The sequence below is a fragment of the Embleya sp. NPDC025285 genome, from assembly GCF_055558835.1.
Genome location: NZ_JBVHLU010000030.1, coordinates 1 through 57,671 on the forward strand (window position 1 = coordinate 1; position 57,671 = coordinate 57,671).

At 72.7% G+C, this 57,671-nt stretch carries 39 protein-coding genes and 1 pseudogene (1 of these 40 running past the window's edge); 16 read left to right on the forward strand and 24 right to left on the reverse strand.

Annotated features, from left to right (window positions below; all coding sequences use genetic code 11):
* The 3 genes from ACZ4FV_RS21340 to ACZ4FV_RS21350 all read right to left on the reverse strand — a co-directional run.
* On the reverse strand, window positions 1-8,681 hold an 8,681-nt coding region (locus ACZ4FV_RS21340; protein WP_465323071.1), incomplete at its 3' end, for a type I polyketide synthase.
* 235 nt (window positions 8,682-8,916) lie between these two features.
* Entirely contained in the window at window positions 8,917-12,198 is a 3,282-nt protein-coding gene (locus ACZ4FV_RS21345) for a non-ribosomal peptide synthetase (RefSeq protein ID WP_465323072.1), read from the reverse strand.
* Window positions 12,199-12,439: 241 nt separating this feature from the next.
* A complete protein-coding gene (locus ACZ4FV_RS21350) occupies window positions 12,440-13,255 on the reverse strand; it encodes a hypothetical protein (RefSeq protein ID WP_395867207.1) in 816 nt (271 codons plus the stop codon).
* A 501-nt stretch (window positions 13,256-13,756) separates the two neighbouring features.
* On the opposite strand from ACZ4FV_RS21350, the gene ACZ4FV_RS21355 reads away from it, so the two are divergent.
* The 4 genes and pseudogenes from ACZ4FV_RS21355 to ACZ4FV_RS21370 all read left to right on the forward strand — a co-directional run.
* A complete protein-coding gene (locus ACZ4FV_RS21355; RefSeq protein WP_395867204.1) occupies window positions 13,757-14,674 on the forward strand; it encodes an ABC transporter ATP-binding protein in 918 nt (305 codons plus the stop codon).
* Entirely contained in the window at window positions 14,671-15,516 is an 846-nt protein-coding gene (locus tag ACZ4FV_RS21360) for an ABC transporter permease (protein WP_395867202.1), read from the forward strand. Before ACZ4FV_RS21355 ends, ACZ4FV_RS21360 begins: the two co-directional genes overlap by 4 nt.
* Window positions 15,517-15,591: 75 nt before the next feature.
* Window positions 15,592-16,323 carry a response regulator transcription factor gene (locus ACZ4FV_RS21365; protein ID WP_395867200.1) on the forward strand — a complete coding sequence of 244 codons (732 nt, stop codon included), beginning with the start codon at window positions 15,592-15,594 and terminating at the stop codon, window positions 16,321-16,323.
* 275 nt (window positions 16,324-16,598) lie between these two features.
* A pseudogene (locus ACZ4FV_RS21370) lies at window positions 16,599-17,984 on the forward strand (HAMP domain-containing sensor histidine kinase); the annotation flags it as partial.
* Between the two features lie 100 nt (window positions 17,985-18,084).
* On the opposite strand, the gene ACZ4FV_RS21375 reads toward ACZ4FV_RS21370, so the two are convergent.
* Entirely contained in the window at window positions 18,085-20,874 is a 2,790-nt protein-coding gene (locus ACZ4FV_RS21375; protein WP_402232005.1) for a helix-turn-helix transcriptional regulator, read from the reverse strand.
* Window positions 20,875-21,816: 942 nt separating this feature from the next.
* Window positions 21,817-22,761 (reverse strand): hypothetical protein, encoded by a 945-nt coding sequence (locus ACZ4FV_RS21380; protein WP_465323073.1) that lies wholly within the window; start codon window positions 22,759-22,761, stop codon window positions 21,817-21,819.
* Between the two features lie 376 nt (window positions 22,762-23,137).
* On the opposite strand from ACZ4FV_RS21380, the gene ACZ4FV_RS21385 reads away from it, so the two are divergent.
* Window positions 23,138-23,452 (forward strand): hypothetical protein, encoded by a 315-nt coding sequence (locus tag ACZ4FV_RS21385; RefSeq protein ID WP_395867194.1) that lies wholly within the window; start codon window positions 23,138-23,140, stop codon window positions 23,450-23,452.
* A 377-nt stretch (window positions 23,453-23,829) separates the two neighbouring features.
* A complete protein-coding gene (locus ACZ4FV_RS21390; RefSeq protein ID WP_465323074.1) occupies window positions 23,830-25,374 on the forward strand; it encodes an outer membrane protein assembly factor BamB family protein in 1,545 nt (514 codons plus the stop codon).
* A 112-nt stretch (window positions 25,375-25,486) separates the two neighbouring features.
* Here ACZ4FV_RS21390 and ACZ4FV_RS21395 read toward each other — a convergent pair whose 3' ends face one another.
* The 5 genes from ACZ4FV_RS21395 to ACZ4FV_RS21415 form a co-directional block, all read right to left on the reverse strand.
* Window positions 25,487-26,479 (reverse strand): hypothetical protein, encoded by a 993-nt coding sequence (locus ACZ4FV_RS21395; RefSeq protein WP_465323075.1) that lies wholly within the window; start codon window positions 26,477-26,479, stop codon window positions 25,487-25,489.
* 93 nt (window positions 26,480-26,572) lie between these two features.
* The gene (locus tag ACZ4FV_RS21400; protein ID WP_465323076.1) at window positions 26,573-27,607 is read right to left on the reverse strand and encodes an MsnO8 family LLM class oxidoreductase; all 1,035 of its coding nucleotides are present in this window, start codon (window positions 27,605-27,607) and stop codon (window positions 26,573-26,575) included.
* Between the two features lie 315 nt (window positions 27,608-27,922).
* A complete protein-coding gene (locus ACZ4FV_RS21405) occupies window positions 27,923-28,942 on the reverse strand; it encodes an acetamidase/formamidase family protein (protein WP_395867186.1) in 1,020 nt (339 codons plus the stop codon).
* Complete coding sequence (locus ACZ4FV_RS21410) at window positions 28,939-30,411, reverse strand: APC family permease (protein WP_465323077.1); 1,473 nt, start codon at window positions 30,409-30,411, stop codon at window positions 28,939-28,941. Before ACZ4FV_RS21410 ends, ACZ4FV_RS21405 begins: the two co-directional genes overlap by 4 nt.
* Window positions 30,412-30,465: 54 nt before the next feature.
* Entirely contained in the window at window positions 30,466-31,605 is a 1,140-nt protein-coding gene (locus tag ACZ4FV_RS21415; RefSeq protein ID WP_395867182.1) for a substrate-binding domain-containing protein, read from the reverse strand.
* 50 nt (window positions 31,606-31,655) lie between these two features.
* Between ACZ4FV_RS21415 and ACZ4FV_RS21420 the strand changes: the two genes are divergently transcribed.
* A complete protein-coding gene (locus ACZ4FV_RS21420; protein ID WP_402232017.1) occupies window positions 31,656-32,096 on the forward strand; it encodes a MarR family winged helix-turn-helix transcriptional regulator in 441 nt (146 codons plus the stop codon).
* A gap of 117 nt (window positions 32,097-32,213) precedes the next feature.
* On the opposite strand, the gene ACZ4FV_RS21425 is transcribed toward ACZ4FV_RS21420, so the two are convergent.
* The gene (locus ACZ4FV_RS21425) at window positions 32,214-34,628 is read right to left on the reverse strand and encodes an ATP-binding cassette domain-containing protein (protein ID WP_465323078.1); all 2,415 of its coding nucleotides are present in this window, start codon (window positions 34,626-34,628) and stop codon (window positions 32,214-32,216) included.
* 121 nt (window positions 34,629-34,749) lie between these two features.
* Between ACZ4FV_RS21425 and ACZ4FV_RS21430 the strand changes: the two genes are divergently transcribed.
* Window positions 34,750-36,273, forward strand: a complete 1,524-nt coding sequence (locus ACZ4FV_RS21430) for an acetyl-CoA acetyltransferase (RefSeq protein WP_465323079.1) — start codon at window positions 34,750-34,752, stop codon at window positions 36,271-36,273.
* Between the two features lie 157 nt (window positions 36,274-36,430).
* Entirely contained in the window at window positions 36,431-37,036 is a 606-nt protein-coding gene (locus ACZ4FV_RS21435) for a response regulator transcription factor (protein ID WP_402232023.1), read from the forward strand.
* 24 nt (window positions 37,037-37,060) lie between these two features.
* Here ACZ4FV_RS21435 and ACZ4FV_RS21440 read toward each other — a convergent pair whose 3' ends face one another.
* Genes ACZ4FV_RS21440 through ACZ4FV_RS21450 form a run of 3 tightly spaced genes read right to left on the reverse strand, consistent with a single transcriptional unit; the run spans window position 37,061 to window position 40,854 of the window.
* Window positions 37,061-38,296, reverse strand: coding sequence for a sensor histidine kinase (locus ACZ4FV_RS21440; RefSeq protein WP_402232024.1), 1,236 nt, complete (start codon window positions 38,294-38,296; stop codon window positions 37,061-37,063).
* A 52-nt stretch (window positions 38,297-38,348) separates the two neighbouring features.
* A complete protein-coding gene (locus ACZ4FV_RS21445) occupies window positions 38,349-40,634 on the reverse strand; it encodes a TOMM precursor leader peptide-binding protein (RefSeq protein WP_402232026.1) in 2,286 nt (761 codons plus the stop codon).
* 52 nt (window positions 40,635-40,686) lie between these two features.
* Complete coding sequence (locus tag ACZ4FV_RS21450; protein ID WP_465323080.1) at window positions 40,687-40,854, reverse strand: hypothetical protein; 168 nt, start codon at window positions 40,852-40,854, stop codon at window positions 40,687-40,689.
* Between the two features lie 360 nt (window positions 40,855-41,214).
* Between ACZ4FV_RS21450 and ACZ4FV_RS21455 the strand changes: the two genes are divergently transcribed.
* Window positions 41,215-42,768 carry an MFS transporter gene (locus ACZ4FV_RS21455; protein ID WP_395867167.1) on the forward strand — a complete coding sequence of 518 codons (1,554 nt, stop codon included), beginning with the start codon at window positions 41,215-41,217 and terminating at the stop codon, window positions 42,766-42,768.
* Window positions 42,769-42,861: 93 nt separating this feature from the next.
* Here ACZ4FV_RS21455 and ACZ4FV_RS21460 read toward each other — a convergent pair whose 3' ends face one another.
* The 9 genes from ACZ4FV_RS21460 to ACZ4FV_RS21500 are packed head-to-tail and all read right to left on the reverse strand — an operon-like array spanning window position 42,862 to window position 51,786.
* Window positions 42,862-44,118 (reverse strand): sulfate adenylyltransferase subunit 1, encoded by a 1,257-nt coding sequence (locus ACZ4FV_RS21460; protein WP_395867165.1) that lies wholly within the window; start codon window positions 44,116-44,118, stop codon window positions 42,862-42,864.
* Window positions 44,118-45,071, reverse strand: coding sequence for a sulfate adenylyltransferase subunit CysD (cysD, locus tag ACZ4FV_RS21465; protein WP_402232029.1), 954 nt, complete (start codon window positions 45,069-45,071; stop codon window positions 44,118-44,120). The genes ACZ4FV_RS21460 and cysD overlap by 1 nt, the downstream gene beginning before the upstream one ends.
* A complete protein-coding gene (locus ACZ4FV_RS21470; protein ID WP_395867161.1) occupies window positions 45,068-45,529 on the reverse strand; it encodes an adenylyl-sulfate kinase in 462 nt (153 codons plus the stop codon). Before ACZ4FV_RS21470 ends, cysD begins: the two co-directional genes overlap by 4 nt.
* The gene (locus ACZ4FV_RS21475) at window positions 45,526-47,385 is read right to left on the reverse strand and encodes a M20/M25/M40 family metallo-hydrolase (protein WP_395867159.1); all 1,860 of its coding nucleotides are present in this window, start codon (window positions 47,383-47,385) and stop codon (window positions 45,526-45,528) included. The genes ACZ4FV_RS21470 and ACZ4FV_RS21475 overlap by 4 nt, the downstream gene beginning before the upstream one ends.
* A gap of 58 nt (window positions 47,386-47,443) precedes the next feature.
* On the reverse strand, window positions 47,444-48,640 hold the full coding sequence (locus ACZ4FV_RS21480; protein WP_402232030.1) for an MFS transporter: 1,197 nt from the start codon (window positions 48,638-48,640) through the stop codon (window positions 47,444-47,446).
* Window positions 48,640-49,410 (reverse strand): SDR family NAD(P)-dependent oxidoreductase, encoded by a 771-nt coding sequence (locus ACZ4FV_RS21485; protein ID WP_395867155.1) that lies wholly within the window; start codon window positions 49,408-49,410, stop codon window positions 48,640-48,642. The genes ACZ4FV_RS21480 and ACZ4FV_RS21485 overlap by 1 nt, the downstream gene beginning before the upstream one ends.
* 9 nt (window positions 49,411-49,419) lie before the next feature.
* Window positions 49,420-50,415, reverse strand: coding sequence for a sulfotransferase (locus tag ACZ4FV_RS21490; protein WP_395867153.1), 996 nt, complete (start codon window positions 50,413-50,415; stop codon window positions 49,420-49,422).
* An 18-nt stretch (window positions 50,416-50,433) separates the two neighbouring features.
* Window positions 50,434-51,327, reverse strand: coding sequence for a family 3 encapsulin nanocompartment shell protein (locus tag ACZ4FV_RS21495; RefSeq protein ID WP_395867151.1), 894 nt, complete (start codon window positions 51,325-51,327; stop codon window positions 50,434-50,436).
* 51 nt (window positions 51,328-51,378) lie between these two features.
* The gene (locus ACZ4FV_RS21500) at window positions 51,379-51,786 is read right to left on the reverse strand and encodes a hypothetical protein (protein WP_395867149.1); all 408 of its coding nucleotides are present in this window, start codon (window positions 51,784-51,786) and stop codon (window positions 51,379-51,381) included.
* 64 nt (window positions 51,787-51,850) lie between these two features.
* Here ACZ4FV_RS21500 and ACZ4FV_RS21505 point away from each other — a divergent pair, with 64 nt between their 5' ends.
* A complete protein-coding gene (locus ACZ4FV_RS21505) occupies window positions 51,851-52,792 on the forward strand; it encodes a LysR substrate-binding domain-containing protein (RefSeq protein WP_395867147.1) in 942 nt (313 codons plus the stop codon).
* A 70-nt stretch (window positions 52,793-52,862) separates the two neighbouring features.
* Here ACZ4FV_RS21505 and ACZ4FV_RS21510 read toward each other — a convergent pair whose 3' ends face one another.
* A complete protein-coding gene (locus tag ACZ4FV_RS21510) occupies window positions 52,863-53,645 on the reverse strand; it encodes an SDR family NAD(P)-dependent oxidoreductase (RefSeq protein WP_395867145.1) in 783 nt (260 codons plus the stop codon).
* Between the two features lie 285 nt (window positions 53,646-53,930).
* On the opposite strand from ACZ4FV_RS21510, the gene ACZ4FV_RS21515 reads away from it, so the two are divergent.
* The 5 genes in view from ACZ4FV_RS21515 to ACZ4FV_RS21535 are tightly spaced (at most 57 nt apart) and all read left to right on the forward strand, a layout consistent with a single transcriptional unit that may run on beyond the window.
* The gene (locus tag ACZ4FV_RS21515; RefSeq protein WP_395867143.1) at window positions 53,931-54,113 is read left to right on the forward strand and encodes a lysine biosynthesis protein LysW; all 183 of its coding nucleotides are present in this window, start codon (window positions 53,931-53,933) and stop codon (window positions 54,111-54,113) included.
* Window positions 54,114-54,140: 27 nt separating this feature from the next.
* Window positions 54,141-55,046 (forward strand): RimK family alpha-L-glutamate ligase, encoded by a 906-nt coding sequence (locus tag ACZ4FV_RS21520; RefSeq protein WP_395867142.1) that lies wholly within the window; start codon window positions 54,141-54,143, stop codon window positions 55,044-55,046.
* Complete coding sequence (gene argC, locus ACZ4FV_RS21525; protein ID WP_395867140.1) at window positions 55,043-56,068, forward strand: N-acetyl-gamma-glutamyl-phosphate reductase; 1,026 nt, start codon at window positions 55,043-55,045, stop codon at window positions 56,066-56,068. The genes ACZ4FV_RS21520 and argC overlap by 4 nt, the downstream gene beginning before the upstream one ends.
* Before the next feature lie 57 nt (window positions 56,069-56,125).
* Window positions 56,126-57,031: a transketolase gene (locus ACZ4FV_RS21530; protein ID WP_402232034.1), complete on the forward strand. Its 906-nt coding sequence runs from the start codon at window positions 56,126-56,128 to the stop codon at window positions 57,029-57,031.
* A protein-coding gene (locus ACZ4FV_RS21535; RefSeq protein ID WP_395867136.1) for a transketolase family protein crosses the window boundary here: on the forward strand, window positions 57,028-57,671 show its 5' portion. 349 nt of this gene lie beyond the right edge of the window; the window shows 644 of its 993 coding nt (coding positions 1-644); its start codon is at window positions 57,028-57,030; its stop codon lies off the right edge, out of view. Before ACZ4FV_RS21530 ends, ACZ4FV_RS21535 begins: the two co-directional genes overlap by 4 nt.

Sequence of the window (57,671 nt, forward strand, 5' to 3'; positions counted from 1 at the left end):
CCATTCGGCGCCGTCAAACCATTGCTCGCACCGTCCTGATTGGTCGCGGTGCCCCGGACGACGGCCAGCACCTCGTGCCCGTTGCGGCGCGCGTCCGACAGCCGCTCCAGGGCGAGCAGGCCGACGCCCTCCGCCCAGCCCGTGCCGTCCGCCGAGGCCGCGAACGAGCGGCAGCGGCCGTCCGGGGAGAGGCCGCGCTGCCGGCTGAACTCCAGGAACACGCCGGGCTTCGCCATCACCGTCACGCCGCCCGCCAGTGCGAGCGAGCACTCGCCGCGCCGCAGCGCCTGGCCGGCGAGATGCAGTGCGACCAGCGACGATGAGCACGCGGTGTCCACCGTGACGGCGGGACCCTCCAGGCCCAGGGCATAGGCCACCCGCCCGGAGATCACCGCGGCGGCGTTGCCGGTCAGGAAGTAGCCCTCCAGGCCCTCGGGTGCCTCGTGCAGGTGCGGGCCGTAGTCCTGGCCGTTGGAGCCGACGAAGACACCGGTGTGTGTGCCCGTCAAAGAGGCCGGGTCGATCCCGGCGTGCTCGAACGCCTCCCAGGAGGCCTCCAGGAGCAGCCGCTGCTGCGGGTCCATCGCAAGCGCCTCACGCGGCGAGATGCCGAAGAACGACGCGTCGAACTCGCCGGCGGTGTGCAGGAATCCGCCCTGCCGCGTGTAGCTGGTCCCGGCGTGCGCAGGGTCGGGGTGGTACAGCGCGTCCAGGTCCCAGCCGCGGTCGACCGGGAAGCCGGTGATGCCCTCGCGGCCTTCCGCGACCAACTGCCACAGTTCCTCGGGCGAGGTCACCCCGCCCGGGTAGCGGCAGCTCATTCCGACGATCGCGATCGGCTCGTCCGGATCGACCCGCACCGCGGGCACGGTCGGGCCGGCCGTGTCACCAAGCCCGGAATCCGCGGCGGCGCCGAAGAGTTCGTCGAGCAGGTAGCGGGCCAGGCCGTCCGGGGTCGGGTAGTCGAAGACCAGGCTGCCCGCCAGGCGCAGACCCGTGCTCGCGTTGAGGCGGTTGCGGATGTCGACCGCGGTGAGCGAGTCGAAGCCGAGTTCCTTGAAGGTGCGGTGCGCCTCGATCGCGGCGACCGAGGCGTGACCCAGGACTCCGGCGGCCGCGCCGCGAACGAGTTCGCGCAGCGCGTGCAGCCGTTCGCTCGCGGGCAACCCGGCCAGGCCGGCCGGCAGCGCGGTGGTCGCGGATTCGGCGGTGTGGTCGTCGGCCGTCCCGGCCAGGGCTCGCCGGACCTCGGGCAGGTCACCGATCAGCGGGCTGGGCCTGGTCACGGTGAAGGTGGTGGCGAACCGGGCCCACTGCACATCGGCGACCGCGAGGAAGGTCTCGTCGTCCGCGAGGGCCTGGCCGAGCACGGTCAGCGCGGCCTCGGGGTCCATCGCGGTGACGCCGAGGCGCTCGAATCGCTCGCCGGTGTCACCGGCGGACATCCCCGCTCCGGCCCACGCCCCCCATGCCACCGACGTGGCGGTCAGTCCTCGGGCCCGGCGGCGCTCGGCGATCGCGTCCAGCTCGGCGTTCGCGGCGGCGTAGGCGCCCTGCCCGCCGCCGCCCCACACGCCCGCGTTGGAGGAGATCAGCACGAAGGCGTCCAGGTCGTCGCCGGGGGTGCCGGCGAACAGCGCGTCCAGATGCTCTGCGCCGAGCGCCTTTCCGGCCAGTACGGCCTCGGTCTCGGCCGGGTCGGCGTCCAGGAGCGGCGTGGACCGCATGACGCCGGCGGCGTGTACGACGGTGCGGATCGGGCCGTGCTCGGTGTGTACCCGCTCGACCAGTTCGACCAGCGCGGCCCGGTCGGCGGTGTCGCACGCGGCGACGGTCACCCGCGCGCCCAGCGCGCTCAGTTCGGCGACCAGGGCGGCGGCGCCCGGCGTGTCCGGGCCCCGCCTGCCGGTCAGCACCAGGTGCTCGGCGCCGCGCGCCACCAGCCAGCGGGCGAGGTGTGCGCCGAGCGCGCCGGTCCCGCCGGTCACCAACGCGGTGCCCCGGGTGTGCCATTCGGCGGTCGGCCCGACCACGCGGGGGGCGCGGGTCAGGCGTCGGCCGAACACGCCGGACGGGCGCAGCGCCACCTGGTCCTCGTCCGAGTCCGCGAGGACCGCCACGAGGGCCCGGTAGGTCCGCTCGTCGGGGGTCTCCGGCAGATCGATCAAGCCGCCCCAGCGCTGCGGGTGTTCGAGCGCCGCGACCCGGCCCAGACCCCATACCGCCGCCGCTCCGGGCGTCGGCGCGGCGTCGGTGTCGTGACCGCCGGGAACCACGACCGCGCCTCGGGTGAGCGTCCACAGCCTGGCCGGTACGTCCGCGTCCGCCAGTGCCTGGATCAGCGTCAGCACGGCCGAGGTCCGCGTCGACAGCCCGGACCCGCCTGCCGTGTCGGTCAGGGCGGTCAGGCAGAGAACGCCGTCGACGTGGGAGACCTCGTCACGCGCGGCGCGCAGTGCGGCGGCGAGCTTCGCGCGGTCCGGGGCGCCGCCGGCGACGGGGACGGTGCGCACGGTGACGCCGCGTGCGGTGAGTTCCGCGGCGATCGCGGCGGCGATCGTGTCGTCGTCGGCGGTCGCGTCCGCCGACGTGATCAGCAACCAGGTGCCGGTCGCGGTGGGCGCGGCCGACTCGGGAATCGGCTGCCAACCGATCCGGTAGCGCCACCCGTCGATGGTGGACCTCTCCCGACGCTGCCGGCGCCACGAGGACAGGATCGGCAGTGCCTCCTCCAGCGAGCGCCGGTCGTCGGCGTCCGTCGCCGGCATCTCGGGCAGCGCCGTCGGGTCCTCGTCGTCCACGGCGGCCCAGAACGCGGCCTCCTCCGGATCCTGCTCCCGTTCCGATCCGGCGGCCGGCACGTCCAACCAGTAGTGCTCACGCTGGAAGGCGTAGGTCGGCAGGTCGACCGGCGGTGCGTCGTCGGCGTCGTCGGTGCCGGCGAACGCGGGCGACCAGTCCACCTCGACGCCCTGGACGTACGCCTCGCCCAGCGATTCGAGGAAGCGCGCCGGGCCGCCGTGGTCGCGGCGCAGCGTGCCCACGGTCACCGCGTTCGCGTCGACCGCGTCCAGCGTGCCCTGTACGCCCACCGTCAGCACCGGGTGCGGGCTCGACTCGATGAACGCGCCGATCCCGTCGGCCAGCAGCGCCCGTGTGGCCAGGTCGAACCGCACCGGCTCGCGCAGGTTGCGGAACCAGTAGGCGGCATCCAACCCGGCCGTGTCCAGGCGCTCGCCGGTCACCGCCGAGTAGAACGGGATCACCGACGAACGCGGCACGATCGGGCCCAGGATCTCCAGGAGTTCCGCCCGCAGGTCCTCCACCTGCGCGGAGTGCGACGCGTAGTCCACCGGGATCCGCCGGGCCCGTACGTCCTCGGCCTCGTACCCGGCCAGCAGTTCGTCCAGCGCGTCCGACTCACCGGAAACCACCGTCGACGCGGGACCGTTCACCGTCGCCACGCTCACGCGCCCGGACCAGCGCGGCAATCGCGCCTCGACGTCCGCGACCGGCAGGGGTATGGACACCATGCCGCCCCGGCCGGCCAGCGACACGGCAATCGCCCGACTGCGCAGCGCGACCACCCGGGCCGCGTCCGACAGCGACAGCGCGCCCGACACGCACGCGGCCGCGATCTCGCCCTGCGAATGCCCCACCACGGCCGAGGGCACCACACCGAACGAGCGCCACAGCTCGGCCAGCGACACCATGACCGCGAACAACACCGGCTGGACCACGTCCACCCGGTCCAGCCCGCCGGCCTCCGGATCCTCGGCGCGCAGCACCTCGGTCAGCGACCAGTCGACGAATTCCGTCAACGCGGCCTCGCACTCCGCGATCCGCGCCGCGAATACCGGGGACGTGTCGAGCAACTCACGCGCCATGCCCACCCATTGCGAGCCCTGGCCGGGAAAGACCAGGGCCACCGCACGCCCGCTCACCGCGGCCTCGGCCCGCACGCCCTGGCCCGCCGCCAGGGACGCGAGCCCGTCGAGCAGTGTGTCCCGGTCCGTGCCGACCAGCACCGCGCGGTGCTCCATCGCGGCACGCGTGTTCACCAGCGCCCGAGCGATCGGCGCGGGCGTCGCCCGCGGATCGGCCGCCACGTACGCGCGCAGCCGTTCGGCCTGCGCGGGCAGCGCGGCGGCGGAGCGGGCGGAGAGCACCCAAGGGACCGGGGTCGGCGCCGGTCGCGGGTCCGCCGGTGCCGGGGTCGGGGTCGGGGTCGGCTTCGAGGCCGCGCTCGGGAAGCCCTGTTCCAGGACCACGTGTGCGTTGGTGCCGCTGATCCCGAACGAGGAGACCGCGGCCCGGCGCGGCGCGCCGGTCTCGGGCCACGTCCGCTGCTCGGTCAGCAGCGCCACCGCGCCCGAGGCCCAGTCCACGTGCGGGGAGGGCGCGTCGACGTGCAGCGTGCGGGGCAGTTCGGCGCGGCGCAGCGCCTCCACCATCTTGATCACGCCCGCGACCCCGGCGGCGGCCTGGGTGTGTCCGATGTTCGACTTCAACGACCCCAGCCACAACGGCTGTTCGGCCGCATGCTCGCGTCCGTACGTGGCCAGCAGCGCGTGCGCCTCGATCGGGTCGCCCAGCGCGGTGCCGGTGCCGTGTGCCTCCACCGCGTCCACGTCCGCCGCGGACAGACCCGCGTCGGCCAGCGCCGCGCGGATGACCCGTTCCTGGGCGAGGCCGTTCGGCGCGGTCAGGCCATTGCTGGCACCGTCCTGGTTGATCGCCGAGCCGCGCAGCACGGCCAGGATCCGGTGGCCGTTGCGCAGCGCGTCCGAGCGCCGTTCCAGGACCACGATGCCGGCGCCCTCGGCCCAGCCGGTGCCGTCCGCCGCCGCCGCGAACGCCTTGCACCGACCGTCCGCGGACAGGCCGCGCTGGCGGCTGAACTCGACGAACATGCCGGGCGAGGACATCACCGCCACGCCGCCGGCCAGGGCCAGGCCGCATTCGCCGCGCCGCAGCGCCTGGGCCGCCCAGTGCAGCGCGACCAGCGAGGACGAGCACGCCGTGTCCACGGTGATCGCGGGGCCTTCCAGGCCGAGCGTGTAGGCGACCCGGCCGGAAGCGACGCTGACCGTGCTGCCGGTGAGCAGATAGCCCTCATGGCCGGCGGCGGCCTCGTGCAGGCGGGCGCCGTAGTCCTGGGCCATCGCGCCGACGAAGACGCCGGTGCGGCTGCCGCGCAGCGAGTCGGGGTCGATTCCGGCGTGTTCCAGCGACTCCCAGGAGGTCTCCAGGAGCAGCCGCTGCTGCGGGTCCATGGCCTGCGCCTCGCGCGGCGAGATACCGAAGAAGGCCGCGTCGAACTCGGGGGCGTCGTAGAGGAATCCGCCGTAGCGGGTATAGCTGGTGCCGGACCGGTCCGGGTCCTGGTCGTAGAGGTTGTCCAGGTCCCAGCCCCGGTTGGTCGGGAACACCGAGACGGCGTCGGTGCCGTCCGCGACCAGTCGCCACAGGTCCGCGGGCGATCGCACGCCGCCCGGCAGTCGGCAGCTCATTCCCACGATCACGATGGGATCGTCCGCGTCGCGCTCCGCACTCGCGGCCGCGTCGAGGCGCGCGTCGGGCCCGGGCTCGTCGGCGCCGGGGTCGGTGCCGAGCAGGAGGGTACGCAGGTGTTGCCCGGTGGCCGCACCGGTCGGGTGGTTGAACAGCAGCGTGGGTGGAAGGTCGAGCCCGGTGGCGGCGGTGAGGCGGTCGCGCAGTTCGACCAGGCTCACCGAGTCGAAGCCGAGGTCCTTGAACGACAGGGTCGCGTCCACCGATCCGGCGGAACCGTGTCCGAGTACGACGGCGATGTGGCCAAGGACCAGGTCGGTCAGCGTCCTGGTCTGCTCGGCCTCGCCGAGCCCGGCCAGGCGCCGTACGAGCGGGTTCGCCTCGGTCTCGCGCCGCTCGTCGCCGTCCGCGTCGATCGCCGCCGCGACGGGCGCGGCGACCGACGCCGCCGGGCGTCGCCCTGTCGGTACGTCCAGCCAGTGGCGCTCGCGCTGGAACGCGTAGGTGGGCAGCGGCACCCGGCGCGTGTCGATGTGCGCGAAGGCGGCCGAGAGGTCGACGGCGACGCCTTGGACGTACGCCTCGCTCAGCGACCGCAGCAGGCGGTCCGCGCCGCCGTCGTTGCGGCGCAGCGTGCCGAGGGTGATCGCGTCGGCACCGCTCTCGTCGACGGTGCCACGCACCCCGACCGTGAGCACCGGATGCGGGGTCGCCTCGACGAACGCGCCGATCCCGTCCGCGAGCAGCGCCCGTGTGGCCAGGTCGAACCGCACCGGCTCGCGCAGGTTGCGGAACCAGTAGGCGGCATCCAACCCGGCCGTGTCCAGGCGCTCGCCGGTCACCGCCGAGTAGAACGGGATCACCGACGGACGCGGTGCGATCGGGGCCAGGATCTCCAGGAGTTCCTCCCGCAGGTCCTCCACGTGTGCCGAGTGGGACGCGTAGTCCACCGGGATCCGTCGACCCTCGACGCCGTCTGCGGCCAGCGCGCCGATCAGTTCCTCCAGCGCGTCCGGGTCACCGGAAACCACCGTTGAGGCGGGCCCGTTGACCGTCGCCACGCCGATCCGGCCGGTCCACGCGGAAAGGCGCTCCTCGGTGTCGGCGAGCGGCAGCGGTACGGACACCATGCCGCCGCGCCCGGCCAGCGACCGCGCGATCGCCTGACTGCGCAACGCCACCACGCGCGCCGCGTCCGACAACGTCAGCCCGCCCGCGACACACGCCGCCGCGATCTCACCCTGCGAATGACCCACCACCGCGGCCGGCACCACACCGAACGAGCGCCACACCCGCGCCAACGACACCATCACCGCGAACAACACCGGCTGGACCACATCCACCCGGTCCAACGACGGCGCACCCGCACCGCCCCGCAACACCTCGACCAGCGACCAGTCGACGAACTCCGCCAACGCCGCCTCACACTCCGCGGCCCCAGCCGCGAACACCGGCGATGTGTCCAGGAGTTCGGCCGCCATGCCGACCCACTGCGACCCCTGACCCGGAAACACCAGCGCGACCGGACGCTCGGCGCCGCCGACCCCGCGCACCACGCCGGCGTCGGGCAGGTCGTCGGCCGCCGCGAGCGAGGTGAGTGCGGCGAGCAGTTCGGTGCGTCCGGTGCCGAGCAGCACGGCACGCTGCTCGAAGGCGGACCGGGTCCCGGTCAGCGCACGACCCACCTCGGCCACCGTGAACTCGGGCCGCTTTGTCACGAAGTCGCGCAGCCGGGCCGCCTGTTCGATCAGGGCGGGCTCGGTACGGCCGGACACCACCCACGGCAGCGTGGTCGAGGTGTCGTCGTCCTGCGCGTCGGCCGTCCCGGAGTCGGTCGGCGCGTCCGGAGCGGAGGACAGCACCAGGTGGCAGTTGGTCCCGCCCATGCCGAACGAGGAGACCCCCGCGAGCAGTTCGCCGTCGGGTGCGGTCCATTCGCCGGTGTCCCGGCTGACCCGGAGGTTGAGTCCGGCGAAGTCGATGTCGGGATTGGGTACTTCGAAGTTGAGGCTGGGCACCAGTTCGCGATGCTCCAGGCACAGCACGGTCTTGAGCAGGCCGACGATGCCGGCGGCGCCTTCGAGGTGGCCGACGTTGGTCTTGGCGGAGCCGACCAGCAGGGGGCCGCGGGATCGATCGGCGCGGGCCGCGCCGATCACCGCGCCCAGTGCGGCGGCCTCGATCGGGTCGCCGACCCGGGTGCCGGTGCCGTGCAGTTCGACGTACTGGACGTCGGCGGGATCGACGCCGGCCGCGCGGTAGGCGGCGCGCAGCACGTCCTGTTGGGCGAGCGGGTTGGGCGCGGTGAGCCCGGCCCCGCCGCCGTCGTTGTTGACCGCGCCGCCGCGGATCACGCAGTGGATGTGGTCGCCGTCGCGGCGGGCGAGGTCCAGCGGCTTGAGCACGATCAGCGCGCCGCCCTCGCCGCGCACGTAGCCGTTGGCCCGGGCGTCGAAGGTGTGGCAACGACCGTCGGGCGACAGGCCGCCGAACTTGGCGGCGCCCAGGGTGCTGTCCGGGATCAGGTTCAGGTTCACGCCGCCGGCCACGGCGAGGGTGGTCTCGCCCCGGCGCAGGCTCTCGCAGGCCAGGTGCACGGCGACCAGTGCGGACGACTGGGCCGCGTCCACGGACATGCTGGGTCCGCGCAGGTGCAGCAGGTACGAGAGGCGGTTGGCGAGCACGCCGCGCTGCAGGCCGGTGACGGTGTGCCGGTCGACCGCCTCGGGGCCGGCCTGGTGCACCAGTCGCGCGTAGTCGTCGTAGTTGGCGCCGATCCAGACCCCGGTCGCGCTGTCGGCCAGGCTCGCGGGCACGATGCCGGCGTTCTCGAACGCCTCCCAGCCCAGCTCCAGGGCGAGTCGCTGCTGCGGGTCCATCGAGCGGGCCTCGCGCGGGCTGATTCCGAAGAACGCCGGGTCGAACCGGTCGACGTCGTCGATGAAGCCGCCCCACCGGGTGTTCATCCGGCCGGGGACGCTCGGGTCGGGGTCGTAGTACGCGTCCGCGTCCCAGCGGTCGGCGGGGGGTTCGGTGATGCCGTGGCCACCGGCGCGCAGCAGCGCCCGGAAGGCGGCCGGGTCCGGCGCCTTCGGCAGCCGGCAGGAGATGCCGATCACCGCGATGGAGTCGTCTGCCGGCTGCACGGACGCGGACTTCCTGGCCATGGTGCTGGTACCCCCGTACCGAAAACGGATGGATCGAACGGTCGAGCGGAGTGTCGGGGCGGGACTCGGCCGCTCACCGAACGGCGAGTGCGAGCGAGGACGGGCGGCGGACGACGGCCGATGGGCGGTGGGCGGTGGGTGCCGGCGGTGAGTGTCGGCGGCGGGCGGCGGCGCGAACGAGGCGACCGCATACCGTGCGACCCGTCGCGTTCCACCCCCGCCGCCGGCGCGGCGGCTACTCCTCCCGCGCCTGTGACACCCCTTGTGGTTCGCTCGCGCGCATGTACGCGGCGAGTCGGGTCGGGGTCGGGTGGTCGAAGAGGTCGGCGAGTTTGAGCGAGCCGGAGATCATCGCCTCGGCCCGCTGGACCAGTTGCGCACCGAGCAGCGAATGCCCGCCGTGCGAGAAGAAGTTGGTGTCGGCGTCGACGTCGGGTCGGTTCAGGAGTTCGCGCCACAGCGCGACCAGGGCGGCGGTCGACTCGTCGTCCGGCTCCGCGCCGCCGGCGCCTTCGACGCGGGCGCTGCGGTGTTCGGCGGCGAGCCGGACCAGCGCCGGGTAGTCGATCTTGTCGTTCAGGGTGGTCGGGAAGCTCTCCACCACGAAGAACTCCTGCGGGACGGCCGAGGCGGGCAGTTCGCCGCGGGCGTGCTCCCACAGCCCGTCGGAGGGGTCGGTGCTGGGCGCGGCCTCGACGAACGCGGCCAGCGTGGCGTCGGGACCGGGGCCGCCGAGAACCACCACGGCGGCGCCCTTGACCTCGGGGTGGGCGCGCAACACCGCCTCCACTTCGCCGAGCTCGATCCGGTTGCCGCGCAGCTTGACCTGCCGGTCCAGCCGGCCCTGTACCTCCAGGGTGCCGTCGGCGCGCCACCGGGCCTGGTCGCCGGTGCGGTAGTGGCGGCCGTACTCGGGGTGCCGGCGGAAGCGGTCCGCGTCCAGTTCCGGGCGCTCGTGGTAGCCGATGGCCACCCCCTCGCCCGCGATGCACAGTTCGCCACGGACGCCGACCGGCAGTTCCCGGCCGTCGGGAGCGGCGACGAAGACTCGGGTGTTGCGGATCGGCCTGCCCACCGACACCGGCCCGCCGTCGGTGTCGTCGGCGCCGATCCGGCCGGAGGTGGACCAGATGGTGGTCTCGGTGGGGCCGTACACGTTCCACAGCTCGCAGCCGGTGGCCAGGAGCTCTCGGGCCAGGTCGGCGGGCAGCGGTTCGCCGCCGCACAACACCCGCAGGCCGGCCAGGACCGGGCCGGCGTCGGCCAGCACCAGTCGCCAGGTGGTCGGAGTGGCCTGCGCGATGCCGACCCGGTGCGTGGTCAGCACCTCGCGCAGCGCGGCGCCGTCGGTGCGCGCCGAGTCCGGGGCGACCACGAGTCGACCGCCCGTGGCCAGGGGCACGAACAGTTCCAGCGCGGAGATGTCGAACGTGAACGTGGTCATCCACAACGTCACGTCGGCGGGGCCCGCGTGCTGCTCGGCGGCGAAGTGCGCGACCAGGTTGGCCAGGTTGCGGTGGCTCAGCAGGGTGCCCTTGGGGCGGCCGGTGGAGCCGGAGGTGTAGATGAGGTAGGCGCACGACTCCGGGTCGACGTCGACGTCCAGGTCCAGGTCCGGGTCGAGTTCCGGGTCGAGGTCCGACGCCGAACCGGCGGGCGTTCCGGCGGCGAGAGCGGGCAGCGCGAGCACGGTCAGGTCGGCGATCTCCGGCAGTGCGACGCCGTCGGCGACCAGCACCGCCCGTGCCCGGGAGTCGGTGAGCTGGTAGGCGATGCGATGTTCGGGGTGGTCCGGGTCGAGCGGGAGGTAGGCGGCTCCGGCCAGCCAGACGCCGAACACGGCGGCGGCCAGTTCGGGACCGCGCGGCGCGGCCAGCGCGACCACGTCGCCCGACGCGACGCCCGCGCCGCGCAGCAGGTCGCGCACGGACCGCGCGCCCGCCCACAGTTCGCCGTAGCCGATCCGCCGGGTCCCGTCCTCGATGGCCGGCGCCGTCGGATCGGCCGCGACCCGGGCGGCGACCGCGGCCGGGACACCGGCGGCGTCCTCGGCGCCGGTGTCGTTGGCGGCGGCGAGCAGCGCGCGCTCCTCGGCATACCCGATCGGGATCTCGCGCAGCGGCCGGTCCGGGGCGTCCGGGTCGGCGCCCAGCGCCAACAGCAGCGCCTCGTAGCGACGGGCCAGCGCGCGCACCTGGGCCCGGTCGAGAACCTCGGTGTAGTGCACGGCGCGCAGCCGGATGCCCTCCGGCGCGGACATCAGGAAGAACTCAAGGTCGAACTTGCTGGAGCCGTTCTCGACCACGGCCACCGAGGCCTTGCGGCCGCCGATCTCCAGGTCGGGCAGGCCCATGCCGGGCACGTAGTTGAACACGTGCCGGAACAGCGAGTTGCGCCAGCCGGAGCCGTCCCGCTCGACGTCCTCGAGCATCGTGTCCACCGGCACGCCGGTGTGCATGAAGCCGGCGAAGAACACGTCCCGGGTGCGGCGCACCAGTGCGCGGAAACCTTCCGCCGGATCCACCCGCACGCGCAGCGGCAGCACGTTGATGTGGTAGCCGACGGCGCGCTGATCGCGCGGACCGCGCAGGTTGACCGGCGCGCCCACGGTCAGGTCCGGGCCGGCGCCGTGCGCCTCGAGCAGCGCGTAGTAGGCGGCGAGGAGCACCACCGCCTCGGGGGCCTTGAGTTCGCGTTGGAGTCGGCGCACCACGGCGGTCGCCTCGTCCGACAGGTCCACCACGAGTTGGTCGCCGGTGAGCGTGGTGGTGGCCGGTTCCGGGGTCTGGCAGGCCAGTTCGAGGCCGGCCGGGCGGAAGCCGGCGAGGTGTTCGCGCCAGTACGCCAGACCGGCCGGTGCGGGCGGCGCCTCGGTGAGCGCGGGCACCACCGCGCGCAGCTCCTCGGGCGGGCGCCCGGTCTCCACCAACGCGTCGTGTACCGCGACCAGTTCCTCGAGCACGATCATCGCCGAGGTGGTGTCGAAGACCAGGTGGTGTGCGGTCAGGCAGAGCACGTCCTGCTCGCCGTCGGTGAACACCACCGCACGGACCAGCGACTCGCCCTCGAGTGCGAACGGGGTGCCGGCGAACTCGGCGAGTGCGGCGTCCAGTTCACCGGCCGCGACCTGGACCCGGTCGATCCGGGCGGTGGTCGCGGCGGCCGGCCGCACCTCCTTGGTCAACGTCGCGTCGTCGGCGTGGAAGACGGTGCGCAGCACCTCGTACCGGCGCAACAGCACAGTCAGCGCCGAGCCGAGCGTCTCCGGGTCGAACTCGCCGGTGCTCCGCAGCGAGATGGAGAGGTTGTTCACCGGCGTGCCGGGGACCATCTTCTCCAGCAGCCACAGCGCCTCCTCCTTGCGCACCGCCGCGCTCCGGCGGTCGGACCCGGCCCGCTCCGCGGCACCGCCGGGCGCGTCGGTCCGCCCGGTGTCGGCGGCCGGGTCGTTGTCGTTGTCGGCTGCCGCGACCGGAGTCGCGGTGTGCGCGTCGTGCGCGCCGGAGTGCCCACGCATGTCTGACGTCCCCTCATTGCACTGGTGCGTCGCCGCCGCCGGTGCTCGGCTCGGCCGGCTCTCGTATCGGCCGATTCCCGGCCCGTTCCCGACCCGGTCCGCGCTGTGGACCCGGTCCCTTCCCGACCCGGTCCCCCCGCTGTGGACCCGGCCCGTGTGCCGCGCCCGAATCGCGGGCGTCGCCCTGCGGCGGGTCCCGGTCGGCCCACCGCCTCGGGGCGAGGTCGCCCCGGCGTTCGGCTCAGCCGAGCAGCCCGAGCACCGTGCGCGCGACGTCCTCGTCGCGCAGCAGGTCGGCGTGGTCGATGTCGAAGGTGATCTCCCGACCGATCAGATCCTCGCGGCCGTTGCTGCGGGCCAGGTTCAGGCCGTTGGTCTCGGTGCGCGAGGTGATCGCGGTCGCGGCGGCCCAGCCCGCGGCGTAGTCGATCTCGGTGGCCGCGGTCAGATAGGAGACGAACGCGGTGAAGGTGCCGCCCAGTTCGGCGGAGCGCTCGGCGTCCAGGCCGGCCCGGGCGAAGGCGGTGCGGCCGACGTCCTGGAAGATCCGGTCCAACGCGGCGCCGAAGGCCACCAGTTCCGGGTTCTCCTCGCGGGCCTTCTTGCCCGCCTCCTGGGCGTCGCCGACCTCGGTCGGCGAGAGCACCACGGAGAGGTTCCCGACGACCTTGTGGAACTGCCAGTACAGGGTGAGTTCGGAGACCGCCTCGGGGTCGAAGAGCACCACCGCGGGCGCGGTCTCCTGGCGCTTGGTGACGTGCTCGGCCAGTGCCGCCGCGTACACGGAACCGGCGCAGTAGCCGAACACCCCGACCACCGGGATGTCGCCGCCGGGCAGGCCGTCGACCCAGCGGGCCACCTGGTCGGCGCCCGAACCCGCGCCCGGCGCGCCGGCGGCGGTGGGGACCGTCTCCCACAGTTGCAGGCCCGGCGCGATCCGCGGCGCGAACTCGGCGAAGCCTGCCTCCGGCCGGCCGGTGGCCGGGAAGTCGGCGGCCAGGATGACCCCTTCGCCGCCTCGGTCGTTGAGCAGTTTCCACGAGCCCTGGTCCGCCATTGCGATCCCCCAGTCGGATGAGCCGGCCGGTTGAGCCGGCCGCGCTTTTCCCATCGCTGCCACTGCGGTCGACGCTATGCAGGGGTTTCCACGGACACCACCCATAGAAGTTCGACGGGCACCCGGAGTAAGCATGGGGGTACCCCGAACAACCCCTATGCCCCCGATCGGGGTCGTGACGTTGACCATTGCATCGAAATGAGAACTCGTGATAGTGGGTCGAACACGGTGCGTGCCCGTGGTCGCGTTCGCCCGTGGATGCCCTCGACCGGCCCGAACGCGGGTTTGCCGGCAGCTTCCCGAGAGATTCCTGAGAGTTTCCTGAACGTCGCGTCCGGCTCGCCGGGCGCGCGGCCGAGGTCGTGCGCGACCGGCCGCGGGATTCAGCGAACGCTCAGGAACCTCTCAGCGACAGGCCACTCGGCGCCGGCACGGTACCGGCATGAGCGCACACGGGTCGCACCACAGCACGGTGCACCATCGGATCGCGGAGGCCGCCGGATGATCGAGGTCAAGCAACTGACCAAGCGCTACGACGACAAGGTCGCCGTCGACGACCTGAGTTTCACCGTCCGGCCGGGTCGGGTGACCGGGTTCCTCGGGCCCAACGGCGCGGGCAAGACCACGACGATGCGGATGATCCTGGGGTTGGACACCCCGACCGCGGGAGCGGCCACGGTGAACGGTCGCAAGTATGTGGATCTGCCGCAACCGATGCGCGCGGTGGGGGCGTTGCTGGATGCCAAGGCGGCGCATCCCAGCCGTACCGCGCGCAGCCACCTGGTCTGCCTGGCGCGCAGCAACGGCCTGCCGGCACGGCGCGCGGGCGAGGTGCTGGAGCGGGTCGGCCTGGAGGAGGTGGCGGGCAAGCGGGTCGGGCAGTTCTCGCTCGGGATGAGTCAGCGTCTGGGCATCGCCGCCGCGCTGCTGGGGGATCCCGACATCCTGATGTTCGACGAGCCGGTGAACGGGCTGGACCCGGAGGGCATCCGGTGGATCCGGCAACTGATGAAGCGGCTCGCCGACGAGGGCCGCACGGTGCTGGTTTCCAGCCACCTGATGAGCGAGATGGCGCTCACCGCCGACCACTTGATCGTGATCGGCCGCGGTCGGCTGGTCGCCGACACCGGCCTGGAGGAGTTCATCGAGCGCAGTTCCACCCACTCCGTGCTGGTGCGCACCCCGTTCGCGGACGCGTTCGGCCGGGTGTTGACCGCGCACGGCGCGAAGGTGCGGCTGGACGAGACCGGTGCGCTGGTGGTGTCCGAGATGGACAGCCTGGAGATCGGTCGCCACGCCGCCGCCGACGGGGTTCCACTGGCCGAACTGACGCCGCAGCGCACCTCGTTGGAGGAGGCGTTCATGGAGTTGACCCGGGACAGCGTGGAGTACAACGTGACCGAAGGAGCGGTTCGATGACCACCGTGACCGAGACCCGCGAGCGGGTCGAGTCGACCGAGTCGCCGGCCGGGAAGGCGCGCGCGTACCGGGTGACCGACGTGCTGTTCTCCGAGTGGTCGAAGATCTGCTCGTTGCGCTCGACCGCGTACACCCTGCTGGCGACGATCGCGCTCGGGGTGGGACTGGGACTGCTGTTCACCGCCGCCGGGGCGGCGCAGTACGAGGATTCGAGCGCGGCCGACCGGCTCGACTTCGACCCGACGGCGACCAGCATCAAGAGCTACATCATCGCCCAGTTGGCGGTGGGCGTGCTGGGCGTGCTCGTGGTCACCTCCGAGTACGCCACCAAGATGATCATGACCAGCATGGTCTCGGTGCCGCGCCGGTCCTGGCTGCTGGGCGCCAAGGCCGCGGTGTTCGCCGCGGTGGCGCTGGTGGTCGGCCAGATCGTCGGGTTCGCCGCGTTCTTCGTCGGCCAACCGGTGCTCGACGCGCGCGACGCGCCGTACGTGAGCCTGGGCGATCCTGGCGTGCTGCGCGCGGTGTTCGGCTGCGGGCTCTACCTCGCCGCGATCGGCCTGCTCGGCGTCGCGCTGGGCACCCTCCTGCGGGCCACGGCCGGCGCGCTGGCCGTACTGGTCTCGGTCACCCTGCTGGTACCCACCCTGGTCACCGCGCTGCCCACGTCGTGGGAGACCAACGTGCAGAAGTGGTGGCCCACCAACGCGGGCAGTCAGATCATGGCGGTGCACCGGGATCCGGACATGTTCGGTCCGTGGGCCGGGTACGGGATGCTCTGCGCGTGGGTCGCGCTGATCCTCGCGATCGCCTTCGCGGTCTTCCGCACCCGCGACGTGTAGCGCGCGACCGATGGCGCGGCCGGCCGGATCGGCGGGACTTGGCTCGAAAACGCACGGGAACGATGGGGGCTGGGCATGACAGGCGGGATCCACGGCGGGCCCGGCCGGGCTCGGCCCGGGCCGGAACTGCTCCTGGTGGTGGAGGACGAACCCACGGTGCGCGAACTGCTGTCCGCGAGCCTGCGTTTCTCCGGTTTCGCGGTCGCCTCCGCGGCCACCGGCGACGAGGCGCTGGCGATGGCCGTGCGCGATCGCCCGGATCTGGTCGTCCTGGACGTGATGTTGCCGGACATGGACGGCTTCGAGGTGCTTCGGCGACTGCGCGAGGAGTTCGGCGGGGCCGTCCCGGTGCTCTTCCTCACCGCGCGGGACGGCTCCGAGGACAAGATCAACGGACTCTCCCTGGGCGGCGACGACTACGTCACCAAGCCGTTCCAACTCGACGAGTTGATCGCCCGGATCCGGGCCGTGCTGCGCCGGGCGCGGGGCGAAACGGCCGGCGAGGGCACGCTGATCGTCGCCGACCTGGAGGTCGACGTGAACGCGCGCCTGGTCACCCGCGCCGGGCAGGCGATCGATCTGTCCCCGACCGAGTTCAAGCTGCTGCGCTACCTGTTGGAACACGTCGACCAGGCGTTGGAGAAGTCCCGCATCCTCAACGACGTGTGGCGCTACGACTTCGGCGGGGACGCGGGCATCGTCGAGTCGTACATCAGCTATCTGCGCCGCAAGGTGGACCACGTGGAACCGAAGCTGATCCACACGGTGCGCGGGATCGGGTACGTGCTGCGCAGGCCCCGCCCGTGACCGTCGCCGACGCCGACGCCGCGGCCGGGGGCGGGGGCGGGGGCGGGGCCGGGTCGAGCGCCGCACGGCCCGCCGAGGACGGGGCCGGTCCCGGTCCCGGCGCCGGCGACGGGAGCACCGGGCCGGGTCGAACCGGGCCGCTGCGCCGGGCGGCCGGGCTGCTCCGGCGCGGCCGGCGCGTCCTGGGCCGCCGATCGTTGCGCGCCCGGGTACTGCTGTTGACCGTGTGCCTGCTCGCGATCGGGTTGTTGATCAGCAACGCGGTGGTCCTCGCGTCGCTGCGCGCGCCGCTGGTGGACCGGGTGGACAGCCAACTGCGCACCACCGGCCGCCTGATGGCCGGGGTCACCCCGCAGTTCCTGATCACCTTCCGCCAGTCCCCCGACCAACCCCAGGCCCTGCCGCTGGACCTGGTCGGCGACCTGTACGTGGCCTACCTCGCACCGGACGGCCGCATCGAGCAGACCGGTCGGGCCGGCGCCCATCGCGACAACCCGGACCCCAAGCCGCCCACCCTGGACACCGCGGCCGTCGCGCGCCGGGCCGGCCGCCCGTTCGAGCTCGCGGGCCGCGGCGACACCACGTGGCGGGTGTTGGTGCTGCCGCGCACCACCGGCCCGCCCGGCTCCGGGGTGCTGGTGGCCGCGTCACTCGACGAGGTCGAGGCCACCGTGGACCGGGTCCGCCTGGTCTGCCTGGTGATCACCGCGGCCACGCTGGCCCTGCTCACCGTGCTCGGCTTCTTCGCGGTCAAGGGCGGACTGCGCCCGCTGCGCCGGATCGAGGAGACCTCGGCGGCCATCGCCGGCGGCGATCTGGCCCGTCGGGTCCCGGACACCGCCGCGCCGAACACCGAGATCGGCCGGCTCAGCACGGCGCTCAACGGCATGCTCGCGCAGATCGAGACCGCGGTGGCCGCGCGCGCCGCCTCGGAGGCCCGGCTGCGCCGGTTCGTCGCCGACGCCAGTCACGAACTGCGCACCCCGTTGACCGGGATCAAGGGCCTGACCGAGCTGTATCGCATGGGCGCGCTGCCCGAGCGCACGGACGTGGACCGCACGATGGACCGGATCGAGCGCGAGTCGACCCGGCTGGGCCGGTTGGTCGAGGACCTGCTGCTGCTCGCCCGGCTCGACGAGCGCGCCGCCGCCGATCCCGGCGCGCTGCAGTTGCGCCCGGAGCCGATGGACCTGCGCTCGCTGGCCGCCGACGCGCTGCACGACCTGCGCGCCCTGGACCCCTCCCGGCCGGTCCGGCTGACCGGCCCGGACGGCGGCCCGGTGAGCCCGGCACCGACGATGGGCGACGAGCGCCGACTGCGCCAGGTGGTCACCAATCTGATCGGCAACGCCGTCACCCACACCCCGGCGGGCAGCCCGGTGCGGATCGGGGTGGGCACGATCGCGGACGGGGTGCTGATCGAGGTGGCGGACAGCGGACCTGGGTTGACCGACGAGCAGGCGCACCGGGTGTTCGAGCGCTTCTACCGCGTGGACGGCTCGCGCAGCCGCAGCACCGGCGCCGGCGCGGGCCTGGGTCTGGCCATCGCCCAGTCGCTGACCCAGGCCCACGGCGGACGCCTGGAACTGCGCACCGTGCCCGGCACCGGGGCAACCTTCCGCCTGATCCTGCCCGCACACACCGGCGACTCGGCGACCTGACCCGGCCGCCCTGCCGCTCCCTACCGGGTCGCCCGACCCGGTCCGCCCCGCCCGCTCCGTACCGGGTCGCCTGGCCCGCGACCCGGCACGGCCCGGGATGCTAACCGGCTCGGCAGGTCTCCAGGGCCACCGGCAGGAAGGGCCGGCCCTTGACGTTGAGCTTGCGGTAGATCCGGGTCAGGTGTTGCTCGACGGTGCCGGTGGTGATGTGCAGTTCGTCGGCGATCTGCCGGTTGGTGTAGCCGCGTACCGCCAGCCGACCCACCCGGCATTCGGCCGTGCTCAGCGACCCGGTGTCCACCGGCTCGGCGAAGGTACGGACCGGCCCGGACAAGGTCGGCGGCCGGGTCGGCTCACCGCCGCCCGCGCTCCGCAGCAGTGGCTCCGCGCCGCAGATCATCGCCAGACCGGTCGCCTGGCGCCGAGCCATCCGGGCCCGGGTGGGATCCCCCAGTGCCTGGTGGGCGTCACCCAGATCGGCCAGACAGTACGCCAGTTCGAGCTGGTCACCGGAATCCAGGAGCAGATCGCCCGCCCGGGTCAACACCTTGGGACGTTCCGCGGGCGACAGGGTGGCGGCCAACGCCCGCAGCGAGATGCCGTGCGTACGGGTGCCCCGGGTGTCGGTCAGCGCGAGTTGTTCCTCGGCCAACTCCCGGGCCCGACGGCGCCGTCCCAACCGCAGGTGCGCCAGCGCCGACTCGCTGCGCCAGGGCACCAGCGCCGGCAGGTCCATCTGCCAGCTCCGCATCAGTTCGCCGCACGCGGTGAAGTCGCGCAGCGCCGCCGAGGGCCGGTCACCGGCCATGTGATGTCGGCCTCTGGCGTGCAGGTAGTGCAGCCCGGCCCGGGTCTCGTACATCGCCTCCGGGATCGGATGGGCCAGGTAGCGGGCGGCCGTGTCCAGGTCGCCGCGCATCGTCTCGGCCAGGACCAGCCAGGCCAGCGGTCCGCCGATGCCGATCCCCCAGCTCTGTGGGGACAGGCAGGCCAGCGCGGTCAGCGCGGTGTCGGCACTGGCCCCCAGGTCGCCGAGCCGGAAGTCCACGCTCGCCTTGATCGCCCGCAGCAGCGCCTGCCGGTTGGGCGCGGTGCGCCGGTCGGCCTGCTCGATCAGCCGGTCGGTCCACACCCGCGCCTTGGGCAACTCGTCCGAGTACAGCAGCGCGAGCAGCGCGGAGGCCATCGCGTCCTCGGTGCGATCGCCGAGATGACAGTTCTGCAGCACCTGCTCGGCGGCGTACACGGTGCTCTCGTCCGAGCGCCCGGTGAGCACCGCGGAGAGCACCTCGACCGCCTGCACCTGCGGGTTCATCACCGTGGGGTGGCCGGGATCCAACGGCGGTCCCAGACCGGAGTCCGCGGCGTAGACCACCGCGGGCGGATGGAGCACGAACAGCGACTGGTGGGCGACGTGGTAGCCGGCGGCGGCGTGCCGGTCGGCCTCGTCGGTGGCCCGGAACAGCTCGAACATCAGGCCGATCACCTCGGCGGCCTCCTCCGAGCGGCCGTGCCACAACAGGTGCCTGGCCAGTGCGAGTCCGTCCCGCCGCCCCAGGTGTCCGTCCCGCAACGCCTGGGTGAGCGCGGTCAGATGGCGGGCCGCGGCCGACGGGTCCACCCGCCATTCCATCTGGGCCAGCTCCGCGGTGACCGTCGCGCGGATACCCTCGTCGACGCTGCATCTGCGGGCGTGGTTGAGGCATTCGATGGCGAAGTCGATCTCGTCGCCCAGGGCCGCCTGTTCGGCCGCCTCGCGCAGCGCGGCCACCGCCCAGCCCTGCCCGACCGGTTCGGCCGCGATCAGCCGTTCGGCGATCCGGCGCGCCGACGCCCCGGTCTCGTGCAGCAGGTTCGCGGCCTGCCCGGACAGGTCCGCCCGGTGGGTGAAGTCGTGGTCGGCCAGCACGATCGCCTCGATCGCCGGATGCCGGAACCGTTCCCCGTCCAGCAGCCCCGCGCCGCGCAGCGTCTTCATCGCGCCCGCGGCGTCCTCGGAGCCGATCTGGATCAGTTCGCCCACCAGCGCGGGAGCGGCCGGCGACCCCAGCACCGCGATCGCGCGGGCCACCTCGCCGTCCAGCGGCGCGCCGTGGTGCAGACAGGCCAACACCGCTTCGCGGAACGATTCGCCCATCACCACGCCGTCCGCCTGGCGGACGGCCCCGGGCAGGGTGGTGGGCAGGTCGTCGACCAGGGCGTGGACCAGACGCGGATTGCCGCCGCTGAGCGCGTGGCAGCGCACCCCCAGGCCCTGCGCGCCGACCGCGCCCAGCCGCTGCTCCAGGATGTTGGCTACGCCCACCGGGGACAGCGCCCGCAACCGGACGTGGTGGCCGAAGGGCCGGTCGACGAACCCCGCCCACGAGGTGGGGTCGAGCCGCTTGCCCAGGTTCAGGTCGCTGCAGATCATCAGGATCCGGGCCACCCGAAGCCGATTCGCCAGGTAGAACAGCAGCTTGCGGGAGGCGAGGTCGGCGTGCTGGAAGTCGTCGACCATGACCACGAGCGGCTGCAGCTCGGCCAGCCGCAGGAACAGCTCGAAGAGTTCGTAGGCGGGGTGACCGAGGCTGATCGGCGTCTCCGGCCCGGCGGCCGTCGCCTCCTCGATCAACCGGGGTACGTGCTCACCGATCGTGTCCGGGACCTTGGCGCTGTGGAAGAGCTGACTGAGCAGTCCGAAGGGAAGGTCCGCCTCCACCGGTGACCCGGTGGCCACCAGGAGCAGTACGTCCGATCCCGTCACCCGACCGGTGAATTGCGAGAGTAAGGCCGTTTTGCCGATGCCGGGTGGTCCGGTGACTACTGCGACGCCTCCTTTCCCCTGACGACATCCGATCATTAAGTTATTGAGCCGGGAGAAATCCTTTTCTCGTTCCACCAATTTCACTGTGACCCCCTGAGAACCAATCTCGTCGCACTTCCGGACGCGCGAAACATCCCCGTGCCGCGCCGTCGCTTGAACCGAGTAGTTCGTGAGGAATCATTCTACGCGCCCACACGCGGGAACCGGAGGGCTGCCCGAAATTGAGATGATTACGGGTGATCCAGGATGAAAGAAGGCCATCTGTGCCCGGTGGCCGAAAGGCCCACTTTTGCAGTCATCCGATCGATCCCACGAGTATTCCGGAGCGCGTTCGTAGCAAACGGTTAACCCGCCGGACTCGTCATGGAAACCGATCCCGTGCACTGATATTCCGGCCACCACAGGGTTGGCCTGCGTCGATTTACGGCCAATCCCCGGCCACATTCGGACGCGCCGCCGGCGACATCCGCCCGGCCCCGCGCACCGACCCGACGACCCGCCGGCCGAAATGGGCGCCTGCACGGCACCGAATCCGATGCCATCGCGCTGGTCAGCGGCGGAACCGGAGCATTTCGGAGACCGCGCCGACGACCCGACCCACCCCCTCGTCGGCGACCGATCCGCCAACCGACCGGATATTCCGCGCAGCGGAATTCCGCTTGCCGAGTACCGCCGCGAGCCGCCGGGACAGGGATTGCAAATCCGTACCGATATCCGCTCCGAGGAAGTGTGACGAATCACCCGACATTCGACCGATCGACGCTCTCCACCGCACCGGCTCGACGGCCCGACGACAGTGGTTGCGGTATCGACAATTCACGGGCGGAATCACCGGTCGGATATCGCGGACAGCAGCTCACGACGTACGCACTCGGGCGCCAATCCGTGCAATTGCACACCAGCACGGGCGTAGCGCTTGTGCCCGCATAATCCGTGTGATCCAGGTGGATGGCGCGGTGCGGGCGCGAAAACGGGCCGGCTCGGAGTCGAGCCGGCCCGTGATACCGCGGACGAATTACCCGTTGGTCACTTCTCCAGGTCGGGACGCAACCGCAGGGCCAGTGCCGCGGCGCTGTCCAACGACTTCTCGCTGATGCCGTAGACGACGCCCACGGTGTCCTGGTCGACCCACACGCACGTGGGCAGCGCCTTGCCGCCCGATCGGATCTCGGTGCAGCGCAGCACACCGCCCATGCTGCCGGGGTCCATCTCGCGGACACCGCCGAGGCCCGAGGACTTCTCCTCGGCCCCTTCCTGCATCCCCTCGATGAGCTGGTCCATCACCGTCGTCGGCGACATGAACGGCGACGGGTTGGCCATCACCATCACCAGCGCGGTCGGCGTGGCGTCCCCGGCCGCACCGTAGGCGGCGACCTTGGAACCGGGCACCGCCTGCCGCCGGATCGAGGTCTGGAGCGGATACGCGTCGTCGCCCATCCGGTCCAGGCCACCCGCCCGGGCCGGGGTGTCCACGGTGCGCTTGGTCGTGGACGACTTGGACGACGTGGCCGGCGGCCGGGTCGGCAACTCCGGCGGCCCCGGCACTCGCGAGGTGGGCGACGTGGTCGGCCGGTCGCTCGCCGAGACCGACGACGTCGGCTTCGCCACCGGGTCCTTGTCGTCGGAGGAGAACGCTCCGGTGGCACCCAGCACGGCGACGGTCCCCACCGCCACCACGCCCACCACGGCCGCGACGATCAACCCGACCTTCGGGCCCCGACGCCCCGGCGGCTGCGGAATCCCGTATCCGGGCGGTCCGTACATCGGCTGCCCCGGAGGCTGCGGAGCGCCATAGGGGTGGACACCCGGCTGCAGCGCCCCGGGTGGGGGGCCGTAGGGCCCGTAGGGCTGACCTTGGGGCTGCCCGTACGGCTGACCCTGGGACTGCGCCCCGTACGATCCGGGCGGCGGCCCGTAGGGCCCACCACCGGGCGGCGGCTGCTCGCCTCCCGCCAGCTGCTGAAACGACACGATCCACTTCCCCGTTTCGACCACGACGCCGATCGCCGCCCCGACATCCTGCCTCACCGCCACGACACCCCCACCGGGTGGTCCCGCCCGTCGGGCACCCGGTCGCCTCGGGCTCCCACCCATGTGGGGCCCGACCCCTGGGGGTCCTCCGGGGACGGACGACGACGCACGAGCGCGAACGCGACGCCCCCGAGTCATACGACTCGGGCCCGGTTGGGGGGATTTCGTGGAGTGTCGCGGGCGGAGAGGGGGCGATGGTCGGCGGGAGGAGAGCGGGGTCGGTACGGTGATCGACGCGGCGTTTGCGTCGGAGGTGCCGGGCGGTGGTCGCGGTACGGGGTGAATTCGGGACAGGAACACGGGGGGCGCGATCGTCATGACGCACTCATTGCCACCGCAGGGCTCGGTGCGGGGCTCCGGCCCGGGGCAGGCGCCACCACCGTGGGGCGCGCCGGCGGAACCTCGGCCGGCCCGCGGGCCGGCCGCGCCGCGCAGCGGTCTGGTGATCGTGGTGAGCGTGCTGATCGTCGCGGCCTCGGCCGCCGCGATCACGTTCCTGGTGTTGTGGCTGCACAACGTGGGCCAGTCGGTGGGCCACGTGGACCGGAGCGACTTCAAGGACCTGCCGGGCCCGCGCGACGTCGGCCTCGGCGCCCCGGTGATACCCGGCACGTCGGGAGGCACCGCGTGAGCACCCCGCAGTACCCGCCCGGCCCGGACAGCCCGAACAGCCCGGACGACGCACACAACCCGTGGGACGAGCAACGACGCTCGCACGCCCGGCGGTCCGTGCCGCCCCCCTTCGCGCCACCGGGCCAGGCCCAGGCACCCCCGGCGTTCGCACCGCCGTCGTCGGGCCAGGCGCCACCGCCCTTCGCACCGCCCGCCTCCTCGTCACCGGCCCGACCACAGCCGTCGGGCCCCGGCCCGGGCCCCGGTCACGCGCAGCCGCAGCCATCGCCCCAGCCGCACATCCCGGCCCAGGCGCAGCCGCCGTCGCACGCGCGCCCGGCGGCACAACCGCACTCACGCCCCGCGCCGTTCCCGAATGCCTCGGGTGGCGGCTTCGTGGCCAATCCCAACCTGCCCCTGCACGACCCGCATCCCCAACCCGGGCCGCACCCGCACACCCCCGGGTACGGCGGCCCGGCCGGACCGGGCTCGGCCCTCCCGCCGACCCCCGCGCCGATGCCGCTGCAACCGGCGCCCTCGGACCACCACTTCGTTTTCGGCCCGCCGCTCGCCCCGGACCGGATCCGGCCCGCGCGCGATCGCCCGGTCCTGCTGCGCACCGCGATCCTGGCCCTGCTGGTGCTCGCCTTCGCCGGCGTCGGCGCGGTCCGGCAGGCCGTGCTGCACGGCGACGAGTACGGCAACACCGGCGAACACGTGTCGGTCGCCTGGGCGTTGAAGGAGGGTCGGGACGGCCCCAAGCCGGTGTCGACGGCGGGCTCGGACGTACGCACGCTGGAGGGCACCTGGTTCCAGGGCGACACCGTGGTGCGTTCCGAACGCACCCGCGTGGTCGCGTACCGCGTGGACAGCGGGGCCACCGTCTGGGAGAAGCCGCTCCCGAACGGCGCCGCGATGTGCGCGGCCGGCGCCGAGACCGACGGACCGATCGCCGTCGTCGTCTACGGAGTCGGCACCGCCTGCGACCGGATCGCGGGCATCGACATCACGTCGGGCACCGAGGTGTGGGCCAAATCGCGCACCGCCAAGGGCCCCGCGGCCCTGGAACGCCTGGCCGTCTCGCGCGGCGTGGCGGTCAGCGGCGACACCGCGTTCCGGATCAGGGACGGCGCCCAACTGTGGGTGGCCGACCGCACCTTCGCGGTCGGTTGTCAGGTCGCCGGCTTCCGCGGCGGGGCCGCGCTGGTGGCCAACGGCCGGTGCGGGAGCACGGACGCGGTGTGGGCGGTCGATCCGCTCACCGGCAAGCCGGCCTGGGTGCACAAGCTGCCCACGGAGGGCACGGTGCTCGCGGGCACCTCACCGGTGGTCGCCACCTCCCCCGTGATCGTCGACGAGCCGACCGCGCCGGGCGGCCCGGCCAGGCTGACCGTGTTGACCGAACGCGGCGAGCCCGCCTACACGATCGACGCGGGCGGCCCGCTGGTCGACGACACCCGCGGCGACGCGCGCGAGGACAAGCGCGACACCTCGCCGCGCGTGCTCGCCGACGAGCGCACGATCTACGTGCCCGGCAACAACGGCCGGTCCGTGCACGCGTCGAACACGCCCGGAGCGAACCAGATCGTGGCCGTCGACCGGCAGACCGGTCGGGTGCGCTGGATCTCCGCGCTGCCGGCCGCCGTCAAGGTGGTGGGCCTGAGCGTGGACAGCAAGGCCGCGCCGATCGCGGTCGACCCCGACGGCGCCCTGCGGGTGTGGGTCAACGCGCGCGGCAGCAAGCCGCCGCGCCTGGTCCGCTTCGACCCGCAGAACGGCCACATCCGGGTCCTCGCCGAGTACCCCCTGCGGCTGGGCGTCTCCCTCGCCGAGGCCATGCCCAAGCCGTTCGAACACGACGGCCGGCTCTTCCTGGTCGACGAGAGCACCGCCGGTCTCGGCTACCGGCTGATCACCGGCAGCATCCGCGGCAAGTCCTAGCCGGCACGAGAACACCGAGGCCCCGAGCCCGGATGCCCGTCCATCGGGCGCCCGCGCTCGGGGCCTCGGCGGATCCGGCCGGGGCCCCGGACAAGGAGGCCCCGACCCGAACTCAGGCCACTCCCTGGGCGGTCGCGCGCGTCTGCGGCGATCGCGATCCCCACGGGCCGCTGCGCCAGGTGATCCCGTTCCAACGGCCGAGGCGGCGGATCTCCCAGACGCTCAACGCGGTGATGATCACCGAACCGCCCACGCCGACCACGGCCTTGATGTTGCCCGGCACGATATCGGATCCCGCGAACAGCGGGTTGTCGGTCTTGACCAGCATGTCGGTCAGGGTGAACGTCCAGGCCAGCCACATCGCCATCAGCGCGGGCAACATCGGGTGGCCGTCCGCCGCGGAGAACAGGTGCTGCGCCACCTGCCAGATCGCCACCAGGGCGAATCCGAAGACCCAGATCCCGGCGACCATGGACACCCAGGACAACAGCAGTTGGACCATCGTGCCGTCGGTGCGCAGCGTGTTGGTGTTCGCCCCCAGCCCCGCGCCCTTGCGGCATCCCCAGGCCAACGCGAGGCCCAGCCCCGGAACCACCAGGAACAACCCGACCGTGCGGACCGGGTGGATCAGTTGGCGCAGGGTCAGTGAGCGCAGGTGCGGCCGGGCGCAGAGCACCAGGAGGCAGCCGATCAGCACGATGCCGACGATGCCGTACAGCGGCAGCAGCACCATCCGGCGGACCATCGCGGACGCCAGTTCGGCGACCACCTGCGCCCCCTGGATCTTGGTGGTGGTGCCGGCGGCCGCGCCCGAGGAGTGCGTGCGCTCCTGGTACAGCCCGCGCAGGAACACGGCCAGCACGATCATCAGGCCGAGCCACGCGCGCACCCGGTTGAGGTTGCCCATCAGCCCGTCCGGCTTCCCGATCCGGTGCGCCGGGCGCAACATCCGGTGCGCCAGGACACCCGGGACGACCACGGAGGCGACGTTGGCGATCCGGCGCCGCTCGATCTGCGCGGGTGTCTCGGTCGCCGCGTGCGCGGGCGTGTGCCCGGGTGGGTATGGGTGTGGAAGCGTGTGTGCTTGGTGGCCGGCATGGGCCATCGGTCGGAACCTCCCCGCAGAACGACCGGCTCGGGCCGCACCACGTTAGCAACGCGCGCCGGCTGCCGGCTGAGGTCGGTCCGCGCGGCCGGCTCAGCCGGCGGCGGCCGCGCCGATCCGCGGCGCGATGCCCGCCAGTTCGGCCAGTCGCCGGGCCGATCGCACCCGGCCGGCCCGGTCGTGCGAGCTGGTGGTGACCAGGAACTCGTCCGCGTCCGTGCGGGCGAACAGGCCGGCCAACTCGCCGGCGACGGTCTCGGCGGTGCCGTGGATCTGGTCCCGGAGCGCGGCGTCCAGGTGTTCCCGCTCGCGCGGGGTCATCGCCGTCGCCCGGATGCGCTCGGCCGGGAGCAGCGGCGGGAAGGTGCCCTTGGTGCGCGAGTACGCGGCCGCCCACGCCTCGGGCAGGAGCAGGTCGTACGCCGCCTCCTCGGTGTCCGCGATCGCGATCGTGCCGGCCACCACGACGTAGGGTCGCGTCGACCACGCCGACGGCCGGAAGGCGGCCCGGTAGCGCTCGATCGCGGCGAGCATGCGCTCCTCGCCGATCGCCGCGGCGACCACGAGCGGCACCCCGGCGGCGGCGGCGTGGTCCGCGCCCGCCCCGGTGGCCAGCACGAACGGGGCCGGCCGCAGTCCCTCGGCGGGGCGCGCGTGCACTCCGGGGTGCGCGTCCTGGGTGCCCAGGAAGTAGCCGAGCAGTTCGGCCAGCCGATCCGGGAAGTCCTCCGCGGCGTCCTTGCCCCGGCCCAGCGCGGCGCGGATCCCGTCGGTGAACCCCACCGAGCGGCCCACGCCCAGGTCGATCCGGCCCGGATACAGCGACTCCAGCACGCCGAACTGCTCGGCCACCACCAGCGGTTGGTGGTTGGGCAACATCACCCCGCCGGTCCCGACCCGGATCCGCTCGGTGACCGCGGCCACCGCGGCGGCCAGCACGGTGGGTGCCGACCCGGCCACGCCCGGCACACTGTGGTGCTCCGCGACCCAGAAGCGGTGGTACCCCAGCCGCTCCACCTCCCGGGCGAAGGCCACGGCGTGGCGCAGCGCCGACGCGGGGTGCTCCCCTTCCAGGGTGAGCGACCTGTCGAGCACGGAGAACCGGACACCCGGCGGCAACACGTTCACACGAGTCCCAACACGCACACGGGCCGGGAATTCCCGCCGCGCCGGGTCGCTCGCACCCGGTCGTACCGCCGCGAACCCACAAGCACGCGGGCACGCGGGCACCGAACCGCCCGAGCACCCGGCACCCGGCACCCGGCACCCGGCACCCGGCACCCACAGGGACATCCCCGAGTTCTCCCCTGCGGGATGCGCGTCGGCGGACGCGTCCTTCCCGGGGATGTCCCCCGCTCGCCCGGCCTGCGGATGATCCGCCGCCGGGCGCCGGCAACCGGTGGCCCCTCCGGTGCCGGAGTCGTCACGGCCCGCCGCGCGGCCTCAGCGCTCGGCCAGATAGGCCGCCGCCACCGCCCGCAGGTGGTCGTGCCGGCCCTCGTAGGCCCGGTGTCGTCCGAGCACGGCCTTGGGCAGCTTGCCGACCATCGTGTAGTTGGTGTCGCACACGTTGGCGGCCGGGGCCAGGCCGGCCTGGCTGACGAGCTGGTAGGCGTCCAGCAGTTCCAGGTCGAGCAGCTCCGCCGTCCAGCCCACGAGATCGCGTTGGCTGATCCGGAAGGCGTCCTCGAGCGGGCGGGCCGACCCGGTGGTGAGCAGGTGGTCGTCGTTCTCCAGGCGCGGCGACACCGGCGCGCCGCCCTTGATCAGGTCGACCACGATCACCGTGCGCATCGCTGCCTCGACCGCCGTCCCGCACAGTTCGCCCTCGCCTTGGCGGGCGTGGCCGTCGCCGATCGAGAGCATGCCGCCCGCGACGTTGACGCCGAAGTACGCGGTGGTGCCGGCCCGCATCTCGGGGGTGTCCATGTTGCCGCCGTGCGCGCCCGGGGTGATCGACATCAGCGTCTCACCCGCGGCGGGCGCCACCCCGACCGTGCCGTGCATCGGGTCCAGCGGGAGGTCCACGACGAAGTCGCTCTCCCGAGCCCGGAATCGGCAGATGCCCGCGTCGGCGTCCAGGTCGTAGACCCACACCCGTTCCTCCAGCGCCTCGTGCAGCATCGCCGTGGTGGGCGTGGCGGTGAGCGCGCCGAAGTGCGGGAACGTGGTGGAGATGCCCCAGTCGCGCGCGGGTGCGATGTCCACGAAGTGCACCGCGAGGGTGTCCCCGGGTTCGGCGCCCTCGACCGCGATCGGTCCGGTGACGGGGTTGAGATAGGGGAAGGTGCACACCGCGCTGGGCAGGTCGTCGATGCCCTTGACGTTCCCGCCGAAGCAGTCCTCGGTGGACAGTTCCACGATGGTGCCGGGGCGGACCGTCACCAGCGGGCGGCGCCCGCCGAAGGTGTAGGCGTACTGGTGGTAGGTCGGCTGCAGGGAGACGACTTCGAGCAGGGTCATACGGGTTCCTCGACCTGGTCGATGGCGGAGATTTTCGGCCGGCGGCCCGCCAGGACCAGACCGGAGAGCAGGGCGAAACCGATCGCGAACCAGATCGTGCCCAGTCGTTTCGCGTCGCCGTCGGCGTTGTAGACGACGTAGGCCAGGATCGCGAAGCCCAGCGAGGGCGCGATCAGGTGCCGCCAGTAGTCCCGGCTCTTGTGCCGGATCAGGTAGTGCACGACCACCGACACGTGCAGCACCAGGAACGTGGTGAGCGCGCCGATGTTGACCAGGCTGCTCAGCGTGGTGATGCCGTCGTCGCGGGTGCTGGTGTACAGGCCCAGGGCGAGCGAGATCACGGCGGTGAGCAGCGTGGCGTTGACCGGGACCCGGTGCTTGGGGTGCACCTTGGCCAGGAAGGACGGCAGTTGCCGGTCCCGGGCCATCGCGTACAGCAGGCGTGAGGTCGCGGCCTGGGCGACCAGCGAGTTGGCGAAGCCCCACGCGATCGCGGTGGCCACGGCGGTGAGCTTGGCCAGCCAGCCGCCCGCCGCGACCCGGGCCGCGTCGTAGAACGCGGTGCCGTCCGGGTCGCCCTTGTCGATCAGCGCCCCGGGGTCGGGCACCAGCAGCGAGGCGATCCAGGTCTGCGCGATGAACAACGTCCCGGCCAGCAGCAGCGCGGCGACCATCGACCGGCCGATGGCCTTGGCCGAGTCCTTGTTCTCCTCGGACAACATGGAGATGCCGTCGAAGCCCAGGAAGCTCAGCGCCGCGATCGAGACGGCGCCGAAGACCAGGTTCCAGGAGAAGGTGTCGCTGTTGTAGATCGGGGTGAAGTCGAAGCCGCGGCCCTTGCCGTCCATCAGCGCGACCACGCCGATCACGATGAACAGGACCAGGATGATCAGTTCGCCGATCAGCATGATCTTGTTGACCTTGGCGGTCATCTCGACGCCGAGGTAGTTCACCGCCGTGTTCAGCAGCACGAACCCGACCACCCACATCCACACCGGGATGGACGTGACCAGCGAGTTCATCGCGACGGCGGCGATCAGGTAGAGCAGGCCGGGCACCAGGATGTAGTCGAGCAGGATCATCCAGCCGGCCAGGAAGCCCACCGGGGCGGCGATGCCTCGGCCGGCGTAGGAGTACACCGATCCGGCCATCGGGAAGGCCTGGGACATCTGCGCGTAGGACAACGCGGTGAACATCATCGCGACCATGCCGATGACGTACGCGAGCGCGACCATGCCGCCGGAGCCCTGGAACACGCCGCCGAAGATGCCGAACGGCGCGATCGGGACCATGAAGACCAGGCCGTACACGAGCAGGTCGCGGAAACTCAGGGACCGGCGGAGTTCTTGCTTGTAGCCGTACTTCTCGATCGACGCGGGGCTTCCGGTCGGGTCCGGTCTGCCGGGGGACTCGGGTCTGCCGGTCGACTCGGGTCTCCCGGTCGATCCGCGGGTGGGGACTTCGCTCATGGTGGTCTCTCCTCGGGACGACCCCGAGGGGTCACGGAGAGACCCTAGAACCAGTTATTTCCAAATGGAAGTACTTTCTCGTCGCGGCAGCACAACGAAATCCAGCCCTTCCGCTCGGGCCAGGTACACCTGCCTGCGCGGCGGCCCCAGCGACGACCGCGCCCACGCCCCTCGCGCGGCGGCCGGATCGGCGTCGAACAATCGGCGCACCGCCGCCGCCAACCCGTCCGGCGCCAGTTCGTCCCGCGCGGCCAACGCCGCGACCAGGTGCAGCCCGTCGTACAGGCCCTCGGCGTAGGCGTCCAACACCGGCGCCTGTGCGCCGAACAGGGACCGGTGCCGCTCGGCCAGGCCCAGCCGGCGATCGTCGGTCTGCGACGCGAAGGACTGCATCACCGCGTACATCGCACCGGTGTCGTCGCCGCCGTAGGCCAACAGCCCGTTCTCCTCCAGCGCCCCGGACAGCCGGACCAGGATGCGATCCAGCCCGGCGTGCCGCAGTGCCCGGTTGAAGTCGACCAGGTCGCGGCCGATCAGGCTGAGCAGCAGCGCGTCGGCGCGGGCGACCCGCAGCCCGGCCAACAACTCGTCCAGGCCCGCGCGTACCGCCCCGAAGGCCACCCGTCGCTCGTACACCACGCTGCTGTGCGCGTGTGTGATCAACCGCGTGGCGGCCGCGTGGATGGCCTGCGGCCAGATGTAGTCGTTGCCGATCAGCGCCCACCGGCGCAGCCGATGGTGCTCGGTCAGCCACCCGATCGACTCACGCAGTTGGCGCATCGGGTCGACTCCCGTGCACACCACCCCGGGCAGCCGACCGCCGCCCTCGTGCGGCGGGGTGAAGACGTACGGCGTCCGGCCGCTCACCACCGACTCGATCGCGCGGTGCACGTCGCTGGTGTGGAAGCCGACCAGTACGTCCACCGCACCCGCCGAGCCGAGCAGTTCGACCTGCGCCGCGACCTTCTCGGGCGGGCCGCCGGCGTCCACCAGGACCAGTTCCACCGGGCGGTCGCGCACCCCGCAGGCGGTGTTGATCTCGTACGCCGCGAGCAGCGCCGCGTCCACCGCCGAGGGCCCGATGATCCCGAGCGGCCCGGACTGGGGCACCACCAGGCCCACTCGAAGCACCTGGGGATTCCGGTCGGAATGCAGCGCGTCGAGCGGCTCGATCAAGACTGTGTCGACGCTCATCAGGCGAGTAAGTATGCTCCTGGAACCGGCCCGGTGAAGGGGTGATGCGCATGTCCGCCGGCGAACTCGCCGAACGAGCCGTCGCCCGACCGCCCCTGGCCGAGCTGCTGACCATCGCGCAGCGCCGCCTGACCCGCACCCTGACCCTCGTGTTGGCCGAGGAGAACTGCACTCTCGACCAGTGGCTCGTGCTGCGCGCCGTCGGCGAGGGCGACGGCCGGCTGATGGGCGACCTGGCGCAGAGCCTGCTGATCCCGCACGCCAGCCTGACCCGGATCGTGGACGCGCTGGTGGACGACGGCTGGATCTACCGACGCCAGTCCGGCGTGGACCGCCGCCGGATCGCCGCGCACCTGTCCCGGCGCGGGCGCCACCGCCTCGCCCGGTTGGACGCGCTGGCCCAGGCACACGAGGCGGCCGTGCGCGCGGCGTGTGCCGGCGACGATCCGGCCGCCCTCCTCGAGTTCCTGGCCGGTCCGGACGCCGACTGAGCCGGCCGGGCCGACCCGCGCGGGCCGATCCACCCGCCCGAACCACGCGATGCCGAACCGCGCGACGAGGCGCCGGCGTGGCCCGGCTCGCCCACCCGCCCGGCGCCGCCCCGCGCGTCAGTGCGCCGCCAGGAACCGCGCGGTCACCCCCACACCCTTCGCCGCCACATCCGCCGGCACCCCGCTCGCCACGATCCGGCCGCCGTTGGCGCCGCCGCCGGGACCGAGGTCGATCATCCAGTCCGCGCCGGCGATCACGTCCGGGTCGTGTTCGACCACCACGACCGTGTTGCCCGCCGCGACCAGACCGTGCAACTGGCGCATCAGCAGCTCGACATCGGCCGGATGCAGCCCGGCCGTCGGCTCGTCCAGCACGTACAGCGTGTGCCCGCGCCGGGCCCGTTGCAGCTCACTGGCCAACTTGATCCGCTGCGCCTCGCCGCCGGAGAGCTCGGTCGCGGGCTGCCCCAGTCGCAGGTAGCCCAGACCCACCTCGCGCAACGTGGTCAGACTGCGCGCGGCGGCCGGCACCTCGGCGAGGAAGTCGGCGGCGGCGTCCACCGTCAGCCCGAGCACGTCCGCGACGCTCAGCCCCCGGTACGTCACCTCCAGCGTCGGCGGGTTGTAGCGCGCGCCGTGGCAGGTCGGACACGGCGCGTACGTCCCGGGCAGGAACAGCAGCTCCACCGCGACGAAGCCCTCCCCCGAACACGTCTCGCATCGGCCGCCGTCCACATTGAAGGAGAACCGGCTCGCGGTCCACCCGCGCTCGCGCGCCGCGTCGGTGTCCGCGAAGAGCCTGCGCACCGTGTCGAACAGGCCGGTGTAGGTGGCCAGGTTCGAGCGCGGGGTGCGCCCGATCGGCTTCTGGTCCACCCGCACCAGCCGATCGACCACGTCCAGGCCCTCCACCGCGCGAATCTCGCCCGACTCCTGCCGCCGGTCCTCGTCCTCCTCCGGCCGGGTGCCCAGGTGATCCGCCGTCACCTCCGCCAACACCCCGCCGACCAGGCTGGACTTGCCCGAGCCGGACACCCCGGTGACCACGGTGAACACGCCCAGCGGGAAGCGCACGTCCACATCGCGCAGGTTGTGCAGGGTCACCCCGGTCAGCGTCACCCACCCGGTGGGCGACAGCGGCTCCCGGGTCGCCGCCGGGCCGGTCCGGAACAGGTATCGGCGGGTCGCCGAGTCGGCCACCTCGCGCAGCCCGGCCGGCGGGCCGCTGTACAGGATCCGGCCGCCGCCCTCGCCCGCGCCGGGCCCGACGTCCACGAGCCAGCCCGCGCGGCGCGCCACCGTCATCCGGTGTTCCACCACGAACAACGAATTGCCCGCCGCGCGCAGCCGGTCGAGCACCACGAGCAGCGCCTCGGTGTCCGCCGCGTGCAATCCCGCGGACGGCTCGTCCAGCACGTACACCACCCCGAACAGGCCCGACCGGAGCTGGGTGGCCAGCCGCAACCGCTGGAGTTCGCCCGAGGAGAGCGTCGGCGTCTCCCGATCCATGCTCAGGTAGCCGAGCCCCAGCTCGACCAGCACCGCGATCCGCGCCACCAGGTCCGTACAGATCGTCGCGGCCGGCTCGCCGTCGGCCTCCGCGCCGGCCAACACCTTCGCCGCCTCGGCCAGCGGCAGCGCGACCAGCGCGGCGATGTCGTACCCCGCGAAGGTCACCGCCAAGGATTCCGGCCGCAGCCGCCGGCCGTGGCACACCGGGCACGGCCCACTGCGCAGGAAACGCTCGACCCGCCTGCGCTGCGTCGCGCTCTTGGAGGTCGCGAACGTCTTCAGCACGATCCGCCGCGCGCTGCTGTACGTGCCCTGGTAGTCGCGTTGGATCCGGCTCGCGTCGCGCACCGGACGCACGGTGACCACGGGCTGGTCGTCGGTGAACAGGATCCAGTCCCGCTCGACCTTCGGCAGCTCGCGCCACGGCCGGTCCACGTCGTAGCCGAGGGTGGCCAGGATGTCCCGCAGGTTCTTCCCGTACCAGGCGCCCGGCCACGCGGCGATCGCACCGTCCCGGATCGATCTGCCCGGGTCCGGGACCAGCGACTCCTCGCTCACCTCGTGCACCCGACCCAGGCCGTGGCAGTTCGGACAGGCGCCGGCGACGGTGTTCGGCGAGAACGCGTCCGAGTCCACCCGCCGCGCGTCGGGCGGGTAGTGGCCGGCCCGGGAGAACAACATCCGCAGCGAGTTGGACAGCGTCGTCAGGGTGCCCACCGTCGAGCGCGAGGTCGGCGCCGAGCGCTGTTGGCGCAGCGCGATGGCCGGCGGCAGTCCGCTGATCTCGTCCACGTGCGGCGCGCCGACCTGCTGGATCAGTCGCCGGGCGTACGGGGCGATCGATTCGAAATACCGCCGTTGTGCCTCCGCGTACAGCGTGCCGAACGCGAGCGAGGACTTCCCGGAGCCGGAGACCCCGGTGAACACGACGAACGTGTCGCGCGGGATGTCCACGTCCACGTCGCGCAGGTTGTGCTCACGCGCGCCGCGTACCCGCACATAGGGGTCGTGTTCGGTCATCGCGCTGCTCCTCGGGGTGCCGGGCCGAAGGTTGTCGTATGCCCGCCGGCGGGCGGTCCGCAACCGCGCCGGTCGGGTCGGCCCGGCCGCGGGGCCGCGGCAAAGGTGATCGTCGGCTCTGGTGATCGTCGGGATCCGCCGTTACGGTCGGCCCGCCGGGTGGTCCGGTGCCGAGGAGCAGCGTTGCGAGGGGGCGTCGATGGCGCTGGAGACGATCGATCCGCGGACACCGGTGCTGGTGGGCGCCGGGGTGGCGAATCAGCGCCTGGCCGAGGCGGGCGCCGGGGTCGGCGAGCTGGAGTTGATGGCCCGGGCCGTCGAGGACGCCGCCGACGGCCTGGGCGGCCTGTTGCGGGCGGTGCGGCATGTGCTGGTCCCGCGCGGGACGTGGCGGCACGGCGATCCGGGACGGTGGCTGGCGAACCGGTTCAAGATCGTCGACGCGCACAGCACGCTGGCCGAACTCGGGGTGTTGCAGCAGTCGTTGATCAGCCGGGCCTGCGCCGACATCGCCGCCGGGCGGGCGGACGTGGTCCTGGTGGTGGGCGGCGAGGCGGCCCACCGGCGGTTGCGGGCGAGGATCGCCGGGGTCGAGCTCGCGGATCCGGTCGCGGACGGGGTGCCCGACACGGTCTGGGCGCCGGGTGCGGACATCCTGGCCCGGGTCGAGATCGATCGCCATCTGGCCGTGCCGGCCCGGCAGTACGCGGTGATGGAGTCCGCGATCGGCGCGGCGCGCGGGTTGTCGCCGGCGGACAACGCGCGCGAGATCGCCGCGCTGTGGCAGGGCTTCTCGGCCGTCGCGGCCGACGCCGGGCACTCGGTGCGCGGTCGCGCGCTGCGCGAAGACGAGTTGTTGTCCCCCGAGGGGCGCAACGCGTGGCTGGCCGACCCGTACACCAAGTGGCACTGCTCGCAGATGAACGTCGACCAGGCTGCCGCGCTGCTGCTGTGTTCGGCGGAGACCGCGCGGCGGTTCGGGGTCGAGCGCGGGCGGTGGGTGTTCCCGACCATGGCGGCCGAGGCGAACACGATGGTGCCGCTGGTGGCCCGACCGGACCTGGACCGCTCCCCGGGGTTCGCGGCGGTCGGCGCGGCGCTGGGCTCCGGGGTGGGGGACACGACCCACGTTGACCTGTACAGCTGCTTCCCGGCGGCGGTGCGCATCCAGCAGCGCGAGTTGGGTCTGACCGAGCGTGCCGGCCGGGCGTTGACCGGTACGGGCGGGATGGCCTTCGCCGGGGGGCCGCTCAACAACTACGTGCTCCAGGCCACGGTCGAGGTCGCGGCGAACGTGCTCGCGGGTGGGGACGGGCTGGTGACCGCCGTGTCGGGGATGGTGACCAAGCAGGCCGGCGCGCTGTGGGCGGGCCGCCCCGCCGCCGGCGGTTTCCGGGCGGTGGACGTCAGTGCCGAGTTGCCGGCCCGGCCGGTGGACGCGGACTACGCGGGCCCGGCGGACGTGGTGGGCTGCACGGTGGCGTTCGAGCAGGGCGAGCCGGCGGTGGCGATCGCGGTGGTCGAGGGCACGGGCGGCGTGCGATCGGTGGCCTCCTCGACGGACGCCGACGTGCTGGCGTCCATGCGCACCGACCCGTGGATCGGCCGGTCGGTGCGGGTGCGCGGCGACACGTTCTCGATCTGACCGGTCGTGCTCGCCTTGGACCGGCGTGATCGGAGCGCGTCGGGGCAGGTGAGAGGGCGTGGGGTCGTCGGTGTCGCGGGCGGGGCGCTGCCGCCGGTGCTCCCGAGGAACGGTCGATGACAGTGACCATCCCGTTGGGATGCCGTGGGGGGACACGATGGTCAGGGTTCTTCTCGCCGAGGACATGCTCATGCTGCGTCGGGCGCTGGTGTCGTTACTGGAACTGGAGCCCGACATCGAGGTCGTCGCCGAGGTCGATTGCGGAGATCTCATCCTGCCGGTGGCGCTCGAGGTGCGCCCCGAGGTCGCGGTGTTGGACATCGATCTGCCGGGTCTGGACGGCATTCGGGCGGCCCGGCTGCTGCACGAGCGGTTGCCCGAGTGCCGCACGGTGATCCTGACCAGCCTGGGCCGGCCGGGCAATCTGCGGCGGGCGCTGGCCGCGCACGCCTCGGGGTTCCTGCTCAAGGACGCCGATCCGGACCAACTGACCGCCGCCATCCGCGCGGTGGCCGCCGGTGAGCAGGTGATCGATCCGCAGTTGGCGGTGGCCACGCTCCAGGCGGCGGAGAATCCGTTGAGCGCGCGGGAGACCGAGGTGTTGCGGTTGGCCGCCGAGGGGGTGGACGTGCCGGAGATCGCGCGCGGCCTGTTCCTCTCCGCCGGGACGGTACGCAACTACCTGACCACGACGGTGACCAAGCTCAACGCCCGCAATCGTATGGACGCGGTGCGGATCGCGCGCGACTCCGGCTGGTTGTGACGCGCGTCGACCGGCCGCGCGGCGTCACCGGCCCGGGGAGCCGCCGACCGCGGTGTCCCACCCCGCGTTCCGATCGGGATCGGCCTCCGCGTTAACCGGCAGTTCCGCCGTCAGTTCGAACCAGCCGTCCGCACGGGTGGCCGCGGTCAGCGTCCCGCCCAGGGCCAGCACCCGGGTGGCCATGTTGCGCAGCCCGCTGCCGCCCTCGGTCGCGCCGGCGGCGACCGGCGGCGTCTTGCTCGCGTCGATGCCGTCGTTGGTCAGGGTCAGCCGCACCCGGTCGTGGTCGAGGACCGTTTCGATCACGCAGTGCCGGGCCTTGCTGTGCCGCAGCACGTTGGTGATGCCCTCGCGCAGCACGGTGGCCAGCACCGCGTCCGCGCCGCCCGTGGGCAGGTCCGCGGCGGCGCGCACCCGGGTGTCGATGCCCACCGCGCTCAGCAGCGACTCGGCGGCGGTGATCTCGCGGGTCAGGCTCATGTGCAGGTAACTGCTGGCGACCGAGCGGACGTCGGCCAGCGCCTGCCGGGACGTGTGCAGGATCTCCACGATCTCGGCCTCGGCCCGCGCGGGGTGCAGGCGCACCAGACGGTAGGCGAGTTCGCACTTGAGTGTGATGGTGGACAGGCTGGAACCGAGCAGATCGTGCAGGTCGCGAGCGAAGCGCAGCCGCTCGCGGGTGATCGCGAAGCGGGCCAACTCCTCACGGGCCTCCTGGACTTCGCGCATCAGCTCGGCGAGTCGGCTGAGCCCGTAGACGACCAGCCCGGTCAGCGCGGTGGCGGTGACGTTGTAGGCGAGTTCACCGCCGCCGAAGCCGACCGCGTATTGGATCACTCCGGTGGACACCACGACGGTACCGAAGCACACCCACGCGAGGACGGACTTGAGCACGAGCAGACACGACGCGGCCAGGAACCCGGGCATGCCCAGCCAGGCCGCGCCGAAGAGGGTGAACGGCAGGTAGGTCAGCAGGGCCTGCGCCGCCAGTGTGCGCTCGCGCCGGCCTGCCAGGATCGGCACCCGGGACGGGAACGAGTGGCCCAGTTGCAACGCGAACAGCAGCAACATCAGCGCCAGGCACAACACCAGCGCACCGGCTCCGTGTTCGTCGCGCAGCACATAGGTGAGCGCGACCAGGAAGAAGCCGAGGATCACGATCGCGGTGATCGTCACCGCCGTGCGCGGAGCGAGTTCGGTGTGCGGCGCGGGTCTGTGTCCCGGGCTGATCTCGGGTTCGCGCGCGGGAGTTGCGTGCATCAAGGCTCCTCGCTCGAGGTCGCTGTGCAACGCAGCGTAGGAGCGGGACGGGCTACAGGAACAGGGGAATCGGATTGAGGTCGGCATAGCGGGTCGGGGCGGTGAGCCGGCCCAGCCGCACCGGCGTGTCGTACAGCCGCCCCGGGGCGAACCGGGCCGAGACCGGGCGAAGTCCCGGGACGATCACCCGCACCACGGGCAGCCCGATGTCGGGGCGGGTCTGGTCCAGCACGAGCAGTTCCAGATCGTGTGCCCGGACCAGGTTCTCGATGGTCCGCACGTCCTCGCGCAGGTCCCGGTGCCGCCGGTGCGGGAAGTCGCCCGGAGCACTCGCGGGCAGGCCGGGATCGGGGGTGACGTAGGGATGTTCGGCGATCGTCGCGGTGCGCCACCAGTGCAGCGCCACGGGGTCGTCGCACCCGTAGCCGGACCCGTCGGCGGCGACCCGGGCGACGGGCGGCAACATCTGGTTGACCTCGGCCAGCGCGCGGCGCAGCGCGATGCCCGGGTCGAAGTGCGCGCCGAAGCCGAGCGAGATGTCCTCCGCGGGTTTGTCCACCCGCCGCGACAGTGCGGCGAACGCCGGCACGCCCAGGTCGCTGGTGAGGTCGAGGGCCCACACCTGCCGGTGCAGTTCGGCGTGGCCGCCGCGCACCCGGGCGATCCAGGGGTCCTCGAACGTGTCCAGGTCGACCCCGCGCTGCCGGGTGCGGTTGTACCACCACAGCGCGACGGCGTCGCGTTCGACCAGTTCCAGGAAGCCCTGGAGGATGGCGTCCTCGAGCGAGCCGCCCGCGGCGCAGCCGTTGGAGCCGGCGACGCAGCGGCGACCGCCCGGGTCGCGCGGGGTGTTGTAGTAGAGCAGCGAGGTGGGCAGCAGTCGCGGGCGGTCCCCGGTGAGCGACCAGGTCGGGGTCCAGTGCACCGGCGCGTGGTCGTCGAACGGCGCGCACACGTGGTGGGCGGGGGCGTGTTCGGCGTTCCAGCGTTCGCGGTCCGCGAACTGGCGGGGGTGGAAGAGTTGGACCAGGTCGGGGTGCACGGCGTTGTCGCCGAGGTCGGCGTAGGCCGCCCGGACGACCGGTTCGTCGCCGTGGTGGTCGCCGCTGAACCGTTCCACGGCCTCGCACAGCGCGCCGACCCGGGCGTCGCGCGCGGTCGGGCCCTTGCCGGAGCTGTGGGTGCGCAGCCCCGCGTGCAGCGCGGTCCGGCCGGTGGGCGCGGCGGCCGGGTTGTGGCCGGCGTGGAAGCAGTTGAGGAAGTCGGGGCCTCTGGTGTCCCGGGTGATCTCGCCCAGGACTCCGGTGAGCGGATCCACCAGGTGGCCGTAACGCTCGAGGATCTCCTCGGGGGTCGAGGCCCGGTCTCCGTACGCGGTGTCGGCCTTGATCCGGGTGCCGGGGCGGACCGGGGCCCGCACCCGGTGGGCGACGATTTCGGGGTCGCCGCAGCCGGCGCATTGCGGGCGGCGGCGCACCGGGTGGTGCCGGCCGGTGAGGGTGAGGGTGTCCAGTGTCCAGATCGTGTCGGGGGCGGGCCGGGGTCGGCCGGCCAGCCATTTGGCGGCCTCCAGGCCGGCCAGGTGCAGCGCGAGCAGCCTGCCGGCCGGGTGGGCGGACGCGGGCGCGCCCACCGGTCGGCCCAGCGCCTGTTCGAGGTAGCGGTGCGCGGGGCGATTGCGGCGCAGCGCTTCGGCCAGGCAGCGCCAGCACGGGGCGTCCGCATCGCCGGGGCGGAACAGCGGCCCGATCCAGGGCTGTTCGCCGCCGCAGCGGACCAGGAGCCAGGGCACCCGGGAGGCGCGGTGCGCGGCGTCCAGGTCGGCCAGCGCGGGGTCGAGGTAGTCGTCGCACCCGGCGATGGTCAGCGCCGGGGGTCGGTCCGAGGTGTCGGGCACGTGCAGCCCGGAGGCGACCAGGGCCTCGGTGAGCGCGGTCGCGGTCGCGGTGCCGGTGGGGCCGACACCGACCACGCGGACCGGGCCGGTGCGTACCCGGTCCGCCGCGAGGTCACCGTCCAGGCCCGCGAGTTCCCAGTAGGCCCGATCGGCTTCGGGGACGTTCTTGGCCGGTAGCCGGTGGGTGAGCAGGCCCGCGTCGAGCAGGCCGCCGACCAGGTGTCGGGTCTGCGCGGCGGGCAGGGTCGGTGCGGTCTCGGCGATGAGCGCGTCCAGGGTGCGGGTGCCGTCCAGGAGCGGTGCGAGGGTGACCAGGCCGGTGCCGCGCAGTGCGGTCACCCCGCGCTCGGACACCAGGAACACGCCTTCGGCGGGCACCACTTCGACCTCGAGGTGGGGTTTGAAGGCAAGGCCGGGGGCATTGTGTCGCGCGCCGTTCACGATTTCCCTTCGGTCCTCGGGGAAGTCCGCCGATCGGTCCGGGATATCCGGTTCAGTCGACGGGCTGCGCGTCCGACCAGCAGATACACGTGGCCGGCCGGTTTCGATCGGCCGGCGATGCGGTGAGATTCTCGACGACCAGTTTCTCGCAGCCGTCGGGGGAAAGTGCCGGGACGGTGGGCGCGTGGACTCGGGCGGGCGGAAGGGCAATGGTGTTCATGGCGCTCCTCGGGGGCTGTGTGGCGGGCGGCGTGCCGGGCCGGTGCGTCCGAAGTCGGCGGGCCGGACCGGGCACTTCGTCGATGGCGAGGGGAAGTCTTCCTCCGCTCGGCGTGAGTACGCCGGCGGTGTGCCGCGGGTTTTTCCCGGTCGGGATGTGAACTCTTCACGTACCCAACGGATATCACAAATGCACCGCCCGCCCGATGGAACATGCATTCGATCCGCGGCGGGCCGATTGCCTGCGCCGCGCTTTCCCCGGAAATCCCGCGGCTCGGCCATAAACCGTGCTGATCGAAACGAACGCAAGCCCTTAACGCGCGACCCCCTGTCCACCCCCTTCGATTTCTAGCCTGGAAGCATGACTTCACCCATCGCTCACCCGGAAGCGGCCCCGCCGGATTCGCGGCGCTGGATCGCACTGGCCATCGTCATGACCGCGGCGTTCATGGATCTGCTCGACGTCACGATCGTCAACGTCGCACTGCCCTCCATCCAGCGCGACCTGGACGCCTCCACGAGCCAGATCCAATGGATCACCGCGGGCTATGTGCTCGCGTTCGCGGCCGGCCTGATCACCGGCGGCCGGCTCGGCGACATCCACGGGCGCCGGCGGATCTTCCTGATCGGTGTCACCACCTTCACCGTCGCCTCCGCGCTCAGCGGCTGCGCGGTGAACGCGGACATGCTGGTCGCGTCCAGGATCCTGCAGGGCGCCGGGGCCGCGATCATGGTCCCGCAGGTCCTGTCGATCGTGCACGCCACCTTTCCCGCGCACGAACGCGGCAAGGTCTTCGGCCTGTTCGGCGCCATCGTCGGCATGGGCGGGGTCTGCGGACCGCTGCTGGGCGCGCTGCTCACCGAGTGGAACGTGTTCGACCTCGAATGGCGGACCATCTTCCTGATCAACGTGCCGGTGGGCATCGCCGGGCTGATCCTGGGCCGCAAGTACATCACCGAGTCCAAGGCCGCCCGCGCCCTGCATCTGGACCTGGTCGGCGTCGGCCTGGTCACGCTGGGCCTGCTGATGTTGCTGTACCCGCTCACCCAGGGCCGCGAGTTGGGCTGGCCGCTGTGGGGCTACCTCTCCATGGCCGGCTCGGTGTTCGTGTTCGCCGCGCTGGCACTGTACGAGCGGGCCAAGACCCGTCGGGACGGCTCGCCGCTGGTGGAGATGTCGCTGTTCCGGGTGAAGAGCTTCAGTGCCGGGATCGCGGTGGAGTTCGGCTTCGGTGTCGTGTGTGGCATGTTCTTCCTGGTCTGGACGCTGTACATGCAGATCGGACTGGGTTGGAGTGTGATGCGCGCCGGTCTGACCAGCCTGCCGTTCTCGGTGGCGGTCGCCGCCGCCGCGGGCGTCTCGGTGCAGAAGCTGGTGCCGCGATTCGGACGCAAGGTGCTCCAGGCCGGTGCGCTGGTGATGGCCGCGGGCATGCTGATCTACCTGTGGGAGGCGGACCGGTACGGCACCGGGATCACGGCCTGGCAGATGGCGTTGCCGCTCCTGGTGATCGGCGTCGGCATGGGGCTGATCGTGGCGCCGCTGACCAACGCGGTGCTCTCCGATGTACCGCGCGAGCATGCCGGATCGGCGTCCGGGCTGATCAACACGACGCTGCAGATGGGCAACGCGCTGGGTCTGGGGCTGACGTCGGTGGTCTTCTTCCGGCTGATCGAGGACGGACTCGCGCCCGAGAAGGTGGGGCCCGCGTTCGTGAACGCCTTCGAGAACTCGCTGCTGTGGGCCGCGGTCGTCCTGGTCGTGATCTTCGTGTTGATGTTCGCGCTGCCGGCGCGCCCCGAGGTCGACCCGACGCTCGAGGCCGAGGCCGCGGCGGCTCCGGCGGACGGCCCCGCCGGGGACGCGCCCGCCGAGTGGGAGTCCCGGAACGGCGCGATCGGCGCACCCCGCTGACCACCCGGCCGCCGAGTCGATGCGGTCGACGAACACCCGTGCCCACGCTCGCCGTCCGCGGACGGCGAGCGTGGGCACGGGTGTCTTCCCCGGTCAGGCCGGGGTCTCGGCCATCCCCGCGGACAACGTCGTTCCGTCGATCGGGTCGATCAGCAGGAACGAGCCCGTGCGCCGGGAGTGCGCGTACGGGTCGAGGGCGATCGGCTCGGCGGTGCGCAGCACGACCGTGCCGATGTCGTTGGCGACGAGTTCGCCGGGGGCGGACCGGTGCGAGAGGTCGTCGAGGTTCAGCCGCGAGGGGATCTCCTTGACGATCGCCCGCACCGTCCTGGTGGTGTGCCGCAGCAGCACCCGTTGACCCGGTGCCAGCGGCCGGTCGTGCAGGTGGCAGACGGTCCCGCGGACGTCTCGGGTGGGGTCGGGCGCGGTGTCCTCGGGGGCGAGCAGATCGCCGCGGGAGATGTCCAGGTCGTCGGCCAGCCGTACGGTCACCGATTGCGGCGCCCACGCGGTGTCCACCGGTTCGCCGAGAGCGTCGATGCCCTCGACGGTGCTGGTGCCTCCGGACGGCAGCGTGCTGACCCGGTCCCCCACCCGCAGCACGCCGGAGGCGATCTGGCCCGCGTAGCCCCGGTAGTCCGGGAGTTCGGCGGTCTGCGGACGGATCACGTACTGGACCGGGAAGCGCGTCGGGTCGCCGTCCGGGTCTCGGGTGACCGGCACCGTCTCCAGGTGTTCGAGCAGGGTCGGCCCGGCGTACCAGTGCATCGTCCCGGTCGGCTCCACCACGTTGTCCCCGGTCAGCGCGGAGACCGGGATCGCGGTGACCTCGGCCACCCCGAGCGCGGCGCAGTAGGCGGTGAACTCGTCCGCGATGCCCGCGAAGACGGTCTCGGACCAGTCCACCAGGTCCATCTTGTTGACCGCGAGCACCACGTGCCGGACCCGCAGCAGCGCGGCCACCGCGGCGTGCCGCCGGGTCTGTTCGACCACGCCGTTGCGCGCGTCGATGAGCACCACGGCCAGCTCGGCGGTGGACGCCCCGGTGACCATGTTGCGGGTGTACTGCACGTGCCCGGGGGTGTCGGCGAGGATGAACCGGCGGCGGGGCGTGGCGAAGTAGCGGTAGGCCACGTCGATCGTGATGCCCTGCTCACGCTCGGCCCGCAGGCCGTCGGTGAGCAGGGCCAGGTCGGGTGTGTGCTGCCCCCGGTCGAAGGAGGCCTGCTCGACCGCCTCCAGTTGATCGGCCAGGATCGACTTGGAGTCGTGCAGGAGTCGGCCGACCAGGGTGGACTTGCCGTCGTCCACGGAGCCGGCGGTGGCGAAGCGCAGTGTGTCGACGATCATCAGAAGTAGCCCTCTCGCTTGCGGTCCTCCATCGCGGCCTCGGACATCCTGTCGTCGGCCCGGGTGGCGCCCCGCTCGGTCAGGCGGGACGCGGTGATCTCGTCGATGACCTTCTCGACGGTGTCGGCGTCGGAGTCCACCGCGCCGGTGCAGGACATGTCGCCGACCGTGCGGTAGCGCACGCGCCGGCACTCGGTCGGTTCGTCCTCGCCCGGGCCGCCCCACTCGCCCCGGGTCAGCCACATGCCGGATCGGTGGAAGACCTCCCGCTCGTGCGCGTAGTAGATGGCCGGGAGTTCGATCCGCTCCCGGGCGATGTACTGCCAGATGTCCAGTTCGGTCCAATTGGAGAGCGGGAAGACCCGCACGTGCTCGCCCGGCGCGTGCCGCCCGTTGTACAGCTGCCACAACTCCGGCCGCTGCCGGCGCGGATCCCAGCCGCCGAACTCGTCGCGCAGCGAGAACACCCGCTCCTTGGCGCGGGCCTTCTCCTCGTCCCGCCGGCCGCCTCCGAACACCGCGTCGAAGCCGTGTCGTTCGATCGCGTCGAGCAGCGGCACGGTCTGCAACGGATTGCGGGTGCCGTCCGCACGCTCGCGCAGCTCGCCGGCGTCGATGAACTCCTGGACCGACACCACGTGCAGGCACAGTCCGTGTCGGGCCGCCGTGCGGTCGCGGTACTCCAGCACCTCGGGAAAGTTGTGGCCGGTGTCCACGTGCAGCAGCGCGAACGGGGGCACTCCGGGCGCGAAGGCCTTGAGCGCGAGGTGCAGCATCACGATGGAGTCCTTGCCGCCGGAGAACAGGATCACCGGCCGCTCGAACTCCCCGGCCACCTCGCGCAGGATGTGCACCGCCTCGGACTCCATCGCCTCCAGGTGCGCGAACGGATACCCCTTGTCGGTGCCGCCGGTGCCGTCGGCACCGTCGGCGCGGTTCGTCGCGATGGTCATGCCGATCCCTCCTCGATGAGCAGCGCGCGCAGCGCCGCCGCGGCCTCGGGTCCGTGCGCCGGGTCCGCCGCGATCGACGGCCCGGTCGAGTCCGCGGCGGCGCCCACGCGCACCTCCAGGTAGCGGGTCCCGCTGTCCAGGTGCCAGGCCCGCACCCGGGCCCGGGTCGCCGCGTCGGGGGCGGGCACCGTCACCAGCACGGTGGCGCCGTTGCGGGCCAGTACGTGTGCGACTCGGCCGATCCGCAGCACGTGCCCGCGGCGTTCGGCGCCGGAGGACGTCGGGTCGGCGCCGACGACGCGGCGCAGCGCGGCACCGGTCAGGATCTCCACCCGACGGTGCGCACGCCGCAACGACCGGGCCGCGACCCGGGCGAGCCGGTCCCGGTCCGCGCCGGGCGGGCCGGTGAGCCAGACGGTGGCGCCGGGCCGGCAGGTGCAGTACGCGGGCCCGGTCACGACGCACACCATCCTCGGACCGCGGCGGTCAGGATCGTGCCGGCCGCGCGGAACTCCGCCGCGTCCAACTTTTCGTGCGGGGTGTGGTCCAGCTTGGAGTCTCCCGGGCCGTAGGCGACCATGGGGATGTCGTGCCAGGTGGTGGCCAGCGTGTTCATGTCGCTGCTGCCCTTCTTGAGCAGGAATCGCGGCGTGGTCCCGGCGGCGCGGAACGCGCGTTGGAAGACCTTCACCAGCGGGCTGGAGCGCGCGGTGGACACCCCGGGGGTGGCCCGGACCACGTCCAGCGCGATGGGCGCCAGGGGCAGTGCGCGCAGCGCCGCGAGCAGGTCGTCCACGGCCAGGCCCGGCGGCACGCGCACGTCCACCGTCGCCTCGCCGAGCTGTACGTCGCCGCGGTTGTGCGCACGGATGCCCAGCACCGCGGTGAGCGCGTCCGGGTTCAGTCGTTCCACCTCGGCGCGGACCGCCCGCAGCCCCTCGACCATGCGGTCGCCGGCCGTGCGCGCGCCCTTTCCGGCGGTGTGTTCGGTGTGTTCGGACATGCTCAGCCGCAGCTTGACCAGGCCGTAGTAGCCGATGGTGAGCGCGCCCGCGCCGCTGGGTTCGCCGATCACGACCGCGTCGGCGGGGTAGTGGTCGCGGGCGTGGAAGGCACCGGCGCCGGTGATCTCCTCCTGTACGGCGCCGATCACGCGCACCTGCGCGTCGTCCGGCACCTCCAGCTCGGCCAGCGTGCGCAGGTAGGTCACCAGGCTCGCCTTGGCGTCCACGCAGCCGCGCCCGGTGAGCACGTCGCCGTCCCAGCGGACCGGCCAGCGGTGCGGCACGGTGTCCAGGTGGCCGAGCAGCAGCAGCCGGCGCGGGCCGGTGCCGCGCGTGGCCACCAGGTTGCCGGCCGCGTCGATCTCGGCATCGAGTTTGTGGGCCGCGCACCAGCCGGCGAGATACTCGGCGAGTTCGCGTTCGTCGTGCGATACCGACGACAACTGCACGGCTCGGGACAGGAGTTCGAGGTCAGGGCTGGGCGCGGGAGCGCGCCAGAACCGGGTCGCGCGGGTGGTGTCGAGGGTATGCGGGCCGGTGATCGCCACGTCGCAGGTGCCGCCGAGGGCGATCTCCGCGGCCCGCACCTTGTGCCGCATCCGGCCACGCGCGTAGCGCTGTCCCTGTCCGGGCAACATGTCGCGCAGCGTGCCGCCGTCCGCCTCGGGGTCGGCCAGCAGTCCGGCCGTTCCGGTGACCAGGCGCAGGTGGTCGGCGTCCAGGGCCTTGGCCGCCTCGGCGGCCAGCACGTCGGCGTCCACGTTCAGCGCCACGCCGCCGTCGGCGTCGGCGACCGGCGGGGACAGGCATACCACGTCGAAGGTGGCCAACAGGTCCGTCAGGCGCGCCGCGTCGACCCCGCTCACGCGTCCCGCGCGCTGGTCGCGCACCACCCTGGTGCGGCCGTCCTCGACCACTCGCAGGGGTCCGACGGCGGTGGCGCGCACGAGGCCGGCGGTGCGGGCCGGGGCGGCGAACACCGAAAGGCCGCGCCGGGTCAGCGCGTCGTCCACGCGCGGCAGCGTGAGTTGTTCGTAGGCGGCCAGCAGGTGCGGCAGTTCGGCGGGCGGACAGTAGCGCACGGTGTCGCCGGAGCGCAGGGTCAACATCCGCACCTCGCGCCCGATCCGGGCGTAGTGCTCGGTGATGCCGGCCGCGCCGCCGGCGATCACCAGCAGCCGGGCCCCGCGCCGGCGCAGCGCGAGAATCTCGTCGAAGAGCGATTCGTGCGTGAGCGTCGCGCTGCCCAGCTTGAGCACGTACAGGGCGGCGTCGCGCGCGCGGGCGGTCTCGCTCGGTGCGGCGGACATGCGAGGACTCCTTCGGTGGGTCGGCACGCGTGTGGCCACGCGCGGGGGATCGATCAGGTCACGAGGCCCGGGCTCGGTCCCGGCGCCGGGCCGCGGCGGTGCCGGTGTACAGCGAGCCCAGTGCGGCGACCGCGGCCAGCAGGAAGGTGGCGGTGTAGCCGACCTCGGCGAGCAGCCCGCCGAGCAGCCCGGCGAGGCCGACCGCGACGTCGAAGAACGAGGAGATGGCGCCCAGTACCGCGCCGCGTTCGGATTCCGGCGGAGTGTCGATCGCGATCATCGCCAGCGCCGGATACAGCAGGGTGAAGCCGCCGCCGGCGATCAGCGCGCCGGCCGCCGCGACCCACAGGGTCGAGGCGAACGCGATCAGCACCAGGCCGACCGCCTCGACGCACGCGGACACCACGATCACCGGCAGCGCGCCGACCCGATCGGGCACCCGCCCCGCGACCACCCGCACACCCACGTACGACGCGCTGAACACGCTGATCAGCAGCGAACCGTTGCCGATCCCGCGGGACGTCAAGGCCAGCGCCCCGAAGCTCGCCACCGCCGCGTATCCGAACGCGCCGAAGCCGAGTGAGAGGCCGGGCAGGATCGCGGCGCGCGGCAACAACCGGGCGGACACCGCGACGCCTTGGCGGGCGCTGTCGGGCAGCCGGGTCAGCACCGCCACGGCGACCGCGGGCAACACGGCGGCGGCCGTCCACACCGCGCCGTACGAGCCGGTCCGATACAACACTTCGCCCAGCGCCGGCCCCACCGCCAGGCCCGCCCACATCGCCAGTCCGTAGAACCCGACCACCTGGCCGCGTCGGTCCACCGGGGTCAGGGCCACCGTCCACACCGATCCGGCGGTGAACAGCAGGGCCTCCCCCACGCCGAGCACGAACCGGGCCGCCAACAACCCGAACAGGGTCGGCGGCAGCGCGTACAGCCCGCCGACCAGCACCATCAGCGCGGCGCCGAGCATCATCACCGGGCGGCAGCCGCGCTGTTGGGCCAGCCGCCCGGCGTACGGGCGCACCAGCAGGGCCACCACGCCGGACACCGTGAACGCGACGCCGACCTGGAGGGGCGAGCCGTGCAGTTCCCGGGTGACCAGTCGGGGGATGACCGTGATCGCCAGGCCGACCGCGACGAACGTGGTGAACAGCGCGACCAGGACGCCGGCGAAGGTGCGCGCCCAGGGCTGCGTCGGGCGGGCGTCGGTGCCGGCGGTATCCGCCTGGGGCCGGTGCGCGGGCGCCGCCATCAGCCGATCCCCCGCGAGTTGCCGCCGTCCACCACCACGACCGAGCCGGTGACGTAGCCGGCCTGTTCGGCGGCCAGGAAGCAGACCAGCGCGCCGAGGTCCTCGGCCCGGCCGATCCGGCCCAGCGGGATGTCCCGGGCCACCTCGGCGAGCCGTTCCTCGACCCGGGCGCCGTACTGCACGTCCAGAATGGGTGTCCGGTGGAATCCGGGGGCCAGCACGTTCACGGTCACCCCGGCCGCGCCGAACGCGTGCACCAGGCCCTTGGCGAAGCCGAGCACCCCGAGCCGGGCCACCGAGGACAGCCCGCTGCCGGGGTGCGGTTGGCGCACCGACTCCGAGGTGATCATCACGATCCGGCCCCAGCCCGCCGCGGTCAGGTACGGCGCCGCGGCGAGCGCGAGCGACACGTGCGGAAGCAGGTTGCCGTCGACCGCCTCCCGGTACTGCGCGACGGTGAAGCTCTCCACCGGGCCGAACGGCACGCCGCCGGAGTTGCTCACCACGATATGCAGGGCACCGAACTCCTCGGCGGTGCGCCGGACCCAGCCCGCGGCGGCCTCCTCGTCGCGCAGATCGATCGAGGTGGCCAGCACCCGGCCCTTGCCGCACGCGTCGATCTCGTCCCGGGCGCGGGCCAGCTTGTCCGGATCCCGTCCGCAGATCGACACATCGGCGCCCTCCGCCGCCAGCGCACGCGCGACGGCCAGGCCGATCCCGCTGCCGGCCGCGGCGACGAGCGCGGCGCGGCCATCGAGTCCGAGATCCACGGTCGGCTCCTATCGTTGCGCGGCGGCGGTCGCCGGCACCGGCTCCGCCGATGCCTTCGTCGGGTGCGCCCGGTCGCCGTGCCCGGGCAGCAGTGGATAGCCGTAGCGGCGCAGCAGGGGCGCGGTCAGTGCGGTGACGACGGCCAGGTCGCGCGGGGCCAGTTCGGTCCGCCACCGCTCGTCGGGGCGGATCTCGGTGACGCCCTGTCGCAACCGGTCCGGGTTTCCGGTGACGGTGTGGTTGCCGCCCAGGTGCACCCGGCCCCGCGCGTCGACCGGCGGCTCGTCGTCGAGTCCGGCGAAGCGCAGCACGTCGGCGAGCACGTCCGCGGGCCGCGCGCACAGGTCCTCGTGGCGCACCCGCAGGTAGCGGCCCACGGCGGTGGCGCCGACCAGTTCGGACGCCACGTTGAAGGCGTTCCAGTAGCCGCTGCTGCGGGCCGGGCTCATCGGGTCGATGTACTGCTTGGCCCGCCGATAGGACAGCGCGGTGGCCCGGGGGTCGCGCACGATGTGCAGGATGCGCACGTCCAGGTCGCGGCGGCCGAGCAGCGCGGCGGCCTCCGCCGGGTACTTCGAGCCGTCCACGATCAGCCGGCCGGCGCCGTCGTCGACGAGCCGGCGATGGATCCGCGCGGTGCGGTCCAGGAGTTCGTCCACGCCGGGGGCCGCGGGCACCCGCCCGCGGGCCTCGGCGAGCCGGGTGCGCACGTGCCGGGTGCGCAGCAGCGCGTGTTGCCGCATGGCCGTCCGCCGCGCGGTCGCCTCGAGCCCGGTGCCGTCGGTGTCCTCCAGCACACCCGACCACAGCGGGCACGCGCGCAGGCTCGTGCCGCAGCCGCAGGTCGAGTTGCTGCCCCGGCCCAGGACGCCGTTGCGCCACAGGTAGTGCAGTTCGCCCACGTGCCGGACTTCGGGAAGTTCGTTGAGGATGTTGCCCAGGAGCGTGCTGCCGCTGCGCATCCAGCCGGTGATGTACAACACGCGTGGGGACCGGTCGGCCATCGCGAGCACACTCCCTTCTCAGTCGCGGGTCAGCAGCAGGAAGTGCTGCGGAAGGTGAACGGCCAGTCCCACTCGGGTGGTTGCCTGCACCGCGTCACAGCCGTCGGGTCCGGCGCCGCGACGCAGCGCGAGCGCGGCCACGTCCGGGACGAGCAGGGTCGCGGCGGCGCGGAAGTCGCCGAGCAGTACCCGGTCGCGCGGGATCATCCGGGTCCGGGAGACGGTGACGCCCGCCTGGGCCAGGAGGGCGAGCGTGCCGGTCTTGACCAACTCCCAGTAGGTGAAGGGGTGTACGACGATGCCGTCGCACGAGCCACCGGTCTCCTCGACCTCGGCGGCGGCGACGGTCAGGCCCTCGGCCAGGTCCGCGCCGAGCCGGCCGTGCCTGCTCTCGGGCAGCGTGAGCAGACCGGGGATCGCCTTGTCCGCGCTGCCGTGCAGCAGCGACTCGTTCTCCACCACGGACAGCCGGACCAGCACGCGGTAGTCCACGAAGGACGCGAGCAGCGCGGGCTGGTCGAGTAGCCCGCGCGGGAGCGGTACGGACACCGTCAGGTCGGTGAGTTCGGCCTGCTCCAGGCGGGGCACGAAGGCGCCTTCGGGTGTGCTGCGATAGGAGGTGCCGGCCGCGGCGGTCGTCTCGGCGGGCGGCTCGTGCACGTACGGCACCCGACGGTCGGGCACCGACGCGGTCTTCAGCAGGTGCCGCACCGCGTAGCGCGGTCGGGTCGCGAACAGCGGGAAGACGGCGGGCAGATGGGCCCGGAACGGGACCACCCGATCCTCGGCGGCGGGCACGCCGCCCATCGCCCAGGCGAATTCCTCGCCGGGACTGCGCGTGCGCAGCCCGGGATCGGCGAGCGTGACCCGGACTCCCTGTTCGACGGCGGGCCCGGCGGCGGCTCCCTGCATGGCGACTCCTCGGCTGGATCCGAACTCGGAAACGTTCCTGAGTAATCGACGTTAGGCGTGATCTCCACCGCCGGGGGTCGCCGTCGAACGCGTGTTTTTATGACCCGGATAAGTGCGCGTGATTTCTCCGGACACTCGGGCGGGCGAATCGTCGACGAAATGGCCGTCGGCGCCGTGCCGGCAAACGCCCGGTTCGGCGTCGCCCGTCTCCACCGAATGCCCGTTTGCCGGCATGCTCGTCGCACGCGACGCCTGCCGCCTGCCCGCTCGGCGCCGGATCATGCCACCCGATCGCATATTCGCATTCGGCCGTGAAAATCTCATGCCGAAGTCGTGAACCGTACCGTGGAACGGCCGGTCGGCGCCCCGTACCCTGGTTTCGGCCGGCAATACGACGCCGAAGGCGCCGGCGAGGCCGAATTGCTCAGGTTTATTGATCTTGTTGCCGCACAGCATCATCTTGGCCCCGTCGCCACCCGAGCGTCAGGTGTGTGGCAAGACCCTTCATGGATGTGAGTGGAGAATGCATCACGACCTGCAAGTCAATCGACTGAGGGCTTTGTTGACCGTGGTCGACCTCGGTGGTTTCCGCCGGGCCGCGGAGGCTCTGCACATCACCCAGCCCGCCGTCAGCCAGCAGATCCGGCAGCTCAACGGTCTGATCAAGGGTCCGATCTTCACCTCGACCGGGCGCAACCTGCGGCTCAGCCCCCAGGGCGAGGAACTCCTCGGCTACGCCCGGCGGATCGTCGCGCTCAACGACGAGGCGGTGGACCGTTTCGTGCCGGCTTCGGGACACGAACGGCTCTCCATCGGGATCGTCAATCAACTCGCGGAGGCGTTACCGGAGTTCCTTCGGCTGGTCACCCGCAGGTTGCCGCAGGCGCAGGTGAGTGTGCGCACCGGCCTGAGCGAGGCGCTGGAGACCCAGGTGGGCACCGGCCAACTCGACCTGGCGCTGCTCCTGCAGACGCGCTCGGACGAACCGGCCGCCACCAGTCGCGGACTCGGCCACCTGCGGATGGACTGGTTCGGCCAGCCGGCGCACGGCGAGAACGCCGCGCTGCCGCTGACCCTGTTCACCGAGCCGTGCACCATGCGCGGGCGGATCGTGGCCGCGCTGGACGCCTGCGACGTGCCGTGGCGGATCTCCTACGAGGGCCCCGAGTTGGTCGGGCTGCGCGCGGCGGCGAAGGCCGGCATGGGGGTCGCGTGCCTGGTGGCCAACGGGGACGAGTTGTGGGACCTGCCCAAGGCGGTCCGCCCCGGGCTGCCCGCCCCGCCCGGACCATTGCCGGTGACGATGGCCTATCCCTCCGGTCTGGCCCCCTCGAACCTGCCGGCCATCGCGGAGAAGGCCTTTCGCCGGGCGCTGCTCGGCTACCCGTTCGTCGATGCCCCGCCCGTCCCGGACCCGGGCCGCGCGAACCGCCCCGAGACCCGCCGGGTGCTCGCGCACCGCTAGCCGGCCCGCGCCGCGACCGGCGCGCGAACCCGGGTCGGGCGCGGCCCCGCCCGGATCCGCCGATCGCCGGCTAACCGCGGCAGGCGGCCATCGCACCGACGTCGCCGCCGTGCGTGTCGAAGACCAGACCGGTGACGGGCTCGGCCCGCTCGCTCGCCAGATACGCGGCCAGCGCCCCGAACTCGGCGCCTTCGCGGGTGCCTTCACCACGGATCCGGTCGGCCACCCGAGCGATCTCGGCACCCGCCCCGGGATCGCCCCACAGCCGGGGGCCGGCACCGGGCCCCGCTCCCGGAACCAGCACGTTGGCCGTCACGCCGGTGCCGTCCAGGGTGTCCACCAACCCGCGCAGATAGCCGATCAGGCCCATCCGGGCCATGCCGGACAACCCCTCGCGCCCGTGCGGGCGACGTGCCTTCGCCGGCGCGATCAGCAGCAACCGACCCCAGCCGCCGCGCTTGACGATGGGCAGCGCGGCCAGCGTCGCGCTCACGTGCGGCAGCAGGTTCGCGTCGATCGCCGCGCGATAGTCGGCCAGCCGGAAGCCGTCCACCGGACCGGGCGTGATCGGGCCGGAGTTGGTCACCACGATGTCCAGGCCGCCGAAGTTGTCGGCGGTGCGGCGCACCCACTCGGCCACCGCGCACGGATCGTAGGGGTCCACCGGCATGCTCAGCACGTCGCCCGGCCCCAGCGCGTTGACCTCGACATGCGCGCGGGCCAGCCGGCGCGGGTCCAGGTCGCACAACGACACGTGCGCGCCCCGCACGGCGAGGCCCTTGGCCGCGGCCAGGCCCACACCGGCGCTCGACGCCACGACCATGGCGACGCGGTCTCGCGGTCGAACATTCATGATCGGGCCTTTCGATGTCAATCTTGCGGCGACGAATCGTCCGAGGACGATTCCATCCGGGAAATGTTAATCGCGAAACGACCGGTTGTACCGGCGTCGACAAGCAGGGCTGCTTATGCGGAAATCCTTCCCGGTTATGACCGGTCGACCATAACGGTTCGCTTTCGGTCCGATCAGATTTCCTCATTGGCATTTACCGGGGAAATCGCGTTACGGTTTTCAGTGGCAACCAGCCGACGGGTCGAGATCGCCCGGATATCACCACCACAGCCGGAGGTTGAACTCATGCAGCAGGTCGTGCAGGCCCCCGAGTGTCCCGAATGCGCGACGACGGTGACGCTCGACGAGGACGCCAGGGTGAGCGAGATCATCGAGTGCGTGGACTGTCGGAGCGAGTTGGAGATCGCGTCCGTGAAGCCGCCGAAGGTCGAGCTCGCGCCCGAGGTCGAAGAGGACTGGGGCGAATAACGGGAATCGGGAGAGGGGATTCGGTCGATGACTTCGATCCGATCAGCGGTGAACCGGTCGGCGGCGATTGCGCCGGCCGCGTCCCCGCGCCTCGCCGTGCTCGCGTCCCGGGTGCGGTTCGAGGAGAAGAGCATCATGACCGCCCTCGACCGACGCGGGATCGCGTTCGAACATCTCGATCCCCGCAGGCTGTTCGTCGCGAGCGGCACGTCGTACACCGGTCCCCGGCTGGTCCTCAACCGCGAGGTCGGGCACTTCCGGGCCCTGTACGCGGCGAGCGCGCTCGAGTCGGCGGGCGTGACGGTGGTCAACAGCGCCGCCGCCACCCACGTCGCCGGCGACAAGTGGCACACTTCGGCGGCCCTGCTCCGGCACGGGTTGCCCACGCCCAGGACCGCGCTGGCGATCACGCCCGACGCGGCCCTGGCCGCGCTCGAGGAGATCGGCTATCCGGCGGTGCTCAAACCGCTCGTCGGCTCCTGGGGACGACTGGTCACCCGGGTCACCGATCCGGCGATGGCCGGCGCCGTACTCGAACACATCGCCGCGCTCCCCTCCCCGCAGTCGCACGTGGTCTACGTGCAGGAGCAGGTCGCCAAGGCCGATCGCGACATCCGCGTCCTGGTCGTGGCCGGCCGGGCGCTCGGCGGTACGTATCGCCGAAGCACCGAATGGCGCACCAACGTGGCGCGCGGCGCGGTGAGCGAACCCCTGCCGCCCAGCGCCGAACACGCCGAACTCGCGGTCGCCGCAGCGGCCGCCGTCGGCACGGAACTGGCCGGTGTCGATCTGATCGAGGACCTGGAGGGACGGCTCACCGTGCTCGAAGTCAACGACCGGGTGGAGTTCACCGGACTACAGGGCGCCCACGGCCGCGACATCGACGTGGCCGGCGCCATCGCGGACCTGCTCGCGGCCGGGGTACGGGCGTGATCCGGGTCGGGGTCGTCGGGGCGGCCGGCTACATCGGCGGCGAGCTGCTGCGGCTGCTCACCGTGCACCCCGGGGTCGAGCTCGCCGCCGCCACCTCGCGCACCCTGCGCGGCCGGCGGATCGACGGCGTGCACCCGAACCTGCGCGGGCGGACCGAACTCGACTTCTGCTCCGAGGAGCAACTGGACTTCTACGACGCCTTGTTCCTGGCCACTCCGCACCGCGAGACGATGCGCCGGATGCCGGAGTTCCTGGAGCTCGCGGACACCGTGATCGACCTGTCCGGGGACTTCCGCCTGCACGACAAGGACGTGTACGCCGACTACTACGGCGTCTCGCACACGGCGCCGGACCTGCTGGAGACGTTCGTGCCGGGCCTGCCCGAGTTCCACCGCAGGCGACTGCGCACCGCGCGGCGGATCAGCGTACCGGGCTGCATGGCCACCGCCGGGATCCTCTCGCTGGTCCCGCTCGCCGAGGCCGGGCTGATCCGCGGCGAGGTCACCATCGACGCCCGGACCGGCTCCAGCGGCTCCGGCGCCAAGGCCGGCCCGGAAAACCTGCACGCCGAACGCAGCGGCGCACTACGGGTCTTCGCGCCCACCCGGCACCGGCACGAAGCCGAGATCGCACAGGCCGCCGGAGTCCCGGTCCGGATGACCGCGACCGGCATCGAGGCGATTCGCGGCGTGCAACTCGTGGGCCGGGCCCACCTGGTGCCGGGCGCGGACGAGCGCCGGGTCCGGGCCGCCTACCGCTCCCGCTACGCCGCGGAACCCTTCGTGCGCGTGGTCGCCCAGCGGCGCGGCATGCACCGCTTTCCCGAGGCCAAGATCCTGGCCGGCTCGAACTTCTGCGACGTCGGTTTCGCGCTGGATCGCGGTTCGAGCCATCTCACCGTGATCGCTGCCCTGGACAACCTGGTCAAGGGCGGCGCGGGCAACGCGGTCCAGTGCCTGAACGTGCGGTTCGACATGCCCGAGCGGCTCGGTCTGGAGTTCACCGGGCTGCACCCGAACTGACCCGAAGTCAGCGATATCGCGCACCACCCACACCGACCCAGGCGAAAGGAGCCAGCGATGAGCAGCAGTCCCGCGACCCTGCCCGGTCCCGTCCCGCCGGGCCGGCACGATCGGCCGCAGCCGGCCGGCGAACCGGGCCCCACGGCCGACCCGAGCGAGGCCACCGGCCGGATCCGCGAACACATCGTGGACATGTGTGCCGGACCCGAGGGCGGCCACCTGGGCGGCTCGATGTCGCTGGTCGAGGTGCTCACCACGTTGTACCTGCGGGTACTGCGGATCGACCCCCGTTTCCCGCAGGCGCCGGACCGCGACATCCTGCTGCTGAGCAAGGGCCACGGCGGCATCGGCCTGTACGCGACGTTGTGCGAGGTCGGCTTCTTCCCCGAGGAGCGACTCGCGGAGTACGCGCGGCCGGGCAGCCCGTTCATGGCCCACCCGCATCCGGAGATCCCCGGCGTGGAGATGCCGTCGGGTTCGCTGGGGCACGGCCTGGCCCTGGGCGTCGGCTTCGCGCTCGCGCACCGGCTCGAGGGGGGCGACCGCCGCTGCTTCGTGGTGATGGGCGACGGCGAGCTGGAGGAGGGCTCGGTGTGGGAGGCCGCCGCCGTGGCGGGCAACCACGGCCTGGACCGGCTGACCGCGATCATCGACCGCAACGGCCTGCAGATCACCGGTGGGACCGAGTCGGTCGGCGGTCTGGAACCGCTGGCGGACCGCTGGCGCGCGTTCGGCTGGCACGTCCACGAGGTGGACGGCCACGACATGGACGCGCTCACCCGGGTGCTGACCGCACCGCCGGTTCCGCACCGGCCCACTCTCGTCCTCGCGCACACCGTCAAGGGGAAGGGCATCCCGTTCGTCGAGGGCCAGACCCGCAGCCATTACGCCCGACTGGGCGAGCGGCAACAGCGGCGCGCCCACGCGGCGTTGCGCACGCAGACCCCCGGGGAGAACCGATGACCACCGCCACCACCGCCGAACCGACCCCGAAACCGACCGCGGCGGCCGAGCCCCGCTCCTCGCGTGAGGTCTACCGCGACATCGTGGCCGAGCTGCTGCCCGGCGACGAGCGCCTGGTCTGCCTGGACAGCGACACCGGCCTGTTCGCCGGCGTCGATTTCGGCACCGGACACGACCGCTACCTGAATCTGGGCATCGCCGAACACACCCTGATGGGCGCCGCCGCGGGGCTGGCCCGCGAGGGCCGGATGCCGTTGGTGAACACGATGGCGGCGTTCGCCGCGTCCCGGGCGCTGGAGGCCGTCAAGATCGACATCGCCCTGAACAACCTGCCGGTACGTATCGCGGCGACCCACTCCGGCGTGTCCGCGGGCCACCTCGGCCCCACCCATCACGGTCTGGAGGACCTGGCCGTGATGCGCACCCTGCCGAACATGACCGTAGTGGTGCCCGCCGACGCGGCCGGCACCGACACGCTCTTTCGCCAGGCGCTCACGCTGCCCGGACCGGTCTACTTCCGGATGGGCCGCAACGCCACCCCCGACCTCCCCGCCGGACCGCCCCTGGAACTGGGCCGGGCGCAGCGGCTCCGCCCCGGCGCCGACATCACCATCGCCGCGTGCGGCCCGTACCCGGTGCT

Coding starts and splice junctions, on each gene's coding strand:
- ACZ4FV_RS21415 (WP_395867182.1), bottom strand. CDS start 31,605: ATGAGCGTCGACACAGTCTTGATCGAGCCGCTCGACGCGCTGCATTCC.
- ACZ4FV_RS21500 (WP_395867149.1), bottom strand. CDS start 51,786: ATGATGCTGTGCGGCAACAAGATCAATAAACCTGAGCAATTCGGCCTC.
- ACZ4FV_RS21355 (WP_395867204.1), top strand. CDS start 13,757: ATGATCGAGGTCAAGCAACTGACCAAGCGCTACGACGACAAGGTCGCC.
- ACZ4FV_RS21385 (WP_395867194.1), top strand. CDS start 23,138: ATGACGCACTCATTGCCACCGCAGGGCTCGGTGCGGGGCTCCGGCCCG.
- ACZ4FV_RS21365 (WP_395867200.1), top strand. CDS start 15,592: ATGACAGGCGGGATCCACGGCGGGCCCGGCCGGGCTCGGCCCGGGCCG.
- ACZ4FV_RS21440 (WP_402232024.1), bottom strand. CDS start 38,296: ATGCACGCAACTCCCGCGCGCGAACCCGAGATCAGCCCGGGACACAGA.
- ACZ4FV_RS21395 (WP_465323075.1), bottom strand. CDS start 26,479: ATGGCCCATGCCGGCCACCAAGCACACACGCTTCCACACCCATACCCA.
- ACZ4FV_RS21435 (WP_402232023.1), top strand. CDS start 36,431: ATGGTCAGGGTTCTTCTCGCCGAGGACATGCTCATGCTGCGTCGGGCG.
- ACZ4FV_RS21475 (WP_395867159.1), bottom strand. CDS start 47,385: ATGTCCGCCGCACCGAGCGAGACCGCCCGCGCGCGCGACGCCGCCCTG.
- cysD (WP_402232029.1), bottom strand. CDS start 45,071: ATGACCATCGCGACGAACCGCGCCGACGGTGCCGACGGCACCGGCGGC.
- ACZ4FV_RS21510 (WP_395867145.1), bottom strand. CDS start 53,645: ATGAATGTTCGACCGCGAGACCGCGTCGCCATGGTCGTGGCGTCGAGC.
- ACZ4FV_RS21350 (WP_395867207.1), bottom strand. CDS start 13,255: ATGGCGGACCAGGGCTCGTGGAAACTGCTCAACGACCGAGGCGGCGAA.
- ACZ4FV_RS21345 (WP_465323072.1), bottom strand. CDS start 12,198: ATGCGTGGGCACTCCGGCGCGCACGACGCGCACACCGCGACTCCGGTC.
- ACZ4FV_RS21410 (WP_465323077.1), bottom strand. CDS start 30,411: ATGAGCGAAGTCCCCACCCGCGGATCGACCGGGAGACCCGAGTCGACC.
- ACZ4FV_RS21360 (WP_395867202.1), top strand. CDS start 14,671: ATGACCACCGTGACCGAGACCCGCGAGCGGGTCGAGTCGACCGAGTCG.
- ACZ4FV_RS21530 (WP_402232034.1), top strand. CDS start 56,126: ATGAGCAGCAGTCCCGCGACCCTGCCCGGTCCCGTCCCGCCGGGCCGG.
- ACZ4FV_RS21490 (WP_395867153.1), bottom strand. CDS start 50,415: ATGGCCGACCGGTCCCCACGCGTGTTGTACATCACCGGCTGGATGCGC.
- ACZ4FV_RS21425 (WP_465323078.1), bottom strand. CDS start 34,628: ATGACCGAACACGACCCCTATGTGCGGGTACGCGGCGCGCGTGAGCAC.
- ACZ4FV_RS21455 (WP_395867167.1), top strand. CDS start 41,215: ATGACTTCACCCATCGCTCACCCGGAAGCGGCCCCGCCGGATTCGCGG.
- ACZ4FV_RS21520 (WP_395867142.1), top strand. CDS start 54,141: ATGACTTCGATCCGATCAGCGGTGAACCGGTCGGCGGCGATTGCGCCG.
- ACZ4FV_RS21515 (WP_395867143.1), top strand. CDS start 53,931: ATGCAGCAGGTCGTGCAGGCCCCCGAGTGTCCCGAATGCGCGACGACG.
- ACZ4FV_RS21405 (WP_395867186.1), bottom strand. CDS start 28,942: ATGACCCTGCTCGAAGTCGTCTCCCTGCAGCCGACCTACCACCAGTAC.
- ACZ4FV_RS21480 (WP_402232030.1), bottom strand. CDS start 48,640: ATGGCGGCGCCCGCGCACCGGCCCCAGGCGGATACCGCCGGCACCGAC.
- ACZ4FV_RS21495 (WP_395867151.1), bottom strand. CDS start 51,327: ATGCAGGGAGCCGCCGCCGGGCCCGCCGTCGAACAGGGAGTCCGGGTC.
- ACZ4FV_RS21460 (WP_395867165.1), bottom strand. CDS start 44,118: ATGATCGTCGACACACTGCGCTTCGCCACCGCCGGCTCCGTGGACGAC.
- ACZ4FV_RS21505 (WP_395867147.1), top strand. CDS start 51,851: ATGCATCACGACCTGCAAGTCAATCGACTGAGGGCTTTGTTGACCGTG.
- ACZ4FV_RS21450 (WP_465323080.1), bottom strand. CDS start 40,854: ATGAACACCATTGCCCTTCCGCCCGCCCGAGTCCACGCGCCCACCGTC.
- ACZ4FV_RS21420 (WP_402232017.1), top strand. CDS start 31,656: ATGTCCGCCGGCGAACTCGCCGAACGAGCCGTCGCCCGACCGCCCCTG.